This window comes from Gammaproteobacteria bacterium, from assembly GCA_030949385.1.
Taxonomy (GTDB): Bacteria; Pseudomonadota; Gammaproteobacteria; order JAUZRS01; family JAUZRS01; genus JAUZRS01.
Genome location: JAUZSP010000003.1, coordinates 512713 through 569406, shown reverse-complemented (window position 1 = coordinate 569406; position 56694 = coordinate 512713). Strand labels below are relative to the sequence as shown.

At 49.9% G+C, this 56694-nt stretch carries 63 protein-coding genes, 1 pseudogene and 2 CRISPR repeat arrays; of the genes and pseudogenes, 29 read left to right on the top strand and 35 right to left on the bottom strand.

What is annotated here, in order from left to right; all coding sequences use genetic code 11:
- The first annotated feature begins 195 nt into the window (after positions 1–195).
- The 7 genes from Q9O24_06435 (at position 196) to Q9O24_06405 (ending at position 6929) form a co-directional block, all read left to right on the top strand.
- Positions 196–747: a TIGR00725 family protein gene (locus Q9O24_06435; protein MDQ7074785.1), complete on the top strand. Its 552-nt coding sequence runs from the start codon at positions 196–198 to the stop codon at positions 745–747.
- A gap of 81 nt (positions 748–828) precedes the next feature.
- On the top strand, positions 829–1599 hold the full coding sequence (locus Q9O24_06430; protein MDQ7074784.1) for a polysaccharide deacetylase family protein: 771 nt from the start codon (positions 829–831) through the stop codon (positions 1597–1599).
- 2 nt (positions 1600–1601) lie between these two features.
- A complete protein-coding gene (locus Q9O24_06425) occupies positions 1602–2423 on the top strand; it encodes an arylamine N-acetyltransferase (protein ID MDQ7074783.1) in 822 nt (273 codons plus the stop codon).
- Positions 2413–3537, top strand: coding sequence for a phytanoyl-CoA dioxygenase family protein (locus Q9O24_06420; GenBank protein ID MDQ7074782.1), 1125 nt, complete (start codon positions 2413–2415; stop codon positions 3535–3537). The genes Q9O24_06425 and Q9O24_06420 overlap by 11 nt, the downstream gene beginning before the upstream one ends.
- A 3-nt stretch (positions 3538–3540) precedes the next feature.
- Positions 3541–4389: a M20/M25/M40 family metallo-hydrolase gene (locus tag Q9O24_06415; GenBank protein ID MDQ7074781.1), complete on the top strand. Its 849-nt coding sequence runs from the start codon at positions 3541–3543 to the stop codon at positions 4387–4389.
- The gene (locus Q9O24_06410) at positions 4323–5537 is read left to right on the top strand and encodes a hypothetical protein (GenBank protein ID MDQ7074780.1); all 1215 of its coding nucleotides are present in this window, start codon (positions 4323–4325) and stop codon (positions 5535–5537) included. Before Q9O24_06415 ends, Q9O24_06410 begins: the two co-directional genes overlap by 67 nt.
- Before the next feature lie 159 nt (positions 5538–5696).
- The gene (locus tag Q9O24_06405; GenBank protein ID MDQ7074779.1) at positions 5697–6929 is read left to right on the top strand and encodes an SUMF1/EgtB/PvdO family nonheme iron enzyme; all 1233 of its coding nucleotides are present in this window, start codon (positions 5697–5699) and stop codon (positions 6927–6929) included.
- On the opposite strand, the gene Q9O24_06400 is transcribed toward Q9O24_06405, so the two are convergent.
- From Q9O24_06400 to Q9O24_06375, 6 genes are all read right to left on the bottom strand, one after another.
- Complete coding sequence (locus Q9O24_06400) at positions 6913–8241, bottom strand: mechanosensitive ion channel (GenBank protein MDQ7074778.1); 1329 nt, start codon at positions 8239–8241, stop codon at positions 6913–6915. The genes Q9O24_06405 and Q9O24_06400 overlap by 17 nt on opposite strands.
- A 241-nt stretch (positions 8242–8482) precedes the next feature.
- Complete coding sequence (locus Q9O24_06395; protein ID MDQ7074777.1) at positions 8483–8701, bottom strand: hypothetical protein; 219 nt, start codon at positions 8699–8701, stop codon at positions 8483–8485.
- Positions 8685–8963, bottom strand: coding sequence for a BrnT family toxin (locus Q9O24_06390; GenBank protein ID MDQ7074776.1), 279 nt, complete (start codon positions 8961–8963; stop codon positions 8685–8687). The genes Q9O24_06395 and Q9O24_06390 overlap by 17 nt, the downstream gene beginning before the upstream one ends.
- On the bottom strand, positions 8953–9555 hold the full coding sequence (gene rsmD / locus Q9O24_06385; protein ID MDQ7074775.1) for a 16S rRNA (guanine(966)-N(2))-methyltransferase RsmD: 603 nt from the start codon (positions 9553–9555) through the stop codon (positions 8953–8955). The genes Q9O24_06390 and rsmD overlap by 11 nt, the downstream gene beginning before the upstream one ends.
- Positions 9527–10864, bottom strand: coding sequence for a pitrilysin family protein (locus tag Q9O24_06380; GenBank protein ID MDQ7074774.1), 1338 nt, complete (start codon positions 10862–10864; stop codon positions 9527–9529). Before Q9O24_06380 ends, rsmD begins: the two co-directional genes overlap by 29 nt.
- On the bottom strand, positions 10861–12234 hold the full coding sequence (locus tag Q9O24_06375; protein MDQ7074773.1) for a pitrilysin family protein: 1374 nt from the start codon (positions 12232–12234) through the stop codon (positions 10861–10863). The genes Q9O24_06380 and Q9O24_06375 overlap by 4 nt, the downstream gene beginning before the upstream one ends.
- Positions 12235–12320: 86 nt before the next feature.
- Here Q9O24_06375 and ftsY point away from each other — a divergent pair, with 86 nt between their 5' ends.
- From ftsY to Q9O24_06345, 6 genes are all read left to right on the top strand, one after another.
- Complete coding sequence (gene ftsY, locus Q9O24_06370; protein MDQ7074772.1) at positions 12321–13304, top strand: signal recognition particle-docking protein FtsY; 984 nt, start codon at positions 12321–12323, stop codon at positions 13302–13304.
- Positions 13301–13993: a cell division ATP-binding protein FtsE gene (gene ftsE / locus Q9O24_06365; protein MDQ7074771.1), complete on the top strand. Its 693-nt coding sequence runs from the start codon at positions 13301–13303 to the stop codon at positions 13991–13993. Before ftsY ends, ftsE begins: the two co-directional genes overlap by 4 nt.
- A complete protein-coding gene (gene ftsX, locus Q9O24_06360; protein MDQ7074770.1) occupies positions 13980–14951 on the top strand; it encodes a permease-like cell division protein FtsX in 972 nt (323 codons plus the stop codon). The genes ftsE and ftsX overlap by 14 nt, the downstream gene beginning before the upstream one ends.
- A gap of 12 nt (positions 14952–14963) precedes the next feature.
- Positions 14964–15755, top strand: coding sequence for a response regulator (locus Q9O24_06355; protein ID MDQ7074769.1), 792 nt, complete (start codon positions 14964–14966; stop codon positions 15753–15755).
- A gap of 66 nt (positions 15756–15821) precedes the next feature.
- Complete coding sequence (gene rpoH, locus Q9O24_06350; GenBank protein MDQ7074768.1) at positions 15822–16691, top strand: RNA polymerase sigma factor RpoH; 870 nt, start codon at positions 15822–15824, stop codon at positions 16689–16691.
- Between the two features lie 102 nt (positions 16692–16793).
- Positions 16794–17834, top strand: a complete 1041-nt coding sequence (locus Q9O24_06345) for a GGDEF domain-containing protein (protein MDQ7074767.1) — start codon at positions 16794–16796, stop codon at positions 17832–17834.
- A gap of 53 nt (positions 17835–17887) precedes the next feature.
- Here Q9O24_06345 and Q9O24_06340 read toward each other — a convergent pair whose 3' ends face one another.
- Genes Q9O24_06340 through Q9O24_06330 form a run of 3 tightly spaced genes read right to left on the bottom strand, consistent with a single transcriptional unit; the run spans position 17888 to position 19721 of the window.
- Positions 17888–18073, bottom strand: coding sequence for a DUF2892 domain-containing protein (locus Q9O24_06340; GenBank protein ID MDQ7074766.1), 186 nt, complete (start codon positions 18071–18073; stop codon positions 17888–17890).
- Between the two features lie 24 nt (positions 18074–18097).
- Positions 18098–18499 carry a lactoylglutathione lyase gene (gene gloA / locus Q9O24_06335; GenBank protein ID MDQ7074765.1) on the bottom strand — a complete coding sequence of 134 codons (402 nt, stop codon included), beginning with the start codon at positions 18497–18499 and terminating at the stop codon, positions 18098–18100.
- Positions 18500–18503: 4 nt separating this feature from the next.
- A complete protein-coding gene (locus Q9O24_06330) occupies positions 18504–19721 on the bottom strand; it encodes an argininosuccinate synthase (GenBank protein MDQ7074764.1) in 1218 nt (405 codons plus the stop codon).
- A gap of 139 nt (positions 19722–19860) precedes the next feature.
- Between Q9O24_06330 and rnd the strand changes: the two genes are divergently transcribed.
- The 3 genes from rnd (at position 19861) to Q9O24_06315 (ending at position 22573) form a co-directional block, all read left to right on the top strand.
- Positions 19861–21024 (top strand): ribonuclease D, encoded by a 1164-nt coding sequence (gene rnd, locus Q9O24_06325; protein ID MDQ7074763.1) that lies wholly within the window; start codon positions 19861–19863, stop codon positions 21022–21024.
- Between the two features lie 10 nt (positions 21025–21034).
- Positions 21035–21796 carry an acyl-ACP--UDP-N-acetylglucosamine O-acyltransferase gene (gene lpxA / locus Q9O24_06320; protein MDQ7074762.1) on the top strand — a complete coding sequence of 254 codons (762 nt, stop codon included), beginning with the start codon at positions 21035–21037 and terminating at the stop codon, positions 21794–21796.
- Positions 21797–21865: 69 nt separating this feature from the next.
- Positions 21866–22573, top strand: coding sequence for a hypothetical protein (locus tag Q9O24_06315; protein MDQ7074761.1), 708 nt, complete (start codon positions 21866–21868; stop codon positions 22571–22573).
- Between the two features lie 43 nt (positions 22574–22616).
- Here the strand turns inward: Q9O24_06315 and Q9O24_06310 are convergent, their stop codons facing one another.
- Positions 22617–22811, bottom strand: a complete 195-nt coding sequence (locus Q9O24_06310; protein MDQ7074760.1) for a hypothetical protein — start codon at positions 22809–22811, stop codon at positions 22617–22619.
- Positions 22812–23052: 241 nt separating this feature from the next.
- On the opposite strand from Q9O24_06310, the gene Q9O24_06305 reads away from it, so the two are divergent.
- Positions 23053–24657 carry a L,D-transpeptidase family protein gene (locus Q9O24_06305; GenBank protein ID MDQ7074759.1) on the top strand — a complete coding sequence of 535 codons (1605 nt, stop codon included), beginning with the start codon at positions 23053–23055 and terminating at the stop codon, positions 24655–24657.
- A 37-nt stretch (positions 24658–24694) separates the two neighbouring features.
- Complete coding sequence (locus Q9O24_06300; protein MDQ7074758.1) at positions 24695–25249, top strand: DUF882 domain-containing protein; 555 nt, start codon at positions 24695–24697, stop codon at positions 25247–25249.
- Positions 25250–25256: 7 nt separating this feature from the next.
- Here Q9O24_06300 and Q9O24_06295 read toward each other — a convergent pair whose 3' ends face one another.
- Both Q9O24_06295 and Q9O24_06290 read right to left on the bottom strand, forming a co-directional pair.
- A complete protein-coding gene (locus Q9O24_06295) occupies positions 25257–25646 on the bottom strand; it encodes a DUF1499 domain-containing protein (GenBank protein ID MDQ7074757.1) in 390 nt (129 codons plus the stop codon).
- A 64-nt stretch (positions 25647–25710) separates the two neighbouring features.
- Positions 25711–26373, bottom strand: a complete 663-nt coding sequence (locus tag Q9O24_06290; protein ID MDQ7074756.1) for a TIGR04211 family SH3 domain-containing protein — start codon at positions 26371–26373, stop codon at positions 25711–25713.
- 141 nt (positions 26374–26514) lie between these two features.
- On the opposite strand from Q9O24_06290, the gene Q9O24_06285 reads away from it, so the two are divergent.
- Positions 26515–27108: a chorismate lyase gene (locus Q9O24_06285; GenBank protein ID MDQ7074755.1), complete on the top strand. Its 594-nt coding sequence runs from the start codon at positions 26515–26517 to the stop codon at positions 27106–27108.
- Here the strand turns inward: Q9O24_06285 and rrtA are convergent.
- Positions 27086–27679 (bottom strand): rhombosortase, encoded by a 594-nt coding sequence (gene rrtA / locus Q9O24_06280; GenBank protein ID MDQ7074754.1) that lies wholly within the window; start codon positions 27677–27679, stop codon positions 27086–27088. The two genes, Q9O24_06285 and rrtA, sit on opposite strands and share 23 nt — an antisense overlap.
- A 153-nt stretch (positions 27680–27832) precedes the next feature.
- Between rrtA and gspG the strand changes: the two genes are divergently transcribed.
- The 10 genes from gspG (at position 27833) to Q9O24_06230 (ending at position 34336) form a co-directional block, all read left to right on the top strand.
- The gene (gene gspG / locus Q9O24_06275; GenBank protein ID MDQ7074753.1) at positions 27833–28270 is read left to right on the top strand and encodes a type II secretion system major pseudopilin GspG; all 438 of its coding nucleotides are present in this window, start codon (positions 27833–27835) and stop codon (positions 28268–28270) included.
- A gap of 23 nt (positions 28271–28293) precedes the next feature.
- Positions 28294–28836 (top strand): type II secretion system minor pseudopilin GspH, encoded by a 543-nt coding sequence (gene gspH / locus Q9O24_06270; protein ID MDQ7074752.1) that lies wholly within the window; start codon positions 28294–28296, stop codon positions 28834–28836.
- A complete protein-coding gene (gspI, locus tag Q9O24_06265) occupies positions 28833–29252 on the top strand; it encodes a type II secretion system minor pseudopilin GspI (protein ID MDQ7074751.1) in 420 nt (139 codons plus the stop codon). Before gspH ends, gspI begins: the two co-directional genes overlap by 4 nt.
- Complete coding sequence (gspJ, locus tag Q9O24_06260; GenBank protein ID MDQ7074750.1) at positions 29249–29851, top strand: type II secretion system minor pseudopilin GspJ; 603 nt, start codon at positions 29249–29251, stop codon at positions 29849–29851. The genes gspI and gspJ overlap by 4 nt, the downstream gene beginning before the upstream one ends.
- Entirely contained in the window at positions 29851–30885 is a 1035-nt protein-coding gene (gene gspK / locus Q9O24_06255) for a type II secretion system minor pseudopilin GspK (GenBank protein ID MDQ7074749.1), read from the top strand. The genes gspJ and gspK overlap by 1 nt, the downstream gene beginning before the upstream one ends.
- A complete protein-coding gene (gene gspL, locus Q9O24_06250) occupies positions 30857–32062 on the top strand; it encodes a type II secretion system protein GspL (protein ID MDQ7074748.1) in 1206 nt (401 codons plus the stop codon). The genes gspK and gspL overlap by 29 nt, the downstream gene beginning before the upstream one ends.
- Positions 32059–32544 (top strand): type II secretion system protein GspM, encoded by a 486-nt coding sequence (gspM, locus tag Q9O24_06245; GenBank protein ID MDQ7074747.1) that lies wholly within the window; start codon positions 32059–32061, stop codon positions 32542–32544. Before gspL ends, gspM begins: the two co-directional genes overlap by 4 nt.
- Entirely contained in the window at positions 32541–33302 is a 762-nt protein-coding gene (locus Q9O24_06240) for a type II secretion system protein N (GenBank protein MDQ7074746.1), read from the top strand. The genes gspM and Q9O24_06240 overlap by 4 nt, the downstream gene beginning before the upstream one ends.
- A 310-nt stretch (positions 33303–33612) precedes the next feature.
- The gene (locus Q9O24_06235; protein ID MDQ7074745.1) at positions 33613–33822 is read left to right on the top strand and encodes a cold-shock protein; all 210 of its coding nucleotides are present in this window, start codon (positions 33613–33615) and stop codon (positions 33820–33822) included.
- Between the two features lie 112 nt (positions 33823–33934).
- A complete protein-coding gene (locus Q9O24_06230; GenBank protein MDQ7074744.1) occupies positions 33935–34336 on the top strand; it encodes a YkgJ family cysteine cluster protein in 402 nt (133 codons plus the stop codon).
- Positions 34337–34660: 324 nt separating this feature from the next.
- Positions 34661–35277: direct repeats of the CRISPR family, unit length 37 nt; unit sequence GTCTTAATCCCTTCTTCATCAGGGCAATGTTTCAAAC.
- Between the two features lie 172 nt (positions 35278–35449).
- Here Q9O24_06230 and cas2 (Q9O24_06225) read toward each other — a convergent pair.
- From cas2 (Q9O24_06225) to Q9O24_06120, 22 genes and pseudogenes are all read right to left on the bottom strand, one after another.
- Positions 35450–35755 (bottom strand): CRISPR-associated endonuclease Cas2, encoded by a 306-nt coding sequence (gene cas2, locus Q9O24_06225; protein ID MDQ7074743.1) that lies wholly within the window; start codon positions 35753–35755, stop codon positions 35450–35452.
- On the bottom strand, positions 35752–36036 hold the full coding sequence (locus Q9O24_06220; protein MDQ7074742.1) for a CRISPR-associated endonuclease Cas1: 285 nt from the start codon (positions 36034–36036) through the stop codon (positions 35752–35754). The genes cas2 (Q9O24_06225) and Q9O24_06220 overlap by 4 nt, the downstream gene beginning before the upstream one ends.
- Entirely contained in the window at positions 35982–36278 is a 297-nt protein-coding gene (locus Q9O24_06215) for a CRISPR-associated endonuclease Cas1 (protein ID MDQ7074741.1), read from the bottom strand. The genes Q9O24_06220 and Q9O24_06215 overlap by 55 nt, the downstream gene beginning before the upstream one ends.
- Positions 36279–36282: 4 nt before the next feature.
- Positions 36283–36567: a CRISPR-associated endonuclease Cas2 gene (gene cas2 / locus Q9O24_06210; GenBank protein MDQ7074740.1), complete on the bottom strand. Its 285-nt coding sequence runs from the start codon at positions 36565–36567 to the stop codon at positions 36283–36285.
- 271 nt (positions 36568–36838) lie between these two features.
- On the bottom strand, positions 36839–37672 hold the full coding sequence (locus tag Q9O24_06205) for a radical SAM protein (protein ID MDQ7074739.1): 834 nt from the start codon (positions 37670–37672) through the stop codon (positions 36839–36841).
- 439 nt (positions 37673–38111) lie between these two features.
- A complete protein-coding gene (locus tag Q9O24_06200) occupies positions 38112–38294 on the bottom strand; it encodes a hypothetical protein (GenBank protein ID MDQ7074738.1) in 183 nt (60 codons plus the stop codon).
- A 553-nt stretch (positions 38295–38847) separates the two neighbouring features.
- A pseudogene (locus Q9O24_06195) lies at positions 38848–39135 on the bottom strand (hypothetical protein).
- A gap of 246 nt (positions 39136–39381) precedes the next feature.
- Positions 39382–40527: a type III-B CRISPR module RAMP protein Cmr6 gene (gene cmr6 / locus Q9O24_06190; GenBank protein ID MDQ7074737.1), complete on the bottom strand. Its 1146-nt coding sequence runs from the start codon at positions 40525–40527 to the stop codon at positions 39382–39384.
- Positions 40520–40651: a hypothetical protein gene (locus Q9O24_06185; GenBank protein ID MDQ7074736.1), complete on the bottom strand. Its 132-nt coding sequence runs from the start codon at positions 40649–40651 to the stop codon at positions 40520–40522. The genes cmr6 and Q9O24_06185 overlap by 8 nt, the downstream gene beginning before the upstream one ends.
- Before the next feature lie 16 nt (positions 40652–40667).
- On the bottom strand, positions 40668–40994 hold the full coding sequence (cmr5, locus tag Q9O24_06180; protein ID MDQ7074735.1) for a type III-B CRISPR module-associated protein Cmr5: 327 nt from the start codon (positions 40992–40994) through the stop codon (positions 40668–40670).
- Positions 40995–40998: 4 nt separating this feature from the next.
- On the bottom strand, positions 40999–41901 hold the full coding sequence (gene cmr4 / locus Q9O24_06175; protein ID MDQ7074734.1) for a type III-B CRISPR module RAMP protein Cmr4: 903 nt from the start codon (positions 41899–41901) through the stop codon (positions 40999–41001).
- Complete coding sequence (locus Q9O24_06170; protein ID MDQ7074733.1) at positions 41901–43028, bottom strand: type III-B CRISPR module-associated Cmr3 family protein; 1128 nt, start codon at positions 43026–43028, stop codon at positions 41901–41903. Before Q9O24_06170 ends, cmr4 begins: the two co-directional genes overlap by 1 nt.
- Entirely contained in the window at positions 43025–45955 is a 2931-nt protein-coding gene (gene cas10, locus Q9O24_06165; protein MDQ7074732.1) for a type III-B CRISPR-associated protein Cas10/Cmr2, read from the bottom strand. Before cas10 ends, Q9O24_06170 begins: the two co-directional genes overlap by 4 nt.
- The gene (locus tag Q9O24_06160) at positions 45952–46917 is read right to left on the bottom strand and encodes a hypothetical protein (GenBank protein MDQ7074731.1); all 966 of its coding nucleotides are present in this window, start codon (positions 46915–46917) and stop codon (positions 45952–45954) included. The genes cas10 and Q9O24_06160 overlap by 4 nt, the downstream gene beginning before the upstream one ends.
- A gap of 125 nt (positions 46918–47042) precedes the next feature.
- Positions 47043–48197, bottom strand: a complete 1155-nt coding sequence (gene csm6 / locus Q9O24_06155) for a CRISPR-associated ring nuclease Csm6 (protein MDQ7074730.1) — start codon at positions 48195–48197, stop codon at positions 47043–47045.
- 44 nt (positions 48198–48241) lie between these two features.
- Positions 48242–49192: a CRISPR system precrRNA processing endoribonuclease RAMP protein Cas6 gene (cas6, locus tag Q9O24_06150; GenBank protein MDQ7074729.1), complete on the bottom strand. Its 951-nt coding sequence runs from the start codon at positions 49190–49192 to the stop codon at positions 48242–48244.
- 268 nt (positions 49193–49460) lie between these two features.
- Entirely contained in the window at positions 49461–49637 is a 177-nt protein-coding gene (locus Q9O24_06145) for a hypothetical protein (GenBank protein MDQ7074728.1), read from the bottom strand.
- Between the two features lie 711 nt (positions 49638–50348).
- Positions 50349–50596: a CRISPR direct-repeat array (repeat unit 38 nt; unit sequence CGTCTTAATCCCTTCTTCATCAGGGCAATGTTTCAAAC).
- Positions 50597–51044: 448 nt separating this feature from the next.
- Positions 51045–52238, bottom strand: a complete 1194-nt coding sequence (csx2, locus tag Q9O24_06140; protein ID MDQ7074727.1) for a TIGR02221 family CRISPR-associated protein — start codon at positions 52236–52238, stop codon at positions 51045–51047.
- Between the two features lie 124 nt (positions 52239–52362).
- Positions 52363–52620 carry a hypothetical protein gene (locus Q9O24_06135; protein MDQ7074726.1) on the bottom strand — a complete coding sequence of 86 codons (258 nt, stop codon included), beginning with the start codon at positions 52618–52620 and terminating at the stop codon, positions 52363–52365.
- A gap of 918 nt (positions 52621–53538) precedes the next feature.
- Positions 53539–54504, bottom strand: coding sequence for an LOG family protein (locus Q9O24_06130; GenBank protein ID MDQ7074725.1), 966 nt, complete (start codon positions 54502–54504; stop codon positions 53539–53541).
- A 147-nt stretch (positions 54505–54651) separates the two neighbouring features.
- Positions 54652–55449, bottom strand: coding sequence for an undecaprenyl-diphosphate phosphatase (locus tag Q9O24_06125; protein MDQ7074724.1), 798 nt, complete (start codon positions 55447–55449; stop codon positions 54652–54654).
- A 51-nt stretch (positions 55450–55500) separates the two neighbouring features.
- Positions 55501–56673, bottom strand: coding sequence for an SAM-dependent methyltransferase (locus Q9O24_06120; protein ID MDQ7074723.1), 1173 nt, complete (start codon positions 56671–56673; stop codon positions 55501–55503).
- Positions 56674–56694: the final 21 nt, after the last annotated feature.

The window sequence follows — 56694 nt, the reverse complement described above, 5'->3', positions numbered from 1 at the left end:
AATCTAAAAACCACCCCATCACGCTCATCCATCGGGGCGGCCTAACCTCCCAATTTTACCCCACCAATTAAGTTCAATAACCTTAAAAAGCCGACTCACTCAAACAAACGCCATAAAACCTCATCAATAGGATTGTGTATTTCATTTTCCATGCAATACAAGTATACTATGGTTTTTAATTCTCAAAGATGAAACATGGCGATAAACAATCAAGTGGCTGTGATTGGCGATGCTCGTTTATCCCATCAAACCGCCATCACAAGAGCACGTTCCGTAGGCAAATGCATCGCCCAAAACGGTTATCATCTCGTTTGCGGCGGGCTAGGTGGAACCATGCAAGAGAGCTGTCATGGCTTTAAATCCGTCCCTGAAGCAGGACACACCATCGGCATCTTACCCAGTTACGAAAGCCACAGCGCCAACCCGTTTATTGACATCATCATTCCCACCGGATTGGATGTAGGGCGAAACCAACTTGTGGTTGCCAGTGGTTTTGCGGTTGTGGTACTCGGCGGAGGGGCTGGCACCTTAAGTGAAATTGCTCTAGCCAGCCAAATTGGCAGACCCATTTTACTACTTCAAGGCTCCGGTGGCTGGGCCGACCGCCTCCAAGCAGGTTATCTCGATCAGCGCCAAACAGCGCCACTCATCCTCATCAACACATTAGAAGAGCTCGCTTCCCAACTTTCATTTTGGGCCAAGAAACAAGACAACGCCGCTACAATTCAAGCCACCCCGCAAAGATAACTCCCTCAATTAAGAACCGCTCACATATTAGACTCTATGAACACGTCCCTCACATCCTCTAAAAATCAACCCGTGATCTATATGTTGCATCGTGTCTTGAAAAAAGAGCCCTCCAATCACTATTATTTTCAGCGTCAAACTGCCATAAGCTGGCCACGATTCATACACCTGTTGGATGAAATTGAAGCCAACAAAAAAATAACCAAAACCTTATCCAAATTAAACCGCAGCAATACTGACAACACCGTCTACATTAGCTTTGATGATGGCTACATCGACAACACCCACGCTCTAGATGAGATACTTCGTCGCAATATGGTCGCCACCCTTTTCCCCGTAAAATCATTTATCCAACAAGGTTTTTCTGTCATTGATGACATGGCGCATCACTTAATTCTCTGTAACGAAGTACACCCAGATCAACGCCGCAGCCTCACCTCTGGCAAACTAAAAAAAATACTACGGCGTGTAACCCCTCGGCGTTATCGTCAATTACGCCAAGCCTGCTTTAAAATCAACAGAGATGCAGAATCGCCCTCACTGTTCATGAGCGAAAAAAAATTAAAACATTATATAGCTCAAGGTATTGAGGTCGGAATTCACGGTGTCAGTCATCGTATCTTCACTTGCCTAAGCAACAAATCTCTCAGAGCTGAATTACACGAATCCCAGCAGTGGCTATACTCACTGGGTGCGCACGGAGTGCTGCCCATCTGTTTTCCACACGGCGCACATGATGCAAGCACCGTCACCACCTGCCTGCAAATGGGCTCACCTTTATTGGGTGTCGATAGCCCACCCAAACACACCTCTGTCTGGCAAAGAATCTGGATCAAAGAAAAGAGCTACTAAGCATGGATTTTGATAACACCTACCGCAGCGGACTGGAAGATTGGTTAAGCCCAATTCAAACAGAACACTTTCTAAACACACTGCACATAAACGCACGCGATGTCAGTTTAGAAACATTGCGCACCGTCATTCGCGCCATTTACGCCAACATTCCCTTCCAGAATCTCACCATGCTTTGCCGCCCTGCAGAACCTCCCACAAAGCAACAAATTATCTCTGACATGATGAAGGGCATGGGTGGCCTATGCACCACAAGTAACCCTTTTCTCTGTGCATTGTTACAAACTATGGGGTTTAATGCAGGTTTGCACATCGTCTCTATGGAAAAACCCGACTGCCATATTGGCCTCATTGTACAGCTCAATGAAAAAAAGTATTTCGTCGATGTTGGCAATGGGTTTCCATATTTAGAACCTCTAGAGCTAAAAAATAATTCACAGCATCGTGTATTAAATTTTGAATACCAACTCATACAAACAGGGGAGAGCTGGGCAATCCAACAAACCGTACTCGGCAGTAGAAAAAAAATCATTGATCAAACCTTTTCAGCAAAACTATGTCACTACTCCGCTTTCACAAGAATGCGCAAAAAACATTACACCGAAGTCAACTATGGCCCTTTCCTAACCAGCATTAGAATCAATCTTTGGAGCCATCAAAATGGTTTCATGCTCCGCAATAAAACCGTTCTCAATATTCCAGACACCAAATATAAATTAAAAAATGAAACCGAGGCTTTACTTTGGCTAAACACATACCTTCCTAAACCGGAGCCTCTGCAAGCCTTATTAAAAAAAAGCTGGAGAAAAATCTTTGACAACTAAAACCATCAACGCCATTCAGTACCCACGTCTAAACGATGAGGCATTGTCATTTTACCGAAAAAAAGGATGGGTTATTTTAACTGAAATAATTAAAAAAGAACAATTAGCCCAACTTTCAAACCAATGGCAGAGCTTAATCCAACGCCATGCAAAAGAGATCGGCTGTGATCTAACAGACTACACAAAAGTCATATCACAATGGCGAGATCTATGGAAAACATTGCCAGAATTTAACCAAATCATCAAAACCCCACTCTCACAACTTGCTGCCACCAGCTTTGAGTTATCAGGGGCACGCCTGCTGCACGATCATATTATCTGCAAAACAGCCGGTGCAGGCAACGGCATCATCCCTTGGCATCAAGACTCCATGTATTGGCCGGTAGACCGTACCGGCATGTCAACATGGATGAGCTACATCGACGTACCCGTTGAATCTGGCTGTCTTGAAGTGGTAAGCGGCTCTCATTTATGGGAAGCTTCTGCACCTGTTGATTTTATGTCTGAAAAACAAGCCCTTTATGAAGAGACACCCAGCGTGTTACTGCCGGTTAAAGCCGGTAGCATTATTTTATTACACAGCCGAACATGGCATAGAAGCCAAAAAACAAACTCAACACAACCGCGCCCCGCCCATATTGTCTTATGGGTTCCACCGGCCACACGTTACTGGAAAGAAAATGCCTCATGGCACCCTCTAAATGAGCAAATTAGCGTAAACAAAAATCAACTGCTCAATGAAAATGAATTCCCTATTTTTGGCAACAAAAATCACACCACAGGTTCAAGCTTTGAAAATAAACATCAAGGGGTACCCAAACCATCCGGTATGTTTAATGCCCTAGATCGAGCAAAACAACACATATGGAAAATTCTTAACAAACAAGGTCAAATCAAAGATCTACTAAAATCAGCCCATTCACGCGCCACATTATCAAAAAAATTAATGCAATCAAACCCAAGCCTAAACCCCAAAAAAGCCCAGAAGATCATTTTAAACTTATGGATCAGTGGCGCATCATTTGAATTGCACAAAGCCAGAAACGTATTCAACTCAGCTTATCAAGAGTGGGAGACACTAACAAAAAAAACACCCACAAAAAAGGACAGCTAAAACATGCGCAACAGAGACAAAATAACACTAGAATTAAAGAAGTTTATCGCCCTACGCTCACTTTCAAATAATGAAACAGAGAATACAAAGGCACTCCAGTTTCTAGAAAAAAACCTGAAAAAGATAGGGTTTTCAACCAAAATAAAAGGGAAATCAACATCAAACCAACCCAGCATAATCGCACACTTAAAGCCAAAAAATTCAAGCAAAAAAGCAATTATTTATGGTCACTATGATGTCGCCCCTGTAAAGCCGATGCACAAATGGATTAGCGGAGAGCCTTTTTTACTTAAAGAGAAACAAGGTCGTTTTTATGGCCGAGGAGTAGCTGACAATAAAGCGCCGCTCATTATGCGATTGCACGCTATTAAAGAAATGGTTGATGAAAAACAAAGTAGACCCGAAATTTTATGGCTAATTCAGGGTGAAGAAGAGATCAGCGCAGGGATTCGCGTTGCACACGAAATATTTAAAAAGGAAATAAATCAATTCAAAGCCGATATATTCATCGAAGAAACTGGATTTAACGACCTCGATTCAGGCAAGCAGATTGCTTTCTTATGGTCTCCTAACCGCAAAAAAACTCATCTAAAAAAATGGATTAAACTGTTAAACTCAAGTCTCAGAAATCCAAAAATAGAGAATCGGCACCTAAACAAACTGAATGGCCTAAAAACCTGTCCCTTTATAAGCAACCTACCAGACGATGCGATCTACATCGGTTTCGGCCCCAATGACAAACTACACAACATTCACGCCACCAATGAATCATTGGACATCGAAAAATGCTTCATCCACAAAGAACAGTTCAAGCATTTTCTTACCCTTTTTTCTCAGGACAATCTAGCCTAATGGACATCACCCTTAATATTGCTATCACTACAGCATATCCTGCCGTTGCAGATCGGCTGTTATCCAGTATAAAAAACAAACTCCCAACTCTGCCCATTAATTTTTTTATACTGCACATTGGTCACAACCCAATAGAAACACCACATTCATGGTCTGAAAAATTCACTTACATTGCTCAAACAAAAGACTACCTTTCCATCTTGCAGTCAAGAAATTTATGCCAAGATTTTCTAAAAAAAAGAGGCCACGCATCTTCCGACATTGCCATCCTATTGGATGATGATCTCGTCTGGACAATGCCAGAACTAAAATTTAGATCACTTGTAGCTGAGCTAAAATCTACACAATGCGACATGGCTTTTAGCAGCCTGCACGGAGACCCACCAATCCCTAAAGAATACACACGCGCCTCCCCCTTATTGGATCTATTGATTTCAATCGACAAACAACACACTCCTAAAAACAAGGAAATACAGGAATTCATTAACAGTGTAAGCATACAGAAAAAGCACTTATTTAAGAAAATAGAAAAACATGCACACCACGATAACTACGCGTTTAACAAAAATAATTTTAACCCAAAAAAAATAAACACACATAAAATAAACTGGGTTGATTTCATACTCAAGCTACACAATGGAAAAACAACCACACGCCCTATTTCAACTCCAAAAAAAATTGAACAAGCCACAGGCCTAGATCGTGGTGGTGCTACCTTCATATTCAATCCAGTTGTGCTTACACACAAAAATAGCTCCATTAAAATACTCAACTGGGTCAGTAGACGCAGCGACATGATGATGGCCATAGAAGCAGAAAAAACAGGCCATAAACTCTACCTAACCCCTCCCATTCTATCACATGAAAGAGAAGAGTCCTTTGACAGCCATAAAACAAAAAAACTTATTGAAGATATTTTTGGTGTCGCGCTCATTTCTAGCAATGGCAAAAAAGAACAGTTCATAAAATACTTCCATAAACGTATCGCAAAGATTAATTTTATACTAGAACAAAGCAATAGAATGCTACACCTACTGGATCAGTGGCTAAGAAAACATAACAAACATAATAAAACAACAAAACACACCCTCAAAACAATGCAACAAGAAAATCGTGCCACACTGCATGAATTAAAAAAAAATAAATAAGCTATCACTCGAAAAAATAATTCCTCAGGATATCACTCAAATTCAGGTAATTAATTGATCGCTTATCAACATAAAGCCAACAGTATTTTCTAAAATCAAACTGCTTTTTTTTGCTAAGATAACCCTTCCTCTTAACCAAAAAAAAGCGTAGACATCCGCATGAGCCAAAGCCATCTGCTAGGACAAATATCCAATCTGCACGACTCCCTCAACCACCTTTTAGAGCCCTTGCAAGACAGTGATTGCAATCGCCAGTTTCACCCGCAGCTCAGCCCCATCGGTTGGTATTATGGTCGCTCGGTCTACCTTGAAGCCCTCTACCTGCAAGAGATGATTCAAGGCGACGATCGCTACACCCGCCCCGTACAGACGCTTTTCACTCCCGGTAAAACATCGCTCCAACGGCAAGGCACAAAGCTGCCACCCAAAGATCACCTACTCAACTGGGGGCACGAACGTTTCGAACAACACCTCATGTGGCTCGCCAATCCCAAACAATTGCCCCAGCACCCACTGCTGGAAAACGATTTTATCTACCACCTGATTCTGCAAGAGCTGAGTAAAAACTACGAAGCCATTTTGGCCGTATTGAATCAAAAAGCGCAGACCAACGCCGAACCCTACCAAGCCAAAGAAGCCCTGCCCGCACAAACACCGCCGACCTACTTTAAAGAGGTTCCCCGTGGCGTCTACCTGATCGGCAATAAAAACGCAGCGGAAGCCTACGACAACGAACTGCCCGTGCAGCAAGTGGAATTAAGCGCCTTTCGCATCGCTACTCACCCGATTCACAACAGCGCCTACCACCTCTTTATCCAGCAAGGCGGCTATCAAAATCAACACCTCTGGAGCCAACAGGGCTGGCAATGGCAGCAACAAAACAAGGTCAACTCCCCCAATCACTGGCGGCAGGACAAACATCAGAATTGGTACGCACTGGGGATCAACGGCCCTTACGAACTGGACGGTTTAGCGCCGGTGATGGGCATCAACCAGCACGAATCAGAAGCCTTTGTAAATTGGTTAAGCGAGCGTTACGAACCGTTCCAAGGGGCGATTTTGCCCCACGAGTTCCAGTGGGAGATGGCGGCGCGCAGCGGCGAGTTGCAAGACACAGGGCGCGTTTGGGAGTGGTGCAGCAATTCCTTCCATCCCTACGAAGGCTTTCAAGCCAAACCCGATACCCATCTATCAAAGGTTCATTTTGGGCAGAACAACGTCACCCTCAAAGGCGGCGCACTGCACACCCAAAAAGCCCTGCGCAGAGCCAGTTATCGCCACTTTGCCGATCCCACAAACCGCACTCTGTTTGCCGGTCTGCGCATCGTTATTCCACCCAGTGGTGAAATTGTCCCCACCCCCGATCAGATCAACGTCAGCTTCCAGAAGTAGGCGATAAGAACGCCTCCGTCTGCTCTTTTGGCATCGAACGCAGGTGCAGATCCTGTTGTGGGTAAGGGATCTCAATGCCATGCTCTTTAAAACGATCCCAAACATTGAGCAGTACCTCACTGATCAAATTGCCTCGGCCATTTTCGGGGTCTTCCATCCAGAGGCGCAGCTCCAGATTCAAGGCGCTGTCACCAAAACCGCGTAACTGGCACGTCGGCTCAGGATCAAGCAACACCCTCGGCACCATTTGCGCCGCTTCCACACAGAGCTGCATCGCTTGGCGCGGATCGGTCTGATAGGAAACACTGACGGGAATTTTTAATCGAATAAAATTATCCGTATGCGTCCAATTCTCCACTCGCTGCGTAATCAGCTCCTCGTTGGGGATCAAGTGCTCCACCCCATCACGGGTAATCACCGAAACGTAACGCGCCCCCAAGTGATTAATCCAGCCGTAAGTTGCACCCAGAGCAATCACATCACCCGGTTTGATCGACTTATCCAACAACAGAATCACGCCACTGACCAGATTGGAAAAGATCTTCTGTAAGCCAAACCCCAGCCCCACCGCCAACGCACCGGAAAAGACCGCCAAAGCGGTTAGATCAAGGCCCAAATTATCCAGCGAGAAAATAATCGCCGCTGAAATCAGCGCGATACGAACAAACTTACTGATCAACACCCGCGCAGCAGGGCTGATGGAAGCGGAGCTGCGCAGCTGTTTTTCAATCACTCCAGTCAGGCTAATGGCCAGCCAGAGCAGCAGACCCATGACAATAAAGCCCTGAATCACGGTTAAAGCAGAAACCCGAATATCACCCGCACTCAAGGCCACACCGTCTAACAGGGCTTTGGCTTGCGGCAACAGCGCCAAAATATTCAACGCCGCAATGCTCCACGCAACCAGAGCAAACAGGCGTGACCAAACGGGGTTATCCAACCAATGAGAGGCGAGGCGAATCACCACCCAAGCGGCCAGAAGACTGCTAATCGTGGTCATTAAGGAGTGCGACCACAACATCTGTTCGGCCACCGTAATGGCCAACCACTGCATGATCACCCAGATCAGCGGCAAGCTGATGGCCATTAAGGCCGTCATTAAGGTTTGAAAAGCGGGCAGATCACGGCCACGCTGTTTGAGGCGAGCCAGAAATTGATTAACCGTGGGTTCTAGGCGGCGAGCGACCAAAAAGCTAATCACCATTAAAACCAGCTGGATTAAGGTGGCGGGAACCATCACCGTCTGCACCCACCACTGCATCGCCAGTTGATAAAGTTGCTGCCACCACTGCGGCTCTAACCACTGCTCCATACCCTGCCTCATCGTTGTTATTTGCCATGATGGTTACACAATCACAGGAAAAAACAACGTACTCTGTTCACTTGTCAGTAGGTTGGGGTGGCAACCCCAACATAAAATACCCACGATGGATGTTTGTTGGGGTTATCACCCCAACCTACCAGATACATCCAGTGAATTAGCACCGATTCACTCCAATTTACGCTTGATGAAGTGGATGCTAGCACTGGTCATTGTTGTTAACGTTCACGCTCTAGGGTTTAGTTCTATTTCTCTTTAATTCCGTACCCGCCAACTCCATCAACATTCTCAAGGCATGATTCACCGCTTCAGAATCCTTAAACACCTGAGCAATATCTGCTTCCAAAAAAACCACATTTACACCTTCACTATACGATTTATGATGTTTGCCACGCACCGCCTGTGAAAAATCGTATTCTGCTCGAATTTCATCATCAATGTTTTTGTGCATAATATTTCTGCTCTCGCTGTGTTGCTGATCGCGCGCTGATAATTCGAATAGAGTCCAACTCCCTTTCAGTATATGACACTATCAATAATCGGCCCATTCTGGATTTTCCAATACTGATAAAACGATACTCGTCTGAAGAGTGATCTGGATCTACAACGGTCAATTCAAAAGGATCAGCAAAAACACTACTGGCTTCTGAAAAACTAACCTGATGTTTTTTCTCGTTGCTCTGCGCCTTATTTTTATCCCATTCAAACTTCAGCATTCAGCCCCACCTCCAACAACCACACCTGCACCTCTCCCATACGTTTCTCTTTCAAAATCTGCCAAGACTTAGGAAACACCAACTGAGTACGCAACGGCTGCTCAATGTAAATCAGCGCCCCTTCCGCCAACCAGCCCTGCTCCAGCAGGGCAAAAATCTGCGGCAAAATATCAAAAGCAAACGGCGGATCGAGAAAAACAAGATCAAACGGTGTTGGAGTCTGTTGCAAATAATGCTCGGCTTGCATGTTTTGTAGCTGGACTTGATCCGCCTTTAACAACTCGATATTGGCCGCCAAACTGCGCGCCACCTGAGGATTCGCCTCCAGCATCACCACCTCAGCGGCGGCACGAGAAGCGGCTTCAAAACCCAAAGCACCGCTGCCCGCGAACAGATCCAAGCACCGCCCCTCGGCTAAATAAGGCTGCAACCAATTAAACAGAGTTTCGCGCAGGCGATCCCCCGTCGGCCTCAGCCCCAGAGCATCAGGAAAACTCAACTTACGCCCCCGCCAACGCCCACCGATGATGCGCAGCCGATTGCTGCCCCCCGCAGAGGTTCTACTCGCGACGCGCTGTTTTTTGCTCATTGGCCACCTCAACCGTTTGATCACCCACAATCACCGTCACCATTTTGTCTGGGTGCAGGCGCTGCTGAAACGCCGTCGTCACCTGTTCCAAGCTCACCGACGTAATCCGCTGATCAAATTTATCCAAATAATCCAACGGCAAGTGATAAAAACCGATCATCGCCAAGTACTGCACCAACTTTTTATTGCTGTCGATGCGCAGCGGCGCAGCGCCGGTAATGTTGCGAATCGAGGCATCCAACTCCTCAGCACTGGGGCCTTCTGTAATGAATTTTTGCAATTCACGATTCACAATCTCCAGCGACTCCTCCACCTGATCGTTGCGCGTTTGCAGACCCATCTCAAAGGGACCGGCCTGCTCCATCGGTGAAAAATAGCTGTAAACACTGTAAGCCAAACCGCGTTTTTCCCGCACTTCTTGCATCAAACGCGAACTAAAACCGCTGCCACCAAAGGTGTGGTTGCCCACATAAAGAGGGTAAAAATCAACATCGGTACGGCTCATGCCCGCTTGACCAATGCTGATGTGAGACTGCTTGGAAGGGAATTGAATCCGAATCAACTGTGCTTTTTTCAGCTCTGGAATGGGCGGCAGCGCAGCGGCTTTTTCACCCGTCGGCAGACCCGAACTGATGCGCTCAGCCAGAGCTTCCGCTGCCGCTCGATCCAGATCCGCCACAATCGCAATCACGGCATTTTTAGCCACATAAAAACGCTGATAAAAAGCCAAAATCTGTTCGCGCTGAATCACCGGCAGACTCTCTTCCGTACCCCCTGGAGGAGAAGCCAACGGATGGGTGCCGTACACCGCTTTATAAAAGGCTTTGCTGGCCAAGGCGGAAGGCGACTGCTTGGCATTTTTTAGCGAGATCAACATCTGCTTGCGAATGCGATCAATCTCACTCTGCTCAAAACGCGGCTGCTGTAAAATGGTGTTAAACACTTCAAAAGCCGGTTTAAAAAACCGCTCCTCACGCAAGCTGCGCAGACTCAGCACCGCCATGTCACGCAAGGACTCCAAACCCAAACGCGCGCCAACGCCTTCTAATTGCGTGGCGATCTGCTGCGCGTTGAGGTCACCGGCAGCCGTATCCAGCAAATTATTGGTGAGCTTCGCCACCCCAGAAAGACCGTTGTCACGCACGCTGCCTGCGGCGAACACCACCCGCAGATCCACAATCGGCAACGCCGTGCTGGGGACAAACAGCACCTTCGCGCCATTTTTCGTCTGCCAATGCTGAATCTGCGGCACTGCCACAGCCAAAGGCGCAACCAACAACAGCGTAAAACTCAATAAAAGGCGCTTCATAATTTATCTCCACGTAAGCCAGCACGACTGGCAGGCGGCTTTTTCGCCGTTTCCAGTGGCAGCGGCTCAAGACGTGCCACGGTCAACTGTTCCATATTCAAGTACTCACGCGCCACCTGCGCCACCTGTTTAACCGTCACCGCTTGAATACCGGCCAAATACTGATCCAAGGCGCGATAACCCACGCCATTGGTTTCCAAAATACCAATCTGCATCGCCTGATAAAACATCGAATCACGCTCATACACCGAACTGGCCAAAACACCGGCCTTTACACGGTTCAGCTCAGCGGCAGAAATTTTGCCCTGTTTAAGCAACTCCACCTCAGCCAGCAAAGCCGTTTCCAGTGCATCCAAATCATGATCTTGAGCGGGAATGCCATCCAGCACCAACATCGCATCGAGACGACCGTGCAGGTTGTAACTGGCACCGGCACTGGCGGCCAACTGCCGACTGCGCACCAAACGATCACTGAAACGGGCGCTGTCACCGCCGTCTAAAATACCCACCAACACCTCTAAGGCATAGGCTTTCCAAGGCTCATCGACGCTTTTCAAAACGGGGGTTTTATAACCCATAATCAAGTAGGGCAGTTTGGCGGGCAATTTTAAGGTTAAACGTTGCGTGCCGTGCTGTTGCACTTCTGCGCGAGCTTTAATAAGGGGCTGTTTAGACGGTTTCAGCGCACCAAAATGGTGTTTAGCCAGCGCAAAAACCTCAGCGGGTTTAACGTCCCCCACCACCACCAAAGTGGCGTTGTTGGGCGCGTACCACGCCTCGTACCACGTTTGCGCGTCTTCCAGCGTCAGCGAATCAAGGTCTCCCATCCAACCGATAACCGGATTGCCATAAGGGCTGCTGCTGTAGGCCACCGATTTAAAACGCTCGTAGGTCAGCGAACGGGGTTTGTCGTCGGTGCGCATCCGGCGCTCCTCTTTGACCACATTGACCTCTTTGGCAAACTCCGTGGCATCCAGACGCAAATTACGCATCCGATCCGCTTCCAATTCCAAACAGAGGCCAAGGCGATCTTTATTAATCCGTTGGAAATAGGCGGTGTAATCGCTGCTGGTGAAGGCGTTTTCTCGCCCCCCGTTTAACGCGATGATGCGTGAAAACTCACCAGAAGCGTGTTTTTCCGTGCCCTTAAACATCATATGCTCCAACACATGAGAAACGCCCGTGATACCGCCGTGTTCGTAGCTGCTGCCGACCTTGTACCAGATCTGCGACACCACCACCGGCGCACGATGATCTTCTTGTACTAGAATTTTCAAACCGTTGTCGAGCTGAAACTCGTGTACCTCAGTGGCCTGCAACACACCACTGACAAACATCAGGCTTAACGCCCACATCCACCCTCTTTTCACAATTATGTTTCCTTTAACTTTGGTCGTACCCACACCGGTGGTAGGATACCGCTTTTATCACCGCACTGTTTCACAGCCAAACGCCCATGAGCCTATTCAGTTTTCGCAGAAAGAAAAAAGTTCCAGACGAATCATCTTCTCAATCAGCAGAGAAAGATCTTAGCAAGAAGCTAGGCAAAACGCGCTCCCGTTTCACCGATGGCTTGCTGGATTTTTTTCTCGGCAAAAAACCCATCGACGATGACCTGCTCGAAGAGCTGGAAACCCACCTGCTGGTGGCCGACACCGGCGTGGATGTCACTCAACGAATAATGGACAAATTAGGCCAGAGCATCAGCCGCAAACAAGTGAACGACAGCGAGGCACTAAAAGCGCTCTTGCAACAAGAGCTGAACGACATCCTCATCCCTTGCGAACAGCCTTTAGAGATCAGCGAGAGCAAAAAACCCTATGTCATTTTAGTGGTGGGGGTGAACGGTTCGGGCAAAACCACCACCATTGGCAAACTCTCCAAACGGCTCAAAGAAGCCAACCTCTCCGTCATGTTGGCCGCCGGTGACACCTTCCGTGCCGCCGCCGTGGAGCAACTGCAAGCGTGGGGCGAACGCAATCAGATTCCCGTCGTCGCGCAAGGCAGCGGCGCCGACTCCGCTTCGGTGATTTTTGATGCGCTGCAATCGGCCAAAGCCAAAGGCGTTGATGTACTGATCGCCGACACCGCCGGACGGCTGCACACCCAAGCAGGTTTGATGGACGAGTTGAAAAAGGTCAAACGGGTATTGACTAAGTTGGATGCCGAAGCTCCCCATGAAACCCTGCTGGTGCTGGACGGCGGTACAGGCCAAAACGCCCTCACTCAAGCGGAGCAATTTCATAAAGCCGTTGGCCTGACCGGACTGGCCATCACCAAATTGGATGGCACCGCCAAGGGCGGCATCGTCTTTGCCATCGCGCAGAAACTGGCGTTACCGATCCGTTTTATTGGCGTTGGGGAAAAAGTTGAAGATCTACACACCTTCAGCGCCAGTGAATACGTTAATGCCCTACTCAAAACCGATAAAAACTCATGATCCGCTTTGACCACACCAGCAAACGCTACCCTGGTGGACATGAGGCACTCACCAACCTCAACTTTCACATCGCCAGCGGTCAGATGGCGTTTCTCACCGGCCACTCGGGGGCGGGCAAAAGCACCCTGCTAAAACTGATTGCGGCCATTGAACCCAGCAGCCGAGGCCAAATCGTCATCAACGGCATGAACCTCTCCACCCTGCCGAATCGAAAAATCCCCACCTTGCGCCGTCAGATCGGCATGGTGTTTCAAAACCATCACCTTCTTTACGACCGCAGTGTCTACGACAATGTTGCGCTGCCTTTGATCATCGCCGGTTACAAACACCGTGAAATTGGCCGCCGAGTGCGAGCCTCACTGGATAAAGTCGGCCTACTGAATAAAGAGCGCGCCCTGCCCATCACCCTCTCCGGCGGTGAGCAACAACGGGTCGGCATCGCCCGTGCGGTGGTCAATCGCCCCCCACTGCTGCTGGCCGATGAGCCAACGGGCAACCTAGACCCCTTACTTTCAGAAGAGATCATGCGTCTGTTTATTGAGTTCAATCAGATTGGCACCACGGTGCTGATCGCCAGCCATGACTTAGAGTTGATCCGTCGTCTACAGCAGCCCATTATGACCCTCTACCAAGGGCGTCTGATTCAAAACGGCCTCAACCAAGGAAAACGCGCCGATGAAATCGCGTAAACAAGCACACGATTTTAAAATGCAGCGCGCCAAAGAGCATTTTTTTAAAGCCTATCTCTTCAATCATCTGCGCTCACTGCTCTTCAGCCTCGGCAAACTCTACCACGCTCCACTCGCTCACCTCACCACCATCAGCGTCATCGGCATTGCACTGGCGCTGCCCACCGCCCTCTACGCCCTGCTGATCAACGCCCAAGAGTTGAGTAAAGATTGGGACAGCCCCACCAGCATCTCCCTCTACTTGAAAAAAAGCGTCAGTGATAATGACGCGCAAAAACTGGCTCGGCAACTGGAAAAACGCGAAGAGGTGGTCTCAGTGCGTTTTATCAGCAGCCGTGAAGCCTTGAGCCAGTTTCGCCAATACCCAGGGTTTGGCGAGGCCATTGATAGCCTAAAAGAAAATCCACTGCCTTCGGTGTTGGTGCTCTACATTGCTCAGAAAGCGGAGAGCGAACCTCGTCTCTCGCTGTTTGCCCAGCAACTGCAAGAGCTGAAAAAAGTCGATCAGATGCAACTTGATCTGGAGTGGGTCAAACGACTGCGCGCCATCATCGCCATCATGCACCGTGGTGTGTGGCTGATTGCATCACTGCTCGCCATTGCCGTGCTGCTCATCATCGGCAACACCATTCGCCTCGACATTCAAAGCCGACGCGCTGAAATCGAAGTGATTAAATTGATCGGAGCCACCCACAGCTTTGTCCGCCGCCCTTTTCTCTACGGCGGTATTTGGTACGGTCTGTTGGGTGGCATTGTGGCGCTGTTTTTGGTCGAAGGTGGCCTGCTGCTGCTGCAAAACCCCGTTCATCAGCTCACACAGCTGTACGGCAGCCAATATCAACTTATCCGTTTAAATGGCGTTAACATCCTCAGCCTGATTATGCTCAGCACCTTTTTAGGCCTGATCGGCTCCTGGCTTGCTGTGCGCCGCCATTTGCACAGCGTAGAACCTCATTAAACAGTGATCCTCATGCGTAAATTCAATCACATTTTGATCGTCGATAACTCAAAAACCGCTCGCAAACTGCTGGCTCGCCGCATCCAACAAGAGCTGCCTAACATTCGCGTCATCTCTTGCGGCAGCGCCGCCGAAGCAATCCGACTGTTAATGGTCAATACCTTCGACTGCATCACCACCGCGATGCAACTGCCCGACGAAAGCGGCCTTAGTTTGGCGACTAAGGTACGCCGGATACCCAACTACCTCACCACCCCTGTGATTCTAATCTCCGGCGATACCGACCATCATTTGCAGCAGAAAGGGTACGCCGACGACATCACCTACTACATTGACAAATCAGAAGGCTTACAAAGCTACATTGAAGCCTTAAAAGGGTACTTGCCCAACAGCAACGCTACCCTGAAAGGACGGCGGGTGCTCTATGTGGAAAACAGCGCCTCGACCACCGCCGGTCTCCAAGCGATTCTAAACACCTTCGGCATCGCCGTCACCTACAGTAACGATGCCCGTCAAGCTCTGGAGATCATCACAGAGCACCAGCCCATCAAAGGCCAAGCCTTCGATCTGATCATCAGCGACCTCAGCCTGAGCGGTGAACTCTCCGCTTTGCAGTTGGTCGGATTGATCCGTACAGATTTAAACTACTCACCTCAGCAGTTGCCGGTAATTATTCTCTCCGCCAACCCCAGAGACGGTCAGCAGGTCTCCGAAGCCTTCAAAGCCGGAGCCAACTACTTTATTAACAAACCCATCTCTGCCGAGGCCTTAAGAGAACGCTTACAAGGCATTTTTTGGGGTTAGCCCTCGTTTCACACCCATGAACAGTGCTAATATCAAACAAACGCAACACGTTAAGGTAGGAGATTCATGAGCACGGCACTAATAAATTCCAATTATCACACCGCTATGCCCACTCCCGCAGGTGGCAACTTGGGCGGTTATCTGCAAACCATTGCCGAGATTCCGGTTTTTAGCCTTGAAGAAGAGCAAAAGCTGGCGCGCAAATTACGCCACGACAACGATCTGGAAGCGGCTCGTCGTTTGGTTCTCTCCCAGTTGCGTTTTGTGGTTCACATCGCGCGCGGTTACAACGGTTACGGCCTGCCACTGGCAGATCTAGTCCAAGAAGGCAACGTCGGCCTGATGAAAGCGGTCAAACGTTTTGACCCCGATGTCGGCGTGCGCTTGATCTCCTTTGCCGTACATTGGATTCGCGCTGAAATTCATGAATATGTCATTCGCAACTGGCGCATCGTCAAAGTCGCCACCACCAAAGCGCAGCGCAAACTGTTCTTCAAACTGCGCAGCTCCAAAACCCGTCTCGGCTGGCTGAACCACGCCGAAGTGCAAGCGGTGGCCAAAGATCTGGGTGTCAAACCGGAAACAGTGCTGGAGATGGAGTCTCGCCTCAGTCATCAGGACACCCCTTTTGATCTGGGCAACGACCAGAGCGACGACAGTCACAGCATCTCACCCTCCTCCTATCTGCAACAGGAAAACGCCGATCCCGCTCTACTGTTGGAACATCAAGATCACCTGCAGCAGCAGCAAGCGCAACTGAGCGACTCCCTCAAAAATCTGGATGAACGCAGCCAAGATATTCTGCAACAGCGCTGGTTAAGCGAGAAAAAAGCCACCCTGCACGAACTGGCTACCAAATACGGTGTTTCTGCGGAGCGCATTCGTCAATTGGAAAAAAGCGCGATGAAAAAATTGCGCGGCAGCATCGAAGCGTAAAACAAAACAGACTTACACTCTGTTAGGCAGCCGTAACAACGCTGCCTTTTTTGTGCTCAAAAAAAATGACTGGCTAGGTTTTTGCCTACATTCGTTTCAACTATGGAACATAAAACCTTATCAATGGTGGCCGACATCACCCAACAAAACGACGTCGATTCACTCAACCAGAGCTTCCTCATCGCCATCGCAGAATTGACCCCCTGTCATTCCATTTCGCTCTACCAAGCCTTCAAGGAAGATCTAAATAACGGCATTGAAGAGCTGTTGCGACTGGATAATTTGAAGAAAAATGACGCTTTTTTTTGCCATCAATGGAACACAAAAAGCACACGCATTACGTCCGACCCACAGTTAAAATGCAGCTTTCAAAAAAGCGACATTGCCTTCTATACAGAAGATCAACGAGCGGTTGCTCTGTTCCCCATTGTGCTGGACAACAAAATAACCTCTGTAATCAAAATCAGCAGCACAAACCCACTGACAACCCAATTAACCCTGATCAAAAATCTGCTAAAAATTTACCAAAATTACCTTTTTATTCTGAATGAAAGCGAACGTGACAAACTCACGGGCATTTTTAATCGACGCACGTTTGATAAAAAACTGCTGCTGCTGCTCAACCGCCAACGCACTCAACAATACGAATACAAAAGCGATCACCAACCACGCAAAACAGAACAAGACAGTACTGCTTGGCTGGCTATTTTGGACATCGATTTTTTCAAACGGGTGAACGATGACTATGGTCATCTGTACGGCGATGAAGTTCTACTGCTTCTGTCGCAACAGATGAAAGCCTTTTTTCGCAGCAGCGACCTGCTGTTTCGCTTTGGTGGTGAAGAATTTATTATTATCTTAGAACCGATACCTGAAGCCATGGCCGCACAAACACTGGAACGGTTCCGCATCGCCATCGAGCAGTTTCAATTCCCCGCCGTGGGTCACATCACCATCAGCGTCGGCTACGCAAAAATCGGCGCAAACGACTATCCACCTACGGTCTTAGAGCAGGCCGACCAAGCCCTTTATTACGCCAAAGAACATGGCCGTAATGCGGTGTTTGGCTACCAACTGTTGATTGACAACAATTTGCTCGCTCTGCCGCAGCAAGACGAGGGCAGTGTTGATCTGTTCTTTTAAACGGACACAAAAAGACCCGCTGTTAGCGGGTCTTTTGATAACGCCAAAGACGTTTATTTATTGGTATTAATACCAAAGATCAAATACGTCGGACACCAGCCCATCGCTGCCGTCACCCACGGCACCGCTGCCATAAGCCCCCACCAGCTCTGAAACAGCACGCCGCCGAGAAGAAAGACAAAACCCAACACCACACGGAATATTTTATCCGTTTTTCCAACATTTACGGTAACAGCCATAATATTCACCTCAAAAAGAGATCGCTATAACGGTTCTTGATGACGCTGTGCGCCCAACAACTCAATTTCATATCCATCGGGATCTTCAACAAAGGCAATGATCGTCTGACCGGCGTTCATCGGCCCCGCCTCACGAAGTACTTTACCGCCCTTATCTCGAATTTGACTGACCGCCTGATAGACGTCGTCCACTTCCAGAGCCAGATGACCAAAGCCCGTACCCTGAGTGTAGCTGCTGGTGTCCCAGTTGTAAGTCAACTCCAAAACGGCGTTGTCCTCTTCAGAGCCATAACCGACAAAGGCCAAGGTAAACTCCCCCTTTGGATACTCCTTACGGCGCAAAAGTGTCATCCCCAACACCTCGGTGTAAAACTGAATCGAACGATCCAGATCACCAACCCGCAACATGGTGTGTAAAATTCGCATCAGCTTAACCTCGACGATTGGCGGCAATGCGCAAGCGCAGCGCATTGAGTTTAATGAAACCGTCCGCGTCTTTCTGATCATACGCACCGGCATCGTCTTCAAAGGTCGCAATGTTTTCATCAAACAGCGAATCGCTGACGGACTGACGACCTACAACCATCACGTTGCCCTTATAGAGCTTGAGACGCACGATGCCGTTAACGTTCACCTGCGAGGCATCAATCAAGGCTTGCATAGCGGTGCGCTCAGGTGCCCACCAGTAACCGTTGTAGATCATTTTCGCGTAACGGGGCATCAGCTCATCTTTCAGATGCATCAATTCACGATCCATGGTCAACGACTCCATCGCCCGATGTGCCTTGAGTAAAATGGTGCCACCTGGGGTTTCATAACAGCCGCGAGATTTCATCCCCACGTAACGATTTTCAACAATGTCATCTCGACCAATGCCGTTTTCACCGCCAACTTTATTCAAATACGTCAGCACCTGCGCCGGGCTCATATCTTCGCCGTCAATGGAGACCACATCGCCCTTTTCAAACCCCAGCTCGATGTAAGTGGCTTGATCAGGGGCTTGCTCAGGAGAGAGTGTCCAGCGCCACATCTCTTCGTCATTGGCCTCGACCCACGGATCTTCCAACATGCCACCTTCATAGGAGATGTGCAGCAGATTGGCGTCCATTGAATAAGGGGATTTTTTACCTGCTTTGGCGTAATCCACTGGGATACCGTGTTTGGCAGCGTAGGTCATCAATTTTTCCCGCGAGAGCAGATCCCACTCACGCCACGGTGCAATCACTTTGACATCAGGCATCAAGGCATAGGCACCCAGCTCAAAACGGATCTGATCGTTGCCTTTACCCGTCGCACCGTGGGAGATGGCATAGGCACCGGTCTCTTGAGCGATCTCCACCAGACGTTTGGCGATAAGCGGGCGGGCAATAGAAGTACCAAGCAAGTATTCACCTTCGTAGATGGCGTTGGCACGGAACATGGGATAAACATAATCACGGACGAACTCTTCGCGCAGATCTTCGATGTAAATCTCTTTCACGCCCATCGCTTCCGCTTTGGCACGCGCCGGTTCAACCTCTTCGCCTTGTCCAATGTCAGCGGTAAAGGTGACCACTTCGCAGTCGTGCTCCTCTTCCAACCACTTCAAGATCACGGAGGTATCCAGACCACCCGAGTAAGCTAAAACGACTTTTTTTGTATCCGACATTGAACAAGTTCCCCTAAAAGGCTGAGATAGGCGTAAAAACAGTGCGAGGATTCTACACCAAAGCGGCTTGCTGTGGTGAGAGGGGGAAAGAGCCAGAACCTCTCTACCCAGAAACGGGCAAGCCTGCTATTCTGCCACCATGAATACAAACCCCATTCAATACATCGACACCCCCGCCGCCCTCGAACAACTCTGTCAACAGCTGCACGATGCCCCTTGGATCGCACTGGACACCGAATTCTTACGAGAAAAAACCTACTACCCACAGCTCTGCCTGCTGCAACTGGGGACCACGGAGATCACCGCCTGCATTGATCCCCTCGCGCTGCCCAACCTCGACCCATTGCTACCGCTGTTTGATAACCCCAACATCACCAAAATTTTTCACGCGGGCAGCCAAGATCTGGAGATTCTCTTCCAGCTCAATGGTCGCCTGCCCAGCCCGCTGTTTGATACCCAAATCGCCGCGCCACTGCTCGGCCACAACGAACAGATCGGTTACGCCAATTTAGTCAATGAAGTGCTCGGTGTGCAGCTGGAAAAAGCCCACTCCCGCGCCGACTGGACCCGCCGCCCACTGCCCGAAGCGCAGATAAACTACGCCGCCGACGACGTGATCTACCTAGGCCAGATCTACAAAAAACTGCAACAACAGCTGCAACAGAAAGATCGCCTTCAATGGCTCGACGACGACTTTCAAGCCCTCACCGACACAGGGCGTTATCAGATTGACCCCAACACCATCTGGCAAAAACTGCGCGGCTTGGAACGCCTAAAAGGAGAATCCCTCTCCATCGCCCAGCAGCTCTGCATTTGGCGTGAAGAGCAGGCGCAGAAAAAAAATCTGCCGCGCAAATGGCTGCTCAAAGACGAAGTCGTGCTTGATCTGGCGCTGCAAAAGCCGAACAACCAAATCGAGCTGGGGCACATTCGTGGTCTCACAGATCGGTTTGTTAAACAGACCGGCAAGGTGCTGCTGAAACTGCTCAGTGAAGCCCGTCAGCAACAGCCTCAACCTCTGCCAGCCTTTATGAAAAAGAAACGCCCCAAAGCGGAGCATGAAGCGGTTGCCGATCTACTGATGGCGATGGTGCGCCAGCGAGCAGAAGAACAATCCCTCAACCCCAATGTCATCACCCAACGCAAAGAGCTGCTGAAATTCATTCAAGGCGAAACGGACCTGACTCTGCTCAGCGGCTGGCGCAATAAAATGATCGGCGCCGACCTGCAAGCGCTGCTCAATGGGACAGCCAACCTGTCGGTCAAAGGGGGAAAACTGACCCTCAACCGTAACCCAGAGTGAGGTTGTATTGATGACAGATCAGATCCACCCCAGCGCCATCGTCTCCAGCAAAGCGCAACTGGGTGAGCGGGTAAAAATCCACCCCTACGCCATTATCGACGATCATGTGATCATCGGTGACGACTGCGAAATCGGCCCTCATGCGGTCATTCACAACTTCGTTCGTATGGGCAAGGGCAATAAAATCCACGCTCATGCGGTGCTGGGTGATCTGCCACAAGACCTCAGTTTTGACCAACGCGAAACCTGGGTCGAGATCGGCGCGCACAACGTCATTCGTGAAGCCGCCACCATTCACCGCGCCACCTCTGATGAACGTCTCACCCGCGTTGGCAACCACTGTTATCTGATGGGCAACACTCACGTTGGTCACGACTGCACGCTGGGGGATTACGTGATTATGGCCAACAACGCCGGTTTGGGTGGCCACACCCACGTTGACGACCGCGTTACTCTCGGTGCGGGCGCACTGGTTCATCAATTCTGCCGCATTGGTGCCTACTCAATGATCGCCGCCTTTACCGGCACCCGCAAAGACATTCTGCCCTTTACCATGAGCGCCGGTCAGCCGTTGAAACATTACCGCCTCAACAGCATCGGTCTGCGCCGCAACGGCATCAAAGGCGCGGCCTTTAAAATCGTCGAGCAAGCCTACCGCCTCATTAAAAATGGCACAAAAGATTTGCGTGAACTAGAGCAGACCGCAGAGATAAAAAAGCTGCAACAGTGGTTGGATTCACCCTCAAAACGCGGTCTGTCGGGGTTTTTATAAGCACTCCGATAAGAGTGGCACTTAAACTGTAGTATTACGATTAATAGCCTATTTTCAGGAGCCGTTCGTATGCGCAGCAGCAACCCCCTCTCTTTTATCAGCAAACGCGCTTTATCGCTGCTACTGCTCAGCAGCCTTGTTTTATTGGCGGCTTGCTCGCCCAAATACGCCATCAAAGACCTCTACCCAGACAACGCGAAAAACTGCCTCTACAAAGCAAAACAGGTAAATTTACGCTGCCGTACCGAACATAAATCACAGGTGGATGTCTGCAAAATCAATCACAGCCAACTCTATCAAGAACAACTCAATCACTACAACCACGCTCTGCTGGATGCCACCGAAGCCTACACCAATTGCGACCATCATTGTGCTGAATTCCAGCACCAAGAGACGCAGCTCTCCTACTTTTTGCAACAAAATTGTGCGATCAATAACGGTACTTTTTCCTGTTCACGTCAATTTAAACGCAAACAGCACGAATACCAACAGGCTAAAAAAGCATACCTGCACTGTTCACACGGCTGCCAACTGCACCAAAATAATATCGACCAGATCAACCAGCAAAAACCCGTTTCAAAAGAAGCCGCCTGCAATGATTATTACGCAGCTTGTGTAGCCGAGTTTGATAAAAATTCAACACAGTGCGGTCGCTATAAAATCAGCTACTGCCAAGAAAACTGCGACAAAGCCGATTATTTGGTGAAATGCATTGAAGGCGACTGCCCAACTGAAGTACTGAAAAAATGGCAACATCGCATTGAGAAAAAACGCTGATCAGAAGAGGGGCTTTAAATCGAACCACGCCCCTGATAATCCCTCACCGACGTTGTAAACTCGCTCGCCAAGCGGGGTTTTTATCGCCCGTAGCCAACTTCAAATAACGCCCCACTTCGTTTTCATACCAGTAACAATCACCCTCGTTTGGCTCACACTCAAAGCCCCACCAAACCCCATTTTCATCTTGAGCCAACCACTCAATCCAAGCCGGTAAATCATCTCGATCAACAACCATGTGTTCCTCCAAAGATCTTAAGGGAAAGAAGCGCGTGTGAAACTCATCACATTTTCAGGTAAGCTTGAAAAAACGTCAATCTTATCGAGACAGGGTTAAGAAGGTTTTCTAAGTTGTTGTTCATACAAGAAAAAACATAAAGAACAACGCCTCTCTCGACATCTATGAACACGGATCAGTCATGATAAAACACTGTTTTTACAAGAGAAATACCGCTTTATTGCTGATACTCATCACTTTTATGCTGTTAGGCAAGGCTCATGCAGCCACCTCAACAGTGGAAAACATTCGTCTGCTCACCAAAGAGTGGCTGACAGAACAGACTCCATTTTCACAGCAAATTGACTCCCTGCACGTTCCAAACACCCTCAAACAACTCTATCAACAACGCCACTACCAACCCATCTGGTTTGATCAAACGGGCTTAAAACCCGAAGCAAAAGAGCTGCTAGTAGCGCTCTCAATCGCCGATGAAGAGGGTCTGTCACAGCACGATTATCATCGCCTTGGCATCCAGTGGCGCAGTTTTTCCGGCAAAAACAAACCACGCCTGCAAGCCGAACAAGAGCTGTTGCTCAGCGACGCCTTTTTTGGTCTTGCCAACCACCTCTACAGCGGTATTTTTACCGCCACAGAAAGTGATGGCAACTGGCATATCGATGCCCCAAAATTCGATGCACAGGCGCTGCTTACCGCACTGCAACAAGGTCATTCAATAAAAGAGCTGTTGCGCGCCCTCACCCCGCCACACCCTGGCTACCGTGCCTTACGCTCCTCTTTAGCCCGCTATCGACGCATCGAATCCGCCGGTGGATGGCCACCTATCGCTCGTGGCTCAGCCATTAGATTAGGAGCAAAAGACCCACGTTTAAACAATCTCCGTGACCGGCTGCTGATCAGCGGCGATCTAACTCTCTCCGCAGAGATCAATAACAACGTCTATGACAAAACCCTACAACAAGCGGTGAAAAACTTTCAACAACGAATGGGGCTGGAACCAGACGGCAAACTGGGTCCCCAAACCCTGCACGCCCTCAACACCCCTGTCAGCAAGCGCATTGAACACATCCAGCTGAATATGGTGCGTTGGCACTGGTTGCCCCGAGAACTGGGTAAAAAACACATTTTTGTCAATACGGTCAGTTTCGAATTGGATCTGATCGACAACTACCGCCCCGCACTGAATATGAAGGCCATCGTTGGAAAAACCTACCGCAGCACGCCCGCGTTTAGCGAAAAACTGACCCACTTCGTGCTCAACCCCTCTTGGTACATCCCCGCCAACATCCTCAGAAAAGACATTCTGCCCGAGGTCAAAAAAAATCGTGATTACCTACAATGGAAAAACATTCATGTGCAAAAAGTAAAGGGCGATAAGGTTGAAGAGATACCCTTAGAAAAGGTCGAATGGACAGAATTTTTCTCCAACAAATCCCCCTATCGGCTGCGCCAATCGCCCGGCAAACACAACGCTCTAGGGCAGGTAAAATTTTATATGCCCAACCCTTACGGCATCTACCTGCACGACACTCCCTCACGAAAGCTGTTCCAAAAAACCGTGCGCACCTTTAGCTCCGGCTGCATTCGCCTCGAACACCCCTTGGCTCTGGCCGCCTACTTGCTCAAAGACGAAGCCCAATGGAATCAAGCAAAATTGCACAAAGCCGTAAGCCAAAAACAGACTCGCTGGGTAAAACTGAGCAATCCGATCAGTGTCTATCTAACCTATTTCACCAGCTGGGTTGATGGCTCAGGACAGGCGCATTTTCGCCAAGACATGTATAAACGAGATCGGAAGTTACAGCAAAAACTGTTCGGTCAAACACTGCAAATGGCTCGGTTTTAAGACACAATAGAATCAACACGCAAGGAAGCCTTTTTTCATGAACCTGAATCACTACACACAAAACCGTCGCCGTTTTTTACAATTTGGCACTCTGCTGGCCGCTGGTTTTATCAGCACACCCACTCTGGCCAAACGTCAAACTCAAGAGCGAACATTGCATTTTTATAATCTACACACAGAAGAGAAGCTCAGCAGCACCTATTGGAGTGACGGTCACTATCAGAGATCCGAATTGAACGTTATAAACCGTCTGTTACGCGACCATCGCACCGATGAAATCACCCAGATCGACCCTCTGCTGCTCGATCTGCTGCACCACACCCAACAAAAACTCGGCAGTCGTCAGCCACTGCACATCATCTCCGCTTATCGCAGCCAAAAAACCAATACCAAACTGCGTCAACGCAGTCATAAAGTAGCCAAACGCAGTCTGCACACCCAAGGACGCGCCATCGACTTCTTTCTACCGGATCGTGAGCTGCATCAAATTCAACAAGCCGCGCTCAGTTTGCACGGCGGCGGAGTGGGTTATTACCCCAGAGGAAAAATACAGTTTGTGCATATGGACACGGGGAGAGTGCGCCGTTGGTAAAACCGCCTTAACGCAGTTTTTCCCGCAATAACTCGACTCGTTTTCGATTCACGCCAAAGTCCGTACGCCCAATTCTCGATGCAGATCGCACAGCGATCTGCTTCTCGTCAGGGTACAGTTGCAACTCCAAATCATCCACAAAACGAAACAGAAAACTGCGGCACTCTGCTTTCAAGTAAAACTCATTTTCAGATACAATTTTACAACGAGGCAGCACCAATACCGCCCGTTTAACTGTTTTCCAGGCTTCTTCTGCGGAAGCGGAAAAAACCAATGGAGCAATGTAATGCTCCGTGTCATCCGCTTGAGCAGCAGTAGAAACACAATTGGGCGAATCAGGGCAAACAGATAACGCTGACGGCTTGCCTCCCCTCTCATTAGCACTCACTGACGACATCAATAAACTCCCTAACAACACACCAAACAGTGGCAAAACCCGCATCATCCACTGACAAATCACACTAAAAACTGTCCCAAGAATTTTTCTTTTTAAAACGCAAACGAGGCAGAATCAAACCCAATAAAATACCGCCAAACAGCACCCCAGCGCCGACCATAAACCAGTTACGCTGCGACTCATCTTTGAAGGTTTCATTCTCTTTTTTCACCCGACTCAACTCCGTTTCCAACTGAGCAATGCGTCCTTTTAACTGATCGTTTTCACTGTAAATCGCCAAAGTATTGGCAGCGGTACGTCGAATGTCCGTCAACGCCTTGTTCAGCTCAAGGTTTGTTTCCTTGCACAGGCTAAGCTCTTGCTGCAACTCTTGCTGCTCTTTCAAGAGGCTTTCGCTCTGTTGATTAAACAGCCGATTCTCCTCTTTCATACTCGCCATTCGGCTTTTAATTTTTGCCAAACGCTGTTCTGCCACCGGCCGTTTGATCGTCATGCGTTCCAGCACCCAACCTTCTTTTCCCGCTGTTGTTTTAACTTTACTGTAACCCCTTTCACCTTTTTTCATAACATTCAAACGGGTACCACTGGGCAACATACTAATGATCTTATGCCCTGTGCTCTGCCCCGAACGCAGCGTAATTTCGCACTGATCCGTAACATAACGCGTCTCAGCCCAACTCCATGACGAAACCGCTAATGCCGCCAGCAACACAAGAACTTTGTTCACAATCACTTCTTTAATCCCCTATAAACCGTCTATTTTGTTCAACAGTAAACGTACTCACACCACATTCGCGCCACAATCCTAGATATTGGCCTCAATGTAAAGCATTGGTTACAATCGCCCTCTTTTTAACTCGGAACGCCCATGCGAAATCCGCTCCACCAACGCTGGCTTAATGGCAGTCGTTTCCATCTCAATGCCGCCCCCAAAGCCCTCCGGCCTTGGTTGCAAGAGAGCGGCAGCCTCACGCAAAAATTGCTCAATGGCTGCAACAAAACCTTCAGCGTGCGCGTTTTAAAACAGCAGATTCGTTACGCTCAGCAAAAGGAAGCCCAACATTTGCAGATTCCCCTCGGCTCGCGTCTGATTGAGCGTGACGTACATCTGCTCTGCGGCCAAACCCCTTGGATCTACGCCCACACCCTATTGCCACTTTCCAGCTTAAAGGGCCATCAGCAACGTCTGGCCGCCATCGGCAACCGCCCGCTGGGGGCATTGCTGTTCACCGACCCCAGTTTGCGACGCGGCGCTCTACAGATCATTCGTATTCCCGCCAAACAAAGCCGCCAAATCACACACGTTACTCATCACAGCACCCTCTGGGGACGGCGCTCTCTGTTCCAAGTAGGCCAACACCCTCTGCTGGTCAGTGAATTTTTTCTCTCTGCCCTGCCGCTTGATGCCCACTCAAGCCCTTCCTTACGCCCTCGACACCTCAGTAAAAACGGCCGTCGCTAGCAGAACGGTTTTTAATTCTCAGCCACAAAAGCAGCGCCCCCAGCAGCAAACCCGTCAAACTGCCATAAAGGTGCGACTCCACCACCACCGTCATCCCCGAAGATTCCGCCCCGGGCATCGCGCCAATGGTGAGTTCATATAACAAGCGCCCAAACACCAACACAAACAGCAACAGGCCAAATTTCCATCCCTGTTGCAGCTCCAACATCGCCCCCACCACAAACGCCCCAAACACCGCCCCCGACAGACCGACATACCAACCCAACTGCGGCATAAAAAAGTACAACCCCAAACCCACTCCCAACGAACAAATGGACAACACCAACCACCAGCGCCAACCCTGTAGCAGAGGGCCAAACAAGCCTTGAATCAACGCCACTCCGGCCAAGTTCCTAAGCAAGTGCATCCAATCAAAATGAACTAAATTACCACTGTAGAGCAACCACCAAGCACCGCCATCAATGGCTTGACGATCAAAACGAATCACCGTGTTCATGCCCGTCGCCTGCAATAAAATACACAACACCGACAACACGATCACCCAAGCCCATCGACTCCATACGTCAGCCATCACCTCTCCTCAAGTCAATAAAATTATCATCATCAATCCAAATACGAGACGCAGCTTACAAAATCTCGATTCTGCTTAACAGCGACCAGCCAATAAGCCAACAAGCATGTTATTCTCTCGCCCATACTTATTTACTGTTGGAGCTGCCTTTAAATGAACCTCACCCATTCACGCCCTCACGCCCAGCAAGCGGGTTTCACCCTGATTGAAATCATGGTGGTCGTCGCCATTCTCGCCATTCTCGCCTCCGTGGTCATCCCACGCATTATGAGCGAACCGGACAAAGCGCGCGTGGTGAAAGCCAAACAGGACATCCGCGTACTGGAAAGCTCACTCGAACTCTACAAACTGGACAACTTCACCTATCCCAGCACCGATCAAGGGCTGGAAGCACTGGTGACACGCCCCAACGACGCCAACAACTGGAAAGAGGGCGGTTACGTTAAAAAACTGCCCAAAGATCCGTGGCAGCGTGAATACCAATACATCAGCCCAGGCGAACACGGTGAAATAGACGTCTACTCTCTGGGTGCCGACGGCATACCCGGTGGCGACAAATTTGCCGCCGACATCGGCAACTGGGATCTATAACTGATTTTCAACCCGAGCACCTTGTGACTCATCCCACCCCCCACTCAACCCACAGCGGTTTTACTCTGCTGGAACTGCTGGTGGTGATGACCTTAATCGGCATTCTCACCACCTTTGCGGTGCTGCGCATCGACTTTGGCAACCCCGCTGAACGGCAACAGAAAGAAGCGCAACGGTTGCTGCAACTGATGCATCTGGCCTCCCAACAAGCGCTGCTGCAATCCCGTCAGCTGGGGCTGCGTTTCGAAGCACAGCAGTACCAATTTTATCAACTCATCGACGGCAAACGCTGGCAAACGCTGCAAGAAAAACAGCTGCGCAAACGTGAACTGCCCGAAAATTTAACCTTTGAAATTCAAATCGAGGGGCTGAGCATCTCACTGGATGAACCAAGAGATGAGCAGCAGCAAAAGAGCCGCAAACCGCACATCTTCCTGCTCTCCAGCGGTGAGATTCTGCCCGATTTTGCCATTCTGATTCAAGATCAAGACTCCCGACTCCAGTACCGCATCGAACCCGGGGTGGAAAAAGCACTGCAACTGAAACGCGAAGGCGACTCTTTGTGAAAGCCCATGACGGTTTCACCCTAATCGAGGTAATGGTGGCACTGGCGGTGTTGGCCGTCGCCTTAGGTGCGCTGATCAAAGGCGCAGCCGACACCACCGCCAACAGCGGCTACCTACAGCAAAAAAGTTTTGCCACTTGGGTAGCAGCGAATAAAATCAGCGAACTGCGCCTGAAAAAAAAGTGGTTGGACAAAGGTAAGAAAAGCGGCACCGAAGAGATGGCCGGTTACAAATGGCACTGGAGCAGCGTCGTCAAAGCCACCCAGAGCAAAGAGATGCGCCGCCTTGATGTGGACGTTCGCCTGCACGCCAATGATGAAAATCCACTGGTCAAATTAGCCTCCTTTATTATTGACCCCAGCTTGAACGCCAAAGCGCCTCAAGCCGCCCCCGTTCCCAGCGCGCCGACACGATGAATAGAGTTTCACAACAGGCCTTCACCTTAATCGAGTTATTGGTGGCCATCGCCGTCTTCTCTGTGCTGGCAGTGGCCGCTTACAGTGGCCTCAGTTCGGTGTTGCAGACCCGCAGCATCACCGCCGAACGCTCCGATCAACTCAACGCCCTGCAACAGACCTTCTACTACTTCAGCGACGATCTGCAACAGATGATCGACCGCCCCATTCGGGATGAACTCGGCAGCCAACAGGCCAGTTTTATCACCAACCAAGGAGACTCGCTCATCTTGGCTTTCAGTCGCAGCGGTTGGCAAAACCCGCTTGGTAGCCCGCGCTCCCAACTGCAACGGGTCAGTTATTTACTGGAAGACGACACACTCTATCGCCAATATTGGCAGCATCTGGATCGCATCCAAGGTGCAAAAGTGCATCGTCGCCTGCTGCTCAGCGGTATCAAAGAGGTCGAATTGCGTTTTATGGATCAAAACAGCCGCTGGCAAACCCGCTGGCCCGATGCCCGTTCGGGCAAACCTGTCCCCCTGCCGCGCGCCATTGAGATCAAACTCACCTTAGAACCTTGGGGCGAAATCACCCGTCTGTTTGAGGTGCCCGGCTGATGCACTCAGCCTTTCGTTGTCAAGGGGTCGCGCTGATCACCGTACTGTTGGTGGTGGCGCTGGCCACCATCGCCACCACCGCGATGGTCTCTCGTCAGCAGATGGACATTCGCCTCACCCAAGCGCGCCTGCTGCTGGAGCAAGCGCGCCATGTGGCGCTGGCAGGGGAAGGCTTGGGCCGCGTGCTGCTCTCCCAAGACCGAAAAAAGAATACAACCGACGACCTGAGTGAAGATTGGGCCATGAGCACGCCGCCGCTGCCCATCGACAACGCCCAGATCATGGGCTGTGTCATCGACCAAAACAGCCGCTTTAACCTCAATAATTTAATCACCGCCCAAGGCAAACTGAACCCCGCTGCCAGCGGCCAACTGCAACGCCTGCTGCAACTGCTGGAGTTAGACCCCGCCCTCGCCAACGCCATCGAAGATTGGCTCGATGCCGACATCAACCCCAGTGGCAGTGGCGGCGCTGAAGATGATTTTTATTCCAGTCTGCCGCAGGCCTACCGCAGCGCCAACCGAGCCCTGCTCGACCTCAGTGAACTGCGCGCCGTGCGTGGCATCACCCCTGAGATCTTCACTAAACTCGAACCGTACCTGAGCGCACTGCCCAGCGTGACTAAAATCAACGTCAACACCGCCAGCGAACTGAATCTGCAAGCGTTGCACAGTAAAATCAGCGCAACGGCGGCCAAAACACTTTTGGATCAACGGCCAACGGCCAACAGCGCCTTGCCAGACGCAAACAGCCCAGTGGATAACAGCACCTCACAAGACGCCTTTAAAAACATAGACAACTTTATTCAACAGCTTGCCAACAGCGGTGTTAGCCTCACCATCAACGACAAAAGCCAGATTCGCCAGAGTGCCGATGTCAGCAGCGACTATTTTCAGACCCGAGTGATCGTCACTCTGGGCGCAGCACACTATATTTTATACAGTCTGCTCTACCGAGACGACAAAGGTGCCACTCGCGTTTTGCAGCGAGCAAGGAGAGAACAGCTTGGCCAAACCATTTGTAATCCGTTTTAACCCAACCCAACCTCAACAGGTCAGTTGGCGCGCGCCACAGAACGAACAGCAGGAGTCGCCCATTCAGCACGGCAGCTTAAATGACGCTGCGCTGCACGCACGCGGCCAAAATGTGCTGCTGCTGGTGGCGGGCAACGAAGTGCTGCTCACCCATGCCCGCGTGCCGAGCAAAAACCGCAGCCGCGTCTTAAGCGCCATCCCTTTCGCCCTTGAAGAGAGCCTGATCGACGATGTGGACGAGCTGCACTTTGCCATCGGCGAAGCAGAAGGCGATGAGTATCCCGTCGCGGTGATCAACAAACGCTATCTGGAAGATCTGCTAGAACAGCTCAACGCCGTTGGCCTTCGCCCTCAGACCCTGTTGCCCGAACCCTTAGCACTCGCTCAAGCCAATGAAGGCTGGTCGCTGCTGGTGGACGAGCAAAGAGCCATCATTCGCCAATCTGGACTGAAGGGCTTTAGCATCGAAACCGAAGCGCTGCCCGAGCTGCTCAGCAGCGCCATCGACTTTGCCGACACGGAAGCGCCCCAACGCTTAACCCTCTACCACTGCGCTGAAGGCGACGACCTGAATCTGAATACATTGCCCTTGGCCATTGACTACCACCGTTGTTCACACCCACTGGAACAACTCAATGACCGCTTGGAAAAACCGGCCATCAATCTACTGCAAGGGCAGTATCGCCGCCAAGACCCGCTGCAAAAACTCTGGCAACCGTGGAAACAACCGCTGGCCATCGCCGCCCTGCTGCTGCTCACCAGCAGCGTCGCTACGCTGTTGCAGCATCAGCAGCTCGGTGAACAAGAACAGCAACTTCGCAGCGAAATCGAACAAACCTTCCGCGCCACCTTTCCCAGCGTCAAACGAGTGGTCAATGCCCGCGCCCAGATGAAAACGCGGCTGAAAAAACTGCGCAGCGGTCAAGGTAATCTGCAAGGCCTGCTGCCACTGCTGGTCAGCAGCGCCCAACCGTTGGCGCAGGCGAAGAACATTCAGCTCAACGGCCTCAATTTTCGCAAAGGTTATTTGGATCTCGAAGTGAATACCGCTCAACTGCAAGCATTGGACAGCCTAAAACGGCAACTGGAACAGCGCCAACTGCGGGTCAAAATTCTCTCCGCCAATACCGAGAAAGGTCAAGTTAAAGGTCGCTTGCGACTGGAGGCAGGCTCATGAAACTCTGGTTTTCTCAGCTCGTACCACGAGAACAAAAATGGGTGCTGATGGGCGGCTCTCTGCTGCTGCTCACTTTAATCTACTTGCTGCTGATCGAACCTGCTCTGCTCGCACGAGAACAGCGCCAAAACAGCGTCAAGGCGCTGCAACAAGAGCTGCTCTGGATGCAGCAATCCCAGCAAGAAGCCCTCTCTCTCGGTGCTGGACAAACCAACAGCGGCACGCGCAGCAATGGCCAAGCACCCTACATTATTGTTGATGCCGCCATTCGCCGTGCGCGCCTCGGCACGCCGGAGCGCATTGACCCACAAGGAAAAAAAGGCACCAAAGTGCAATTTGCTCAGGTGGACTTTAACCAACTGATGAACATGCTCGCGGATCTGGAACTGAACCACGGCCTGCGGGTCATCAGCGCCAACATCAGCAAAATGCAAGCGGGCAAGGTCAACGCCCGCATCAGCGTAGAAAGGGGTGATAAATGAAGCTTCGTTACCTGCTGCCCCTGTTGCTGGTCAGCTACCTGCTCGCCCTGCTGATCAATCTGCCCGCCAGCCGTCTGCTCGGTTGGGTCGATATTAACCCTCTGCAACTGCACGGCATCTCCGGCAGCCTGCTCAACGGCCACGCCAATCGCCTGCAGATCGACCCAGAACAAAAAATAGACAACCTAAATTGGCACATCACCCTCAGCAGCCTGTTCAAAGCCCGTCTCGGCGCACACATGGAGTTTGGCTACCTCGGCGGTCAAGGCAACGGCCATGGGGCTGTTTCAGCCAGTCAGAGCCTGTACCTAAGCGAGACCCGTTTTGAGATCGCCGCCAAACAACTGGAAGCTCTGCTGCCGCTGCCACTGGCCACCTTCTCCGGTCAGATCAGCGCCGTGATCGACAATGCCATTATTAAACAGAGTGGCCCTGAGGCGATCAACGGTCGCCTCTTCTGGAGCAAAGCCAGTCTCACCACACCCATGCCCGCCACGGTCAAGCTGGGAGATGTACAGGCACTCATCAGCACCGAGAACGAATTGATCCAGCTGCAACTGAGCAACACCGGCGGTGACCTCTCTCTGAAGGGCAAGCTGACTCTGACACCTGCGGGCAATTATGACCTTGATCTGAAAATCACCCCCGCTCGTAACGTTTCCAGAGCCATTCTCAATGGCCTCAGCCAGATGACGCGACGGCAGTCTGATGGAAGCTATCGAATCAAGGACAAAGGCCAGATTAAGGAGCTGCTTTAAAGCATAATTGTCACGACTTTTGCTTTCTCAACGGCACTGAAGGTGAAATCAGTGGGCTTTTTCACAAAAAGTCATGAAAACACTGTTCTCACTCTCGATAAACCTGTGTTAGTATTCTCCTCGCCCTACAGAACATAGATCTATCTTATGCAACATTTGTACTTGTACACTTCTTCACACTGCTTCACTTTATGTAAGCGTGATGTCCTGAAGCGTCACCCTCAGATTGCGATTATGAATGATTCTACTTTCGGGCTCTGAGGCGTAATTTTACGCACATCCATTTTTTTACAATTTTCAGGAGACATTCATGTCTAACGTAACTGGTACGGTTAAGTGGTTTAACGAAGAAAAAGGTTATGGTTTCATCTCTCAGGACGACGGCGGCGCTGACGTTTTCGTTCATTTTCGTGCGATTTCTGGTGAAGGCTTCAAAACCCTCGCAGAAGGCCAAAAAGTGACCTTCGAAGTTGAGCAAGGCCCTAAAGGTCTGCAGGCTGCTAACGTAGTCGCTCAATAAGTTTAGTTTGCCTTTTTAGGTTTTCTAAACAAGAAAAGGGTGCCTTCGTGGCATCCTTTTTTATGTCTTTCATTTTATTTTATTGCACTATAAAAAACAGTAATACACTCTTGTGTCCGATTATTCAGCGACTAAAATTATTCCCTTAGAGACCAAATGCACTCTCTGCACCCAATCTCTGTGCTGCAATTACATTACCCAAAAGATCAAAACACCGCGTTCCAAACTCGATTTTGAACATCTGCTTTGGCAGGTCTCACACAAAAACGTAAGCCTCTTTAAAGACAAAGACGAATGGCTGCTCTGTTTTAACAGCCCCTGTGAGCATCTGACCCATGAGGGCAATTGCGGCATCTATCATCAACGCCCCACCATCTGCCGCGAACACAGCAACGACTACTGTGAATACGACGCACCTGCCGAAGAGGGTTTTGAGTTCTATTTTCCCGACTACGAAAGCCTGCTGCTCTTTTGCAAAAAACGCTTTAAACGCTGGAACGTCACCGCCCCGTAGGGCGCATTAACCAAAGGGCAATGCGCCAAAAAACATACAAAAGCAAATCCCCCTCAATCCCCCTTTCTAGTTCCCACGCTCCTGCGTGGGAACTCATACCCCCCTACGCCGCCTCACAACGATTTTTCTAGTTCCCATGCTCCTGCGTGGGAACTCATACCACCCTCTTTCGTAGGGGCGCATTCCATATGCGCCCTGTTTTTTTACCCACAAAAAAAGCCCCTAAACAGGGGCTTTTTTCACAAGAGGCAAAACCAACCCCCCTCGCATCCTCATTTAATTGAGGCTATTTCTGCACAGGGGCGGAAAATATTCCGCCCCTACGTCTTAATCCCTTCTTCATCAGGGCAATGTTTCAAACGCTCAAACCTAGAGTATTGCTACATGTCAGCCAGTCAAGTCTTAATCCCTTCTTCATCAGGGCAATGTTTCAAACCTTAGAGTCAAGGTGATGCAGTAATTCGACATACGTCTTAATCCCTTCTTCATCAGGGCAATGTTTCAAACCATTCACCTGCGTTAGTTGTTGGTGTACACCCTGGTCTTAATCCCTTCTTCATCAGGGCAATGTTTCAAACGATAGCATCGTGTGCATTACGATTGCCGGTGTGACTGTCTTAATCCCTTCTTCATCAGGGCAATGTTTCAAACGTAACGGTGACTGGTAAGGCACTACCGTATAAACTAATCGGTCTTAATCCCTTCTTCATCAGGGCAATGTTTCAAACATGGTAGACGTGTTTAACAGCAACGGCGTGTGTCGTCTTAATCCCTTCTTCATCAGGGCAATGTTTCAAACGATAGACATATTACACCTCTACGTTTACACGGTAGTCTTAATCCCTTCTTCATCAGGGCAATGTTTCAAACAGTTTAATGACGTGGAGATGCCCATGTAATCGTAGTCTTAATCCCTTCTTCATCAGGGCAATGTTTCAAACACCTCGGCTCTAATTCCTCTTTGAAAACAATAGCTTACAAAGGGGGTCTTAGGAAATAAAAGTTTTTGAAAAGTTAACTGCTTTTTCATGGCCTAAACCCCTTAGTTAACCTCTCGCCGAGCTGCAAGAACCGACGTTATTATTCGCTCTGTTCTTGAAAATGTAAAGCAGTTTATGCCTCCCAACGCAACACATTATGCTCACCGTCCAACAGCACAATATCATCAGGAAACGGCTCACGTCCCAACACCGTAATCTTGCCCCGCTTCGGTACCGGATAGAGGCGCACATCATCCTCATCGGCCTTAATCAACCCCGCCAACTCCTGCAACAACGCCACCCGCTCCACCACCGACAACGGCAGATAAAAGAGCGAATACTGCATCCGAATCCCCACCTGAGAAAGACACTTCGCCACCCGCCGCAACCGCTTCGAATCCGCAATGTCATACGCCGCCAAATACGCCCGTCGCTTCATTTCACAACCTCCATCGCCGTCAACTCCTTCGCCAAAGCGTAACTCTGCTGACGCAAATAACGCCGCCACAACCGAGCCGCCACCTCAAACCTAGGGTAAAATTTCTGCCGCCCCTCCTTGTTCAACAAACACGCCCCCTTATCCCAGACAAAATGCTCCGGCAACAACACCCGCTGCCGAAACAACCGCCACACCCAGCGATCCAAACGCGGACGCAACGGCTCCATCACATCACACGCCAACGACTCACGGCCATAACTCGGCTCATGATAAAACCCCAACAAAGGATCAAGCCCCGCCCCGTGCGCCGACCGTTACGCGCACTCAAACAGAGCAACGCCACCCCCGCCTCCGCAAACACCCCCAACAACGTGCTCTCCATCTGCGTCGCATGACGAATCACCACCCGCTCCAGCAACTTCAACGGAATGCTGCGTAATTTAGCCTCCGGCTCCCGCACCAACAATTGCCCACCGCTGACACTCAACTGCACATTTTTTCGATCCAAATAAAGCGTACTCATCAGCCTAACCTATCAAATAACAATCGGAAGTCATCACCCGAGAAGCCAACCCCAAAGGGTAGCTGCCCTCTTTTGCCTGCAAAGGCAGCAACAGAAAATAATCCTCCTGCTGATCCAACACCGCCGCCAAATCCGCCATCAAGCTCTGCTTCTCACGCCGATTTAACAGACACTCAAACACCGACTTTTGCCGTCCGATGGCGTGCGCCTTAATCAATTTCAACGCCCGCCGTGAACGGCTCGGGCTGCCAATGTCATAGGCCAAAAGGTACAGAGACCGCTCTTTCATCGTTGCTCCTCATGCAAAACAGTAATTCGCTGATGTTACGCGCTAAAAAAGAATTTATATCCCTCAGGACGAACCTTGTGTTCACCCTGTTTGTGAAACGTGAATTTTAAATAAGAGGTTTATTTTTCGCTCGTCATTCCCGCGAAGGCGGGAATCCATAGGCTCTTGTCATAGATTCATGTGGATTCCCGCCTTCGCGGGAATGACATGGGTTTAGATTTTCTAGTTTTCTAGTTTTTTCTAGTTCCCATGCTCCTGCGTGGGAACTCCCCTACGCCGCCTCACAACGATCCAACACACCCTGAGCCGAAGGCGCTAAAAACTCCGCAAACCGCTCCGCGTCACCCACCACCGGCCCATCCACCGCGTAACGAATGCCATCGGCACCAACAAACAGACTTCCATGATCCACGTTATGCTCAGCCCCACACCGCTTGGTAAACAGTTGATGCCCTGCCGCATTGCTCCAAACGCCATCCCGCTGCCAGCGATACCCCATCCGCTCCAACTGCAACGCCGCCAACGGCACGCTGCGCTCATCCTCAAACAGCTCAATGATTTTGCAATTGATCCCCAGCGCCGCACTTTTTCTGATGAAATGGCGCGTACTCTCAACGGCCATAAACGGGTGATTAATGCAGAGCTGAATGGGGAATTTCTGCGCCAGGTCGATGCTCTCCAACACCGGAGCCAACGCAATGCCCATGCTCCGCTGCTGCTCGGCGGCATCGAAAGAGTCGAGGTGAATCTTCAACTCATCCAGATGAGGCAACGCCGCCGCCAGCAATTTAGGATGCCCCAAGTGCGAATCCATCGACAGGTGATCCGTATGCACACGACACAACGCCGCCACCTCAGAAAGCTGCGAATGCAACGTCGGTTCACCACCACTGAGCACAATCTCATCCAAGCGTTGCCCTGCCGCCGCCAAGTTATCCAGAATGTCACGAATGGTCTGCAACGAGAGACGAGAACGCGCCGCCTGTTTATCCTGCCCTTCGTTGTGGCAATAATCACAACTCGCCGTACAGCGGTTGGTAAGCAGCAAGCGCAATTTAATCGCCTTAGTGGAACCCTGAAACATGACCTTATTCACTCTCTTCATTTTGTCGATGAGCCATTAAAACCCAAACACCCGCAGAGCGGATAAACAACAAGCTTGCAAGTAAATCCCCGCACACCCAAACGCTGCTATTAATTCTAAGGACAAAAAAAAGCCCCAAAAAGGGGCATGGAAAAAACCTCAACAGCACCAAGCCAGAACGATCCTAGCGTTTACAACCCGTTGCTATGACGATGACAATCTTAGCGATTTCACACCACATATCACACTCTCCTTAACATTAAACAAAAACAAACAAAACAACAGTTAAACCCTACCGATCTTTACGATCAGAGTTCGTCAACGTTGCAGACAATGAACCCACCAAAAAAGCCAATCCACCTACAATAATAATCAAAAAAAACACAGTTACTGCTCCTAAAAATTCAGATTCAAACCACCCATAACACCCTTCAACCAAGCCCCGAAGGGCAAACCGACCTCAGTCGTCGCTGAACAAGCTAAACACACCCGCAACCACACCCACCGCAATCAACGCCGGAGCCGCCACCGTCACCCCAACCCAACCCGCCGCGACCACCGTTGCTACCCGTGCACCGTTACCCGCACTCACCGCCTTAACCCCTTTCTTCGCCATACACTTCACATCATCAAAATCAGCCATGTTTTTACCCTCTAAAAAAGAACCCCATTAAAACAGATTAAAACCAACCCAACGAAAATCACAAGCTTGCAAAACACCCCAACGTAGGGCGCATTAACCAAAGGGCAATGCGCCAAAAAACACACAAGAGCAAATTCCCCTTTCGTAGGGGCGCATTCCATATGCGCCCTGTTTTTTACCAACACCCCTCGCATCCTCATTTAATTGAGGCTATGTCTGCACAAGGGGATTTACGCTTCTTGCCCGTAACCCCATTACCTTTACCCTCATCCTCATCTAAAAAAAAGGCAAGCACACACTCACTTGGAATTTTCTGCACATATCAAGCACCTACGATTGACTCAGCAGACGTTTTTTCAACACCGCTCTCTATCACAAATTCACCTCGCTGATCCAACTGGGTTACCAACGCCTTCTGACTCATAAACCACCTCACTGATAAAAAATAAAAACCAACCGAGCTTAATCGTCAAATATATCATCCAACAAATCCGTCACTTCCGTCACTGTCTCAGCCACGACAACAACGACCTCAAAAACCTCTTCCAAAAAATCAAACATTGCCTTGCTCCAATATAAAAAATATAAAAAAATATAAAATAGGGCATCCTTGCCCACACCGATTCAACCACGCAACCAGCGATAAATCCCCACCGCCGCTGCACCCACCGCCAACGGAGCCGCCGCCGTCACCACCAAACCAGCAACCATACCGCCACCCACAATACCGCCCACCGCAGCCAAACCCGAAGTCACACCCGTGGCACCCAAACCAACCACACCGCTCGCCGCAACCGCGCCCAAAGAACCCGCCGCACCCGTTGCTGCACCTGCCGCAGCCGCTTTATTTTCACTCATAACATCTTCCTCACTGCATTAAAAAAATAAACGACCTTCTGTCTGCTTTTGCTAACAAACAGACCGCTCGTCTTCTGGAATCGCATTTTAGAGGAAAAAAATAAACATACTCATTTGACAAGCTTGCGGCCAAAAAAAAGCCCTTCATCAGGGCAATAAAATCAACTCTTTGAGTTGCACAAAGTAGGGCGCACTAACCAAAGGGCAGTGCGCCAATCAAATAAATTCCTTACCCATCAAGGTAATTCAATACTGTCTCACAGTGCTTTTTCTGCTTTACTTTGGCTTTGTTTTTTCCCGAAAAATCGGGGTTCCACTTTTTTTCAGCTTGCCAAAGAGAACGAATTTTTTCTGCAACAAGTCGCTGATCCTCTGGGCTTTGCCACTCTCCCGCGTCCAGCTTTTTCAGCAACGCTGAAGCAGGGTTGTTCCCCTTGTGCTTTTTACACACCCCCTCAATATCACGTTCCACAGGCGATAACGTCGCCAAATAAGCCGACTCTTCCTCTTCTTGCTGCTGCTCCTCCAACTCTTCCCGGTGCGCATCTTCTGCCCTCAGATCCCGCTTCATCGCCCCATAACCCACCGCCGTTTTCGCGCCAAATCCCAGCCACTCAAAGGCATGTTCAAACGCCTCTTCCAGCAAAGTCTGCCACTCCTGTAACAGGTTCGGGGCAACACGGTGCAACAACGTCTCATCACAGACCACATGAAACACAAAATTCGTCGTCGCGGGTACGGTCACAAAGTTAATCGGAATCGGCTGTCCCGAATCGTGAGGCTGATCAGCGGCTTTATAATAATGCCCCTGATGCGGGGTCATCACCTCCACCTCCAACGCCTTCAAATCAGGAATCACATCCCAAAACTGCAACGCGCCACGCTGGGCATTGTTGCTGTCCTCTTTGCCAAACAGGGCATCCATACAGGCCTGATCCCACCTTGACTCAAGCTCCCATTCGTACTCACCCAGCCCCGCCAGCTCCCGCGCCGCTTGACGCAGCACCCCCTTCACCCCACTGCCCGCCAAATAGGGCAGACCGTACGGGTTCAGAAAGGCAAAGCCATTTTCCAGTGGGTGTTCATTGCCTAAGCCAGTGGAAAAAGGCGCGGTTGATTCCGCCTCCAACCGACACAAACGCTCCGCCGACAGCATCTTTGCCATCGCCGCTTGTCGCTCCACCAGCCTCTTCACATGCTGTTTATCAGCCTCGGTAAAGGCACAGGCTTTTTTTAGCGCGTCGGTTTTATCCTCCAACCGCTTAAAGCTCCCTTCCATCCATAAGGGTAAGTAATAGCCAAAGCGCATCCCAGGCGAAGCCGTCTGAAATTGATCACCCAAATACTGCGGTACTGCCGCCAATCCCTTACTCATGACTCGAACCCTTATCATCACCCAGACGAGCCGCCGCCATCTGCCGCAACCAGCGCAACCACGCATAGGCTTCACGGTTGTAGCTTTGAAACTGCTGTGGTGTGGCCTCAAACAACTGCTGCATAAACGCCTCAAACGCCTCAGACGTTTCGTACTGTAAACTGCAACCACTGGCGCAGATGCAGAGACAACAGTTCATGCCGCCCGCCTTTTTGCTGCAAAAAGGCCAAGGTCTGCATTAAACCGCTGTTCATAATCAGTGCAGGTAACCCCTTAACACTGTTGACGTAATCCTTACCATGCAGTGCCACTCCCTCTGCCGATTTAGTCCAAGCGTGCTCAGCACGTTTCTGCTCCAAGGTCTGCTCCAAGGTCTGCTGCTTAGGCGCTGATTTTGCCGGTACACGCTGACTCACCTTCACCGCCGGTTTTATTTTAGGCGGTACGTTTTTCTTGTATCTGCCCATCGTCTTAAACCCCCTCGACTCGAACCACGACCAAACCCCGTCCCGTGGTGGCATCACCACCCAACTGCACCAAGCGACCTTTCTCACAACCCAGAATATTTCTCATTGTCAGATAAACATTTTCTGCGCTCATCGCCTCATCAGAACGGCTTTGACTCGCCAATAACGGCGCAATCAACAGCGACTCTGGCGGCAAATTTTCAGTGTAAAACAGCCCGCCATCTTCAGCACTGCCCGTCTGGGGATCAATACGAACGTGCGGTTCAATCACCGTGGCGTTTTCCACAAAATAGTCAAAATCCGTATCGCTCAGCACCACCAAATCTTGGCCTAATTTTTCACGGAAAAATTGAAACTCATCACTCTTTGGTAAGGCGCGATCAGCTAAATTTTCCGCTAAAGCCTTTAACCCATCTTGCTCAGCCTTTTGCTCATATTCAAAGGCTTCCAAATGCAGTTTTTTATCATCACTCAATAACGCCTCGTTCAGCACCAAACACTTCCCCTCATCAACCTTGGGAATCGTCCAGTTAACCGCATTACCCGTCAAGGCCAACAGCCGTTGCGCTCGTGCAAGAGCCTGTGGCGAGGTGATGTAAACAAAACCGCCGCGCAAACTGCGCACCGGAAACGCGATCAACTGAGCATCACCAAAACTCAATGCCCCCGCATGAAGATCATCACTGCTAGGTTCAGGCCCAAAGAGCGTCTTGATCAACGTCGGATCACCACCCAACGCCTCGAAACCGTGGCGCAACGCCCCCTTAATCCCCGAACCGGCAAAGCTGGGGTGGTTGCTGTGACCTTCTCGTTGAATGGGGCTATCAATCACCCCTGTTGCCGTACCCGCGCCCATGTGAACCGGACTCACCGAATAAAGAAACAGCACCGCTTTTTTTTCAAACATTATTTTTTTCCTTCATAAATCGCAAATTGGAACCGATTAAAGCCCTCGGCTTGGCGCGCTAAATCCACTTTTTCATCCCAAAGACCCTGCTGGAGCAGCCCCGCCAACGCCTCTGGGGTCGCCTCTAAATTTTCCAACCAATAGACGCTGCCGATGCCCGCTGATCTCAAGGCTGTTTTTGGGCAACCTTTGGCCAAATCCCAACCAGAGACCACCTCAGAACGGGAGAGCGCCGCCGAACAGACCGTGCCCTTCACCCCGCGCAGCTCAAACGCACCGTCCTCCGCCATGCCGGGCAAACGCCAACCGTGCTCAAACAAACCAGGCGAGGTCAACACCACACGACACCGCTTATCCCGCAGCATTTTTTTGTAATCAGGCAACGGCGAAGCAAAATCCACCTCCGCCGTTAATTCAGCCCCACGACCATCGCCGCCAAAACGCAGATGGCTGCTGCTGACCTTCACTCCAGAAGTCGCCAGCAAAAAACCAACATGCTCTGCAAAGGCCACCCCCTGCACAGTAAAAAGATGCCCCTCTTTCACCGCCCCCCTTTGCCCATCCAGCGCAATGCCGGTACGCTCTTGCATTTTCCACAGCGCGTCGGTTTTAATCAGCTCATCAGCCTGAGGTACTTTGCCCTCCAGATAACACCACCAACCCGCTTCTTTCACCCAATAACTCGAAGAGGGTTTACAGCGTTCAGGCTCCACCAGCAGCGGCAATTTGGCCAAAGAGAAAGAGCTGCTGACCCCCTCAGGGGCTTTGCTCGGCGTGAGACGACTCACCGTGACCTCACCGCTCTCTTTCTCGCTGACCACCAAATCGACGGGCATGGGGTAAAACGCCTCAATGTTCCCATCCGTTCGCCGTGCCAAACGAAAATCTGTGACCCGAAAAGAACCAGGGTTCGTTGGTGTACCCAATTCATGATGCGTCACCTTGCCCTTTGAAAACGCCTTCAGATCCACCTTATCATGCAATAAAATGGAGCTGCGTACCGCCCCAGCGGCCACCGAAGGCCACGGTGGCACCTGTGATTCACCGTAGCTGCCCGCCGCACCAAAGAGTTTATTGCCGCGCAGAAAAAGCAGATCCAAGGGTTCAATAAAATGATAGGTGCTCATGCCTCTGCTCCTCTGTTTGCATCGTCTTTGCCTCGCCCTTCACGGGCTAAAAATTCCGCTACCGCCATAAAGTTGGCCAGATACGCCAGCCCCAAAGTACGTTTTTTCTTCTCTTTTCGAGCCTCAGGTTTTATTCCAACGAGCTTCTTTGTCTGCGCTGCAATATCGTTGTAACAGGCAGCCAAACGTGCCAAATCCTGCGCCAAGCCGTCCAAATTGTGATAATCACTGACCGATTTTTTATCACCGGCTTGCCGTTTAAGTTGATAGGCCAACAGAGTCGCTAACATCTCCGCATCGCCCTGCGGTTCGGGCAGATCTTTCATCCACGCCAAGCTGTGAAACACCGCTCGCCGTGAGACCGCCTCATCGCGCAGATAGGCACAGAGTCGCAGCAGCAGTTTCAGCGGATGCAGGGCATAAGAGGCTTGCGTCACCGCCCCCCAAGGTAAAGTCAATTGCAGTAAGTTGCCGGAACGCTTGATGATCTTCAGATGAAAACAGTTCCGCCCTGCCTTTTTCGCCGCCGTCTCCGCCGAATGCAACACCGTCATGGCCTGCTGCAACGGCGCTTGATGATGCACCACCACCAGCCCCGCACTGACCGTGGCGGTGGAACCCATGGTTCGATAGAGCACGCCGTCTAATAGGGCAAAGCCGCTGTCGAGGATCAAACCTTTGAGTTGCGAATCTTCTGTTTGCTCACCTTCAGCGATCCCCGAATAGGCTTGCCTGAGCCGATCCGCCGCAGGCAACAGATCCGCCACCGGCAACATCGCCAACACATCATCGCCACCCGCGTAGATCAGCTTACCCAGATGCTCCTCCTCCACCACATAACGCACGATTTTCTGTGAAAAATCATTCAATGCGCCTGAAATGGCCATGTGCCGACTGGGAGAGACCGCCCGTTTTTGTTCTGCATATTTTTTTAAGGACTGATTCTTTTTTACCTCGGCATTAAAACCCTCTTTCATTGAACGATGAAAACTCTCAGCATAAGTCATGCTGTGCTGCTCATCCCCTGAGAGAATTTTGCCCATGCGATCACCGTCCATCAGCAACAGGCTGTAATAGGTCTCCTGACGAACGCCACTGTCCAGCGCCTCGCCCAAGGTATCCGCCACCACCGTTCGAATCTCTTCGGCTGTGTTCGCCTCATCAGACTCCGAGGCCAATTCCAACAAACCCAGCAACTGCTTGGCCTGTTTTAATTTACCGCCACTGCGATGACGCTCCACTAAACGTTTTGGCAGAGCAATGCCCGTTGCAGGTCCATGCTCCTCACAGGCGCGTTGAAACGCTGTTGGCGGCAAACCCGGCAGCTCCAACCAGCGATCCAGTTGATGCACCAGCGCCATGCTGTGGGTGGAGACCACATAACGATCAACGGTTTTACGCCTCAAAACCCGCCCCACCTCTTCGGCAAACAGCGTCGGCCAGAGCCGTTTCAGCGCGGGCAGCGCCGCGAGGTGTTCGCCTTTTTTTGCCCAAGCGGGGCGTTCTTTAGCAATCTTTGCCCATAAGGTATTCTCTTGTTGGCGATAGGATTTTTTCAACTGCGTCTTGTCGGTGGTCAACCACTCTCCCTCACCACTCAAAGAACAGCGCCAGCCTTTTTGCTCCAACTGATCAAATTGACGCAGGGATTTGGCCGAGGCCAACACCCGCTCAGCCAGATCAAACACCGCCGGATAAAGCACCCCAGGGGTGGGAACAATAAAGGAGCTGCCGTCTTTCCAGACCATCTCTTTTTTCAGGGTTTGCCACACCTCTGTATCTAAAAACCCACTCTCTTCATTCTCAGCAACCCCAAACAGCGGAGCCATGCTGGTCTGCAACGGCTTCGTATCCAGATCCGTTTGCCGCGCTTTATCTTGTACTTTAATCAGTGAAAAAGGCACCGCCGACCAATGCACTTCGGGGAAACCCGCCAACTGTTCGCGCATCTGCTGATAACAATAAAGAGACTCATCTTGCCTCTCATCCACCTCTTTCAGCAGACGATCCACCACCTTTTTGCCTTTGTCCTGCAACCACTGGCGCACATGCGTTTCGCACTCTTCTGCCAGTGCTTTTGCCTGATCCGCTGGCACCACCGCCACAAAACGGTTCGGCAAGGCGGCGGAAAAGAGCGGATTAGAATCATTCGACTCTTGCTGCCAGTCACAGGACTCAAACCACTCAGCAGGCAAGTCACACTCATCGCGCAACCAGAGATCGACCAAAGGCACTCCGCGCAGACGCGGGAACAAAATGGCATCAGGCCCCAGTGCTTTAACCACTGGTTTCATCGTCTCCCAAGAGAGTCGCGCCAACAGGTGCGACCCTGCCCATAAATCAGAGGTGGAGCGAGCAGCGGCAATAAAAGACTGCACCGGTCCGATGGCCAGGGCCAGCAGGGCTGCCCCTCCTTCTGAATCTTGGTTAAACGCACCAGCAAAAGCGGACGTAAGGTCGCTGTGATCCGCCACGCTGTGATCGGGCACTCGACCATCGGAAGGGGTCATGCGCCACAGTGCGGCTAATTTTTGCGCCGCCGGATCCTCAACAGAAAAGAGGTCGGAGCTAAAACGCCACAGCGCCAAGTGACTTTTGTGTGCATCGCCGTCCACACCTTTGGTCAATTTTTTAACGTGTTCCACCACCGCGTTGGTCACGCTTTTTTCATCACAGCTGGCAAAACCCAGCTCGCTCAGATCCAGTTCATCTCCACTCAAGGGGTGCAGTAAATGGGGCTCTTCGTTCCAGTTCAACTCTGTCCAAGGCGCTTTGAGCCATTGGGGACGATCAGCAGCTACGGCCCACTTTTCGGCGTAATCAATGGCATCTTCATTGGCTCCGTCCAATTTCAATACCTTCGTCAGCGGCTCGGTAAAGGGTTCGTGCAGCCGCGCTTTTAATTTTGTTTTCCATAAATCACTCATACATCAATCCTGCGTAAATTATCTTGTTGATCCAAAAACCCATGCACGCTTTGCCAAAGTGAGATCAGCGTATCTTTATCAGGCTTAAAATCAGCCGGAGGCAGGCAGGGCATGTGGAAAATAACACCATAAAATTTCTTGTTTTCATCCCGTCGTACTTTGAAGCGCAAACTGTTGGGTAAACGCCCATTTTTTTCCCAAGAGCTAACGGAATGATGTGTCACAGGGTAACTTAGCCAATGGCGTAACTCGGGCGAATGCGCACCTTTACCTGTCGTAAATTTAAACTCTGTACGCACCCCAATCTTTAGTTTGGCCAATTGGGTCATTAAACCCTCCCATGACTTAACAGAATCCGTGCGCCAAACAAACGCGCCTTTTTCATCTTGCCCAATAGCCGATGCCCACTCTCGTTCTAAACACCAAGCCAAGGTTTTATCGGCTGAAAAAATCTGGGTTAATTCAGCATAAGACTGCGTATTGTGGCCTTCAATGTCTACAGACCCCCAACCATTTCGGCTACGACCGCCCAAGGTTCCATAAGCGTGAAAGAGCTGCATTGCAACCTCAATGTCTTTTATGTGTTTTTCAGGCGCGGCAATGTTTAAAGTGCATCTACACTCCGCCTTTATGGCTTTTCGAGCACCCTCTTTTGAGCCTAAAAAAGTCGAACCTTTTTTATAAGACAGAGCGCCATAACCTAAATAAAGATGCCCACCTAAAGAATTTGTAACCTCTGGGTGAGAAATTTTCGGGTCTTTCCCCCACTCCGTCATCTTCCCAGCATCCCATTTATCCAAACGGATTCGAACTAAACTTTTACGCCCAGATACTTTTTTCCCTTTAGTATCTTTATCCGATTCAAGCCAAGCGTGGCCAAACAACCGCCCTTCTTCTTCACGGATCTCTTTGTGCTGATAGTTAAATTTTTTCGCTACCGCCACCCGCCACCACTGGCGCAAGGCGGCCTTAAACGGCGGCGTGCGCCACTGGCCATTTTGTTCGGCATTGCCTAAAAAAGCTGGGGTGTTGAAACGAACCGTGTACTGTCGAGTGACCATTTTTTCTTTACCCATACTCACGCCCCTTAAAGTCCATTACCCAGATCAATGTTATTCGGCTCAACGGTCAAGCCAAAATCACCAATCACATACGGAGCCGCACCATTCAAACCGAGCACCTTCTCAACTGCGGTTTTAATGCCATTTTTTCGCTGTTCAAAACTCTTACTTTTAATCACAACAAGCTTAACTTTTTCACGCAAGTTACGCTTATCAACTTTTGTTTCACACAGCTCATCTGAAACATAAGTATCACTTGATTTAAGATTTGCATAAACAGCATCTAAAAATTCAATGTCTTCCGCACCATGCTCACGCCACTCACATGCAACACCGTTCTTTTTTCTTTTCGACAACCAGTAATAAAAAGTGAAATCAATCGGTTTCATTTCGACCTTTTTGCCAGACAAAAAAACCTCTTTTTTATCCCAATCAAACTTGATGTCCACCGCGTCAAAGTCGGCCTGCGCCACTTGAACCGTCTCTTCATAGCCCATCTTCTTTCCAAACACCGACCCCGATTTTTTCATCACCGCCCCTCGCAATCGTACAAAAGGAATGTCTGCCAACATAACCTCCGCATCACGAGTTTCTATAATCTCCACCTCATTGGTTTGAAAATCTTTTGACTCAAGGGTTTTATTTTCAATCGGAGGGAAAAAGAATTCACGATGACTTTCAAAACCTTTCGTCACCAAAACATGCGACAAACGATCATCACGATGCGCAAACAAGGTCATCGCATGACCGAGAAAAAAGCCCATCGTTTTACGCCCACCTGCAATGGAAGCATGAATGCGATTAAGCGGCTGACCGTCTTTCGTCTCTGCCGTCAATCTACGCATCAAATCCACCGTCTCATCTGCCAAACGACCGTTATCCTCAATGGTACGAATGTCATCCAGATCATTGCCCTCTTTATCGCTAATCACATGGATCGTTTCAGCATTAAAACAGATGTTATCCGCCACCAACTGGGGATACTGATCACACAACTGGAAAAACTGCCCTGTTTTTGGAGTCAATAATAGTTCTTCAATTTTCTTCTTACCCGTTACTGTGGTCAAAATATGCACCTCATCCACCACCACGGGATCATTTTTATCCATCGCCAAAGCGTACAACGTCTCAGTCACAATCTGCGGGGATAAACCCGACACACACACCAAAATATTTTTCATGTTTTTCTCTCCGCTCATGCTCAATGATATTTCACTGCAAAAAATTAAAGGCTTAAAGAATAACGCCCCAATCCCATACTGCTGCCTTTGCCCGTGTGGGTCTTCTGCCCCAGCCATAAATAGGGCCAAAGCAGCGCCAACTCCGAACTGTGCAGCTCAAAAGAACCCACAATGCCACCCATTGGAATAAAACAACGCTGCCGATTAGAGTAACGCCGCCACTCCTGCCAGCGCAGCTCAGGTGCCAACAAACGCACCGATTGAGCCAGCGCATTCAAACGCACAAAATCCGTCTCCAGCGGTTCATCGCTGTGAAAATAACTCAGCAAGGAAAGACGACGCAACAAACTGGAAAAAAAATGGCCAAACTCAAATCGCTCAGGACGAATGTTTTTGCCCTCCGAACGCAACCGCAAAGGCGTATGCAAACGCACCGTCACCCGCTCTGGCGGCTTTGGCAGCGGCGCACAAAACAGCGGCAACGGCTGCAACGCCTGCCCCTCGGTATAAATACATTGATGTTCATCAGCAGCCACCCGTTGCTCCACCGAGCAGAGTTGAAAGCGCCCATTATTACGCCCAATTCCGCGCTCACCGGCCATTTTCAAGGTCTGAATAAGGTAAGCTAAATGACGATTACCGTGACCAAACAGAGTCAATTCCAAGCAGTACGTTTCATTGACTTGAATCTCTTTTGTCTCGTTGGGTACCAGCAAATAAGGGTGCGGTGCGGCCACGTAATTACGCATTTTTTCGCTGTTTAAGGGTGGCGGAGTTTCAAACAGATAACTGTAAACACAGCCCCGATACAACAGACAATCAGCGCAATTTTTCTGTTTGGTCACACAGGCCAAGCGTTTCAAAGCATGACCCAGCACCCCGCGCCACGCTGAGCCGCTGTAATCCGGCAAACAGATACGTTCCAAAGCACGCAGCGTCACACGGTACTGCGCCAACGGCAATGTGGGCTCTGATAACGCGCTTGATAAAGACATATCACACTCCGTGGTTAAACAATGCACAGCAGCCTACCCCAGCCAACCAGTATTTAAAAGGATAATTTATTGGACAAATCTTAAAAAACAACATTTGTCAGATACAAACGCCCTCTCCAACCAACGCCCTAAAATAGCGGTATTAGGCCAGATAGGCGCACTCATTATCTGAAAATAATGACGATTTCTTTCACAAAATCCAACATACCAGCCTCCTTATTTTTTAGATTAAACAGAGCCCTGCAAAGGGCAACGAAACACAACGATCTCAGTCGTCGCCGAAAAAGCTAAACAAGCCCGTCACCACACCCACTGCAACCAACGCCGGAGCCGCCACCGTCACCCCAACTGCCGTTGCTGCCGCAGCCGTCACCATCCGAGCACTGTTGCCCGCACTCACCGCTTTCGCGCCTCTTTTCACCGTATCACGCATATCATTAGACATTTTTTACCCCATTCATAAACATTAAAACGCATTAAATCAAAAATAGTGCCCTGCTTGTCAGTCGCTAAGATACCCCAACGTCAGGCCTTAAAGTGCTTCCGAAAGCTTGCCGGTTATTTCATCCACCTCTGTCAATAAGGGAGAGAACCAATCGCTGCTGTTTAATTTCAAAAAACTCATCTTTTTTTCTCCTCGTTGTTCGATGAGTGAAGTATAGAGATGTTTATGAGACGTATGGATTTGGCAAGCTTGTCTTATGTTTTGTCCCTGATAAAAAAAGCGATACCCCCTTTCGTAGGGGCGCATTCCATATGCGCCCTGTTTTTTTACCCACAAAAAAAAGCACCGTAGGGCGCATTAACCAAAGGGCAATGCGCCAAAAACACACAAGAGCAAATCCCCCAAGACCAACCACCATCGTGAATTCAATCACCACAAAATTCAAACAATACGATCTGGTTTCCCCTCTTTGACAAAGAGGGGCTAGGGGAGATTTTCTTTCAGCAACAGGGTTGAAATGGATTCAACCCCTACAAAACAAAGCGATAACCCCCCTTTCGTAGGGGCGCATTCCATATGCGCCCTGTTTTTTTACCCACAAAAAAAGCCCCTAAACAGGGGCTTTTTTCACAAGAGGCAAAACCAACCCCCCTCGCATCCTCATTTAATTGAGGCTATTTCTGCACAGGGGCGGAAAATATTCCGCCCCTACGTCTTAATCCCTTCTTCATCAGGGCAATGTTTCAAACTAGTGACGATGTAGGCGTTATCGAAGCTGTATGTCTTAATCCCTTCTTCATCAGGGCAATGTTTCAAACCTCTGAGGGAGCGCATGAGTCACTTCGTCGTCTTAATCCCTTCTTCATCAGGGCAATGTTTCAAACGTCATTGTACAGACGTTTAGTATAGGCTGGAGTAATGCGTCTTAATCCCTTCTTCATCAGGGCAATGTTTCAAACGATATTGCAGATAGTCAGTCTTAATCCCTTCTTCATCAGGGCAATGTTTCAAACGTGAGATCCATAGGGGCGGTCTTAATCCCTTCTTCATCAGGGCAATGTTTCAAACATTAAACTTGATGCGTTACTGATGGTCTTAATCCCTTCTTCATCAGGGCAATGTTTCAAACCCATGATAGCTACGGTCAGTGATCGTCTTAATCCCTTCTTCATCAGGGCAATGTTTCAAACCCCTCGGCTCTAATTCCTCTTTGAAAACAATAGCTTACAAAGGGGGTCTTAGGAAATAAAAGTTTTTGAAAAGTTAACTGCTTTTTCATGGCCTAAACCCCTTAGTTAACCTCTCGCCGAGCTGCAAGAACCGACGCTATTATTCGCCCTGTTCTTGAAAATGTAAAGCATTTTATGCCCAACGCAACACAATATGCTCACGGCGTAACATCAGCTATTAAGCAAAAACCGACTTAAACAGACTTTTTAACGTGCCCTTCAAAGTCAGCGCATCAGCAATCATTTTGCGAATGTCTTTATCATCCGACTTCACCCCATGCGCCAACGCATTCCGCACACGATTCAACTTTTTAAAGCCGTTCAACGACTCCATTAAAGTCTTGCGCTGCTCCTCACGCGACAAATAATCATTCAAATCCTTGCCCTGCACACGACTCAAAGCCAAACTGATCGCCCCCTCCAAACCGTACATCGTCGCCCGAACAAAATCTTCTTTCTCCAGATATTCATAGGCCAAACTCTGCTCCCAATCAGCACGGTTTTTGCCCTTATGCCACGCCACCCGCTTTTCCAACTCCGGCAAAAACAATTTCGCAATCGCAGAACACTGCTCCATCCGCCCCTTTTGACTCTGCCAACCCGAAAGCGCCTCCCGTGCCTTGACCGGATTGGTGGTGCGCTCAAAAAAAGCCGCCTGTTTCAACTGCTCGTTTCCCTCCCCCAACAGCGCCGCAAATTGACCGTAATCCCCATCGTGGTCGTAACGCTCCAAAGCCGAAACCCAATCGGCAATCTTCAGCAGACCCGCCAGATTCAAAACCGGTGCAGGCGCATCTACGCTCTCCTTCATATCCAGAGCAGCGTAGTAAATCTTCTCCACCGAAACGCCCCGCACACGGCTTAAATACAACCCCGCCAACAAACCCAACATCGGCAGATGCCGGAAACCGTGGGTCACATCCAGATGCAATTCATCGCCCTTTTGCACCTGTTTATCAATGATTTGTAACAACCGCACCTGCTGTTTTTCCGTGCGGCAATACGGAATCAACTGCAAGCGCAACTCCCGCACCCCCAACTTCTGCGCCAAAGGCTGCTGCAACGCATCCAACTGCTGCTGCGTCACCTTTTTCTGCTCGCACGCCTCTTGCAGCGCCAAACGCTCCTCTTCCAACTCGCTGCCAAAATCCAGATCCAGCTCAAACAGGCTGTCCCACATGCTGCCTTCCGTACCCAACAGCACCAAACGCTCAGGCTGAATTTTGCGCTGCAACGCCCAACCAAAAAAGGTCACATCCTCACTCAAGCTCTCATCATCAAATTTATATTGTGCTGACCGATAGCTTTGCGCTTTCTCTTTACTGCGCCCCAACAAAGTAATCAATACGGTATCGTTTACGCTCGCATTCAAAATAACACCCTCTTTTTTAGTAAAAAATCGCAAAAAAGTTAACACTTAAAATACCACCCCGCAAGGGATGAGATCGAAACACACCGACAAACACACCTTAACCATCACAAAAAATCATCGTCACCTACGCCCAGCCCCTAAAAGGCAGACAGCCCTTACGCGCAAAAATAACCCCCTGACCGCTGTTCACCAAACGGAATAAACTCGCCTTAAAATTATCCATTGAACGGTAATCAGAAGGAGTCTTTGGCATCGGTATCCAATCGCCCGACTCCGTGTTACGCACCTTGGGGTGTTTTTTACCTGGCTCCAGCACCACACACGTTGGGCTAAACCCCTTGGCCTTCAACAACCCAACCAGACATTTTTTTAACTTACGCATCGCAACACCTACCCATAAAAAAAGAAAAAAACCACCCCGCTCAAGGCCGAATTAACGGCGACTTTTGCAGATCACCACAATCAATATTGAAACCACTTTCCACCACACAACCCTTCTCCTTAGTCAGAAAAAAAATCCCACACATCCGACAGCAGATCCAAAACGTCATCCACCTCCTCGACTACCTCCTCCAGATCAGACAACCCTTCCAATATATCCTCTAACAGGTCAAGCATGATTTACCCCTTAAACAAAGAACGCCATTTAAACAGACAATGACCGAGCGCAACGGAGCGACACGCCTTTCTGCCAACCACTCACAAGCCATGAGGGCGAATATTACAAGAAGAGAGAGAAAATAGAGAAAACACAAGCTTGTGAAAAACACCCCTTTTTTTCCACACGTCATCACGATAAACGATCAAATTTTTCTAGTTCCCATGTTCCTGCGTGGGAACTCATGCAAATGAAGAGGGGTAAGGGGAGATTTTCTTTCAGCAACAGGGTTGAAATGGATTCAACCCCTACAAAACAAGGCGATACCCCCCCTTTCGTAGGGGCGCATTCCATATGCGCCCTGTTTTTTACCCACAAAAAGAGCCCCGTAGGGCGCATTAACCAAAGGGCAATGCGCCAAAAAACAAACAAAAGCAAATCCCCCTCAATCCCCCTTTTTCAAAGTGGGAAGCCCAAGACCAACCACCATCGTGAATTCAATTTCTAGTTCCCATGCTCCTGCGTGGGAACTCATAAACCACCCTTTCGTAGAGGCGCATTCCATATGCGCCCTTTTCACACATCACCACGATAAACGATCAGGGCAGGCACAAGGCCGGCCCCTCCCGGTCAAAATTCAGGCAAAAAAAAGCCCCGAACAATCAGGGACAATTTTGCTCTCTTTTGTTTCACTCCTTTTTTCTAACCCAAAGTCGCAAACGCACTCAATGAAAACTGCGGCAACGTCTTAGACTGCAACTCCATCGCACTGATCTCATTCACAATCTCAATCAGCGCATAAAGCGTGGTGTAATCACGAAAATGTCGTTGCTTGATCAATAAGAGATCGTTTTTTTTATCCCAACGCAAGCCTGAAATCAGCCCAGCCGAACGGCTTTTCAACTCTTTAAAGGTTGCTTTTTTCAGTGGCTGTTTCAAATCCAATTCAATCACATGCCGCTTTTTATCGTAGACAATCTCATTCAAATTACGATAAAAACGCTCCACAATGTCCACCGCCTCCTCAGCGGTACGGGCAAACTGAAGAATCTGACGATCCGGCTCAGAAACCGTACCACGGGCAATCATATGATCCAGATCGGCACGCACGGTCTTCCAAACCTCATCATCCCCCACCGCCACCAGCGGATGAATCGGCATTTTCCCTGTTTGAATCAGACAAAACACCTCCCACAGCTCATCCCGAGTGCCGCCGCCACCTTCCAGATAAAAAAAGGCTTTGGAATACGCCACCAAGAAAAATTTACGAATAAAGAAATAGTGGAACTCGGTATTGGTACCGATAAAATCGTTGTGTCCCTCTTCAAAGGGCAAGGTGATTGAGCAACCGACAGAGAATTTTTCTACCGCTAATCCACGCCGCTTGGCCTCGGCATACGCACCTTGATTGGTACACAACATAATCCCAGAGCTGCCGCCGGTCACCACGCCAAAGCCGCGCCGCACACACTCTTTTGCCAGCGCCGTGGCCAGACGACCGCTGTCGGTGGAATTGTCCAACCGAGCGGAACCAAAGACCGTTACTAAAGGTTGTTCTTTAAGGGGGATAAACGCTTCCATCGCGTTCAAATATTCGGCCATGATACGCACCCCACGGGCGGTATCGGAACCGCTTCTGTCGATGTACTCTTTTTGATGTTCTCGCATCCTCTTCTCCTGAAAAAATGGCTCCATGAGAGGGGAAAACAGCACCATGATGCTTTTCATTACATCAAAAACAGTCACCCCTTTAACTAGAGATTAGTAGGCAAGTATGACAAAAATAGGACAGGCTAATTCAATTAGGCTCAAAGACTACCAAAAAACCAACAATAGGATCGCGCCTAAAACAAAGCGATAAAGCACAAAAGGAAACAGCCCCATGCGTTGAATCCACTTTAGAAACAGATGGATACAAAGATAGGCGCTCAAGGCCGACAGCACAATTCCCAACCCCAAAGCAAACCAATCCACACTGATATTGGACTCGATTAAATCCAAGGTTTTCAGACCACCAGCAAGCAAAATCACCGGAATAGAGAGTAAAAAGGAGAACCTCGCCGCCGCTTCACGAGTTAAACCCATTAACAGCGCAGCGGTCATGGTGGCACCAGAGCGGGAAGTCCCTGGAATCAGCGCCATCGCCTGCGACAGACCAATAAACAGCACGTCTTTCCAGTTCAATTCATACTCATCGCGCTTCTGTTTCGCCACCGAATCGGCCCACCAAAGCAAGGCACCAAAAAAGATCATTGCCACCGCAATCACCAGCGGTGAACGCAAACTGCCTTCGATAAAATCCTTGCAGAGCAGCCCGATAATCCCCACAGGAATCGTCCCCAACAGCACCGCCCACGCCAGCTGAGAATCGGGCGTTGCGCCTTTTCCCGTGACCGAACCAAGCCAATCGCGGCTCATCAGTTTCAACTCGGTACGAAAATAAAACACCACCGCCAGCAAAGTGCCCACATGCACCGCCACATCAAAGGCCAGCCCTTGATCTTCCCAGCCGAAAAAGACCGGAGTCAAAATCAGGTGCGCTGAACTGGAAACGGGTAAAAATTCGGTTAATCCCTGCATTAATGCGAGGGTCACAATCTGTAGCAAATCCATTGGCTATTGTTCCTCTGGTTGTCTATTGCATTAAAAAAAATCGCTAAAAAATCACAAACGACGACTGATGTCGTTGTGGCTAAACCCCTGTAGATGCTGCGTTAATCCCTTCGACAGCCCCATCACTTTAAACCGCTCCCCCATCTCGCTGGGCAGAGTTAAGGTTTTTACCGCTTGGCTCAATTTCAACAGAGCCACCTTATCCAAACCCTCTGCCGCCGTTGCAACCAGTTGATCAAGATCGTTATTGAAGAGGAAATTGGCTTGCGTGACATACCCTTCCAGCTCAAAACCGGCCTTAGAAGCCGCCTCAACCACAGCGGTAAACTCAACGGAAGCGGTCACGTCCTGCACCCCAAAACGCTGGTACGGGTCATCGTGTACGCGATGACGGTAAAAACAGCTCAGCGTCCCCGCCGAACGCTCCGGCTGATAAAACTCGCGCCGTGCGTAACCGTAGTCGATCAACAACAGCGCGCCTTTTTGCAGCGACTCTGACAACGCGGCAAACCAGCCTTCAAGCTGGAGATTCACCTCGGAGCAAAAGCCCTCCGCCAAGGGTGCTTCTAACTCCTGTTGCAGCCCTTCAACCGCCTCTTTTAATCCAATCGGCGCTGGGCGATAGGCTTCTTTTAATGCCCCCGCCTCCAGCACCAGACCGAGCTGCTTAATCTCTGCATCAACGATCTTAAACCGCTCCACCGGCATCGCATCCAACACCTCATTGGCCAACACCAGACCAACAAACCCATTCGACCAACGCTGCAACCACACCACCCTATCCAACAGATGCGGCGCTTTTTGCAACAGCGTCTCACGCTGGCGCTGCTGCAATTCGGCACTCAGCTCCAAAATAGCGTAGCGCAGCGGCAAACAGTCGAGCCGTTCCAGCTCCAGCAGCAGATCCGCCGCCATCTTACCGCTGCCCGCACCCAGCTCCAGAATTTCAGCCGCACCCAACTCCTGCAACACCGGCTGACACTGGCGTGCCAAAGCACGCGCAAACAGCGGTGACAGTTCCGGTGCGGTGACAAAATCCCCCTGCGCGCCAAACTTCTCCGCTCCGGCAACGTAGTACCCCAGCTCTGGCTCGTACAAAAGACTCTGCATCACATCAGAAAAAGGCAAAAACGACTGCGCGGTTATGTTTTCTTTTAATCGCGTTTGCAACGCATCGCTGCGCTCCTGTTCCGCTGCCAACAATTCGGGTAATTCACTATCCACAACCGATCTCCGTTAACGCAC

Bases quoted from the DNA above. Each gene is read 5' to 3' on its own strand.
- cmr5 (MDQ7074735.1), bottom strand. From the start codon at position 40,994: ATGGGCAGATACAAGAAAAACGTACCGCCTAAAATAAAACCGGCGGTG.
- cas2 (MDQ7074743.1), bottom strand. From the start codon at position 35,755: ATGAAGCGACGGGCGTATTTGGCGGCGTATGACATTGCGGATTCGAAG.
- Q9O24_06345 (MDQ7074767.1), top strand. From the start codon at position 16,794: ATGGAACATAAAACCTTATCAATGGTGGCCGACATCACCCAACAAAAC.
- ftsY (MDQ7074772.1), top strand. From the start codon at position 12,321: ATGAGCCTATTCAGTTTTCGCAGAAAGAAAAAAGTTCCAGACGAATCA.
- Q9O24_06145 (MDQ7074728.1), bottom strand. From the start codon at position 49,637: ATGTCTAATGATATGCGTGATACGGTGAAAAGAGGCGCGAAAGCGGTG.
- Q9O24_06340 (MDQ7074766.1), bottom strand. From the start codon at position 18,073: ATGGCTGTTACCGTAAATGTTGGAAAAACGGATAAAATATTCCGTGTG.
- Q9O24_06330 (MDQ7074764.1), bottom strand. From the start codon at position 19,721: ATGTCGGATACAAAAAAAGTCGTTTTAGCTTACTCGGGTGGTCTGGAT.
- Q9O24_06430 (MDQ7074784.1), top strand. From the start codon at position 829: ATGTTGCATCGTGTCTTGAAAAAAGAGCCCTCCAATCACTATTATTTT.
- gspM (MDQ7074747.1), top strand. From the start codon at position 32,059: ATGAAACTCTGGTTTTCTCAGCTCGTACCACGAGAACAAAAATGGGTG.
- Q9O24_06135 (MDQ7074726.1), bottom strand. From the start codon at position 52,620: ATGCGTAAGTTAAAAAAATGTCTGGTTGGGTTGTTGAAGGCCAAGGGG.
- Q9O24_06400 (MDQ7074778.1), bottom strand. From the start codon at position 8,241: ATGGAGCAGTGGTTAGAGCCGCAGTGGTGGCAGCAACTTTATCAACTG.
- Q9O24_06300 (MDQ7074758.1), top strand. From the start codon at position 24,695: ATGAACCTGAATCACTACACACAAAACCGTCGCCGTTTTTTACAATTT.
- Q9O24_06425 (MDQ7074783.1), top strand. From the start codon at position 1,602: ATGGATTTTGATAACACCTACCGCAGCGGACTGGAAGATTGGTTAAGC.
- Q9O24_06205 (MDQ7074739.1), bottom strand. From the start codon at position 37,672: ATGAAGAGAGTGAATAAGGTCATGTTTCAGGGTTCCACTAAGGCGATT.
- cas10 (MDQ7074732.1), bottom strand. From the start codon at position 45,955: ATGAGTGATTTATGGAAAACAAAATTAAAAGCGCGGCTGCACGAACCC.
- gloA (MDQ7074765.1), bottom strand. From the start codon at position 18,499: ATGCGAATTTTACACACCATGTTGCGGGTTGGTGATCTGGATCGTTCG.
- Q9O24_06285 (MDQ7074755.1), top strand. From the start codon at position 26,515: ATGCGAAATCCGCTCCACCAACGCTGGCTTAATGGCAGTCGTTTCCAT.
- ftsE (MDQ7074771.1), top strand. From the start codon at position 13,301: ATGATCCGCTTTGACCACACCAGCAAACGCTACCCTGGTGGACATGAG.
- rpoH (MDQ7074768.1), top strand. From the start codon at position 15,822: ATGAGCACGGCACTAATAAATTCCAATTATCACACCGCTATGCCCACT.
- Q9O24_06435 (MDQ7074785.1), top strand. From the start codon at position 196: ATGGCGATAAACAATCAAGTGGCTGTGATTGGCGATGCTCGTTTATCC.
- Q9O24_06355 (MDQ7074769.1), top strand. From the start codon at position 14,964: ATGCGTAAATTCAATCACATTTTGATCGTCGATAACTCAAAAACCGCT.
- Q9O24_06405 (MDQ7074779.1), top strand. From the start codon at position 5,697: ATGAGCCAAAGCCATCTGCTAGGACAAATATCCAATCTGCACGACTCC.
- Q9O24_06380 (MDQ7074774.1), bottom strand. From the start codon at position 10,864: ATGAAGCGCCTTTTATTGAGTTTTACGCTGTTGTTGGTTGCGCCTTTG.
- Q9O24_06295 (MDQ7074757.1), bottom strand. From the start codon at position 25,646: ATGTCGTCAGTGAGTGCTAATGAGAGGGGAGGCAAGCCGTCAGCGTTA.
- Q9O24_06215 (MDQ7074741.1), bottom strand. From the start codon at position 36,278: ATGAGTACGCTTTATTTGGATCGAAAAAATGTGCAGTTGAGTGTCAGC.
- gspK (MDQ7074749.1), top strand. From the start codon at position 29,851: ATGCACTCAGCCTTTCGTTGTCAAGGGGTCGCGCTGATCACCGTACTG.
- Q9O24_06410 (MDQ7074780.1), top strand. From the start codon at position 4,323: ATGCTTCATCCACAAAGAACAGTTCAAGCATTTTCTTACCCTTTTTTC.
- rnd (MDQ7074763.1), top strand. From the start codon at position 19,861: ATGAATACAAACCCCATTCAATACATCGACACCCCCGCCGCCCTCGAA.
- rrtA (MDQ7074754.1), bottom strand. From the start codon at position 27,679: ATGGCTGACGTATGGAGTCGATGGGCTTGGGTGATCGTGTTGTCGGTG.
- Q9O24_06395 (MDQ7074777.1), bottom strand. From the start codon at position 8,701: ATGCACAAAAACATTGATGATGAAATTCGAGCAGAATACGATTTTTCA.
- rsmD (MDQ7074775.1), bottom strand. From the start codon at position 9,555: ATGAGCAAAAAACAGCGCGTCGCGAGTAGAACCTCTGCGGGGGGCAGC.
- cas2 (MDQ7074740.1), bottom strand. From the start codon at position 36,567: ATGAAAGAGCGGTCTCTGTACCTTTTGGCCTATGACATTGGCAGCCCG.
- cas6 (MDQ7074729.1), bottom strand. From the start codon at position 49,192: ATGTCTTTATCAAGCGCGTTATCAGAGCCCACATTGCCGTTGGCGCAG.
- csm6 (MDQ7074730.1), bottom strand. From the start codon at position 48,197: ATGAAAAATATTTTGGTGTGTGTGTCGGGTTTATCCCCGCAGATTGTG.
- cmr6 (MDQ7074737.1), bottom strand. From the start codon at position 40,527: ATGAGTAAGGGATTGGCGGCAGTACCGCAGTATTTGGGTGATCAATTT.
- Q9O24_06170 (MDQ7074733.1), bottom strand. From the start codon at position 43,028: ATGAGCACCTATCATTTTATTGAACCCTTGGATCTGCTTTTTCTGCGC.
- cmr4 (MDQ7074734.1), bottom strand. From the start codon at position 41,901: ATGTTTGAAAAAAAAGCGGTGCTGTTTCTTTATTCGGTGAGTCCGGTT.
- Q9O24_06200 (MDQ7074738.1), bottom strand. From the start codon at position 38,294: ATGGCTGATTTTGATGATGTGAAGTGTATGGCGAAGAAAGGGGTTAAG.
- Q9O24_06305 (MDQ7074759.1), top strand. From the start codon at position 23,053: ATGCTGTTAGGCAAGGCTCATGCAGCCACCTCAACAGTGGAAAACATT.
- Q9O24_06315 (MDQ7074761.1), top strand. From the start codon at position 21,866: ATGCGCAGCAGCAACCCCCTCTCTTTTATCAGCAAACGCGCTTTATCG.
- Q9O24_06415 (MDQ7074781.1), top strand. From the start codon at position 3,541: ATGCGCAACAGAGACAAAATAACACTAGAATTAAAGAAGTTTATCGCC.
- Q9O24_06235 (MDQ7074745.1), top strand. From the start codon at position 33,613: ATGTCTAACGTAACTGGTACGGTTAAGTGGTTTAACGAAGAAAAAGGT.
- Q9O24_06125 (MDQ7074724.1), bottom strand. From the start codon at position 55,449: ATGGATTTGCTACAGATTGTGACCCTCGCATTAATGCAGGGATTAACC.
- Q9O24_06185 (MDQ7074736.1), bottom strand. From the start codon at position 40,651: ATGCAGCAGTTGTTTGAGGCCACACCACAGCAGTTTCAAAGCTACAAC.
- gspG (MDQ7074753.1), top strand. From the start codon at position 27,833: ATGAACCTCACCCATTCACGCCCTCACGCCCAGCAAGCGGGTTTCACC.
- Q9O24_06130 (MDQ7074725.1), bottom strand. From the start codon at position 54,504: ATGCGAGAACATCAAAAAGAGTACATCGACAGAAGCGGTTCCGATACC.
- Q9O24_06310 (MDQ7074760.1), bottom strand. From the start codon at position 22,811: ATGGTTGTTGATCGAGATGATTTACCGGCTTGGATTGAGTGGTTGGCT.
- ftsX (MDQ7074770.1), top strand. From the start codon at position 13,980: ATGAAATCGCGTAAACAAGCACACGATTTTAAAATGCAGCGCGCCAAA.
- lpxA (MDQ7074762.1), top strand. From the start codon at position 21,035: ATGACAGATCAGATCCACCCCAGCGCCATCGTCTCCAGCAAAGCGCAA.
- gspJ (MDQ7074750.1), top strand. From the start codon at position 29,249: ATGAATAGAGTTTCACAACAGGCCTTCACCTTAATCGAGTTATTGGTG.
- Q9O24_06240 (MDQ7074746.1), top strand. From the start codon at position 32,541: ATGAAGCTTCGTTACCTGCTGCCCCTGTTGCTGGTCAGCTACCTGCTC.